The 55,661-nt window shown below is 64.6% G+C and carries 58 protein-coding genes (1 of these 58 running past the window's edge); 38 read left to right on the top strand and 20 right to left on the bottom strand.

Annotated features, from left to right (window positions below):
• The 7 genes from EDF58_RS23590 to EDF58_RS23560 form a co-directional block, all read left to right on the top strand.
• Window positions 1-634: the 3' portion of an aromatic ring-hydroxylating dioxygenase subunit alpha gene (locus EDF58_RS23590; RefSeq protein ID WP_132269981.1), read on the top strand. The gene continues 581 nt to the left of window position 1, outside the view; the window shows 634 of its 1,215 coding nt (coding positions 582-1,215); the start codon falls outside the window, past its left edge; it ends in the stop codon at window positions 632-634.
• A 227-nt stretch (window positions 635-861) separates the two neighbouring features.
• Window positions 862-1,347, top strand: a complete 486-nt coding sequence (locus EDF58_RS23585; protein ID WP_132269979.1) for a VOC family protein — start codon at window positions 862-864, stop codon at window positions 1,345-1,347.
• A gap of 126 nt (window positions 1,348-1,473) precedes the next feature.
• Complete coding sequence (ygiD, locus tag EDF58_RS23580; protein ID WP_132269978.1) at window positions 1,474-2,256, top strand: 4,5-DOPA dioxygenase extradiol; 783 nt, start codon at window positions 1,474-1,476, stop codon at window positions 2,254-2,256.
• Window positions 2,257-2,300: 44 nt separating this feature from the next.
• Entirely contained in the window at window positions 2,301-3,398 is a 1,098-nt protein-coding gene (locus tag EDF58_RS23575; protein WP_132269976.1) for an acetamidase/formamidase family protein, read from the top strand.
• 89 nt (window positions 3,399-3,487) lie between these two features.
• Window positions 3,488-4,300 carry a TauD/TfdA family dioxygenase gene (locus EDF58_RS23570; RefSeq protein ID WP_132269975.1) on the top strand — a complete coding sequence of 271 codons (813 nt, stop codon included), beginning with the start codon at window positions 3,488-3,490 and terminating at the stop codon, window positions 4,298-4,300.
• Between the two features lie 59 nt (window positions 4,301-4,359).
• Window positions 4,360-5,559 (top strand): serine hydrolase domain-containing protein, encoded by a 1,200-nt coding sequence (locus EDF58_RS23565; RefSeq protein ID WP_132269973.1) that lies wholly within the window; start codon window positions 4,360-4,362, stop codon window positions 5,557-5,559.
• A gap of 56 nt (window positions 5,560-5,615) precedes the next feature.
• Window positions 5,616-6,725, top strand: a complete 1,110-nt coding sequence (locus tag EDF58_RS23560) for an ionic transporter y4hA (RefSeq protein WP_132269972.1) — start codon at window positions 5,616-5,618, stop codon at window positions 6,723-6,725.
• Window positions 6,726-6,791: 66 nt separating this feature from the next.
• On the opposite strand, the gene EDF58_RS23555 is transcribed toward EDF58_RS23560, so the two are convergent.
• On the bottom strand, window positions 6,792-8,597 hold the full coding sequence (locus EDF58_RS23555) for an AMP-dependent synthetase/ligase (RefSeq protein ID WP_132269970.1): 1,806 nt from the start codon (window positions 8,595-8,597) through the stop codon (window positions 6,792-6,794).
• A gap of 122 nt (window positions 8,598-8,719) precedes the next feature.
• Entirely contained in the window at window positions 8,720-9,763 is a 1,044-nt protein-coding gene (locus EDF58_RS23550) for a quinone-dependent dihydroorotate dehydrogenase (protein WP_132269968.1), read from the bottom strand.
• Between the two features lie 418 nt (window positions 9,764-10,181).
• Between EDF58_RS23550 and EDF58_RS23545 the strand changes: the two genes are divergently transcribed.
• The 9 genes from EDF58_RS23545 to EDF58_RS23505 all read left to right on the top strand — a co-directional run bounded on the left by EDF58_RS23545 (window position 10,182) and on the right by EDF58_RS23505 (window position 16,992).
• Entirely contained in the window at window positions 10,182-10,619 is a 438-nt protein-coding gene (locus tag EDF58_RS23545) for an Rrf2 family transcriptional regulator (RefSeq protein WP_132269998.1), read from the top strand.
• Window positions 10,620-12,173 (top strand): Fe-S cluster assembly protein SufB, encoded by a 1,554-nt coding sequence (gene sufB / locus EDF58_RS23540; protein WP_243654469.1) that lies wholly within the window; start codon window positions 10,620-10,622, stop codon window positions 12,171-12,173.
• A gap of 172 nt (window positions 12,174-12,345) precedes the next feature.
• Window positions 12,346-12,855: a DUF559 domain-containing protein gene (locus tag EDF58_RS23535; RefSeq protein ID WP_132269967.1), complete on the top strand. Its 510-nt coding sequence runs from the start codon at window positions 12,346-12,348 to the stop codon at window positions 12,853-12,855.
• Window positions 12,856-12,857: 2 nt separating this feature from the next.
• The gene (gene sufC, locus EDF58_RS23530; RefSeq protein ID WP_132269965.1) at window positions 12,858-13,625 is read left to right on the top strand and encodes a Fe-S cluster assembly ATPase SufC; all 768 of its coding nucleotides are present in this window, start codon (window positions 12,858-12,860) and stop codon (window positions 13,623-13,625) included.
• Window positions 13,622-14,359 carry a SufD family Fe-S cluster assembly protein gene (locus tag EDF58_RS23525; RefSeq protein WP_132269964.1) on the top strand — a complete coding sequence of 246 codons (738 nt, stop codon included), beginning with the start codon at window positions 13,622-13,624 and terminating at the stop codon, window positions 14,357-14,359. The genes sufC and EDF58_RS23525 overlap by 4 nt, the downstream gene beginning before the upstream one ends.
• A complete protein-coding gene (locus EDF58_RS23520) occupies window positions 14,356-15,588 on the top strand; it encodes a cysteine desulfurase (RefSeq protein ID WP_243654468.1) in 1,233 nt (410 codons plus the stop codon). Before EDF58_RS23525 ends, EDF58_RS23520 begins: the two co-directional genes overlap by 4 nt.
• On the top strand, window positions 15,585-16,088 hold the full coding sequence (locus EDF58_RS23515) for an SUF system Fe-S cluster assembly protein (RefSeq protein ID WP_132269962.1): 504 nt from the start codon (window positions 15,585-15,587) through the stop codon (window positions 16,086-16,088). The genes EDF58_RS23520 and EDF58_RS23515 overlap by 4 nt, the downstream gene beginning before the upstream one ends.
• A complete protein-coding gene (locus EDF58_RS23510) occupies window positions 16,088-16,615 on the top strand; it encodes a GNAT family N-acetyltransferase (protein ID WP_207913137.1) in 528 nt (175 codons plus the stop codon). The genes EDF58_RS23515 and EDF58_RS23510 overlap by 1 nt, the downstream gene beginning before the upstream one ends.
• Window positions 16,612-16,992: an iron-sulfur cluster assembly accessory protein gene (locus EDF58_RS23505; RefSeq protein WP_132269958.1), complete on the top strand. Its 381-nt coding sequence runs from the start codon at window positions 16,612-16,614 to the stop codon at window positions 16,990-16,992. The genes EDF58_RS23510 and EDF58_RS23505 overlap by 4 nt, the downstream gene beginning before the upstream one ends.
• Window positions 16,993-17,028: 36 nt before the next feature.
• Here the strand turns inward: EDF58_RS23505 and EDF58_RS23500 are convergent, their stop codons facing one another.
• The gene (locus EDF58_RS23500; RefSeq protein WP_243654467.1) at window positions 17,029-17,517 is read right to left on the bottom strand and encodes a hypothetical protein; all 489 of its coding nucleotides are present in this window, start codon (window positions 17,515-17,517) and stop codon (window positions 17,029-17,031) included.
• Between the two features lie 118 nt (window positions 17,518-17,635).
• Here EDF58_RS23500 and EDF58_RS23495 point away from each other — a divergent pair, with 118 nt between their 5' ends.
• The 3 genes from EDF58_RS23495 (at window position 17,636) to EDF58_RS23485 (ending at window position 19,683) form a co-directional block, all read left to right on the top strand.
• Window positions 17,636-18,643 carry an adenosine kinase gene (locus EDF58_RS23495; protein WP_132269957.1) on the top strand — a complete coding sequence of 336 codons (1,008 nt, stop codon included), beginning with the start codon at window positions 17,636-17,638 and terminating at the stop codon, window positions 18,641-18,643.
• A 120-nt stretch (window positions 18,644-18,763) separates the two neighbouring features.
• Complete coding sequence (locus EDF58_RS23490; RefSeq protein WP_132269955.1) at window positions 18,764-19,276, top strand: hypothetical protein; 513 nt, start codon at window positions 18,764-18,766, stop codon at window positions 19,274-19,276.
• Window positions 19,273-19,683: a hypothetical protein gene (locus EDF58_RS23485; protein ID WP_132269953.1), complete on the top strand. Its 411-nt coding sequence runs from the start codon at window positions 19,273-19,275 to the stop codon at window positions 19,681-19,683. Before EDF58_RS23490 ends, EDF58_RS23485 begins: the two co-directional genes overlap by 4 nt.
• Here EDF58_RS23485 and EDF58_RS23480 read toward each other — a convergent pair.
• Together EDF58_RS23480 and purD are read right to left on the bottom strand one after the other, a co-directional pair.
• On the bottom strand, window positions 19,677-20,270 hold the full coding sequence (locus EDF58_RS23480; protein WP_132269951.1) for a hypothetical protein: 594 nt from the start codon (window positions 20,268-20,270) through the stop codon (window positions 19,677-19,679). The two genes, EDF58_RS23485 and EDF58_RS23480, sit on opposite strands and share 7 nt — an antisense overlap.
• A complete protein-coding gene (purD, locus tag EDF58_RS23475; protein WP_132269950.1) occupies window positions 20,260-21,546 on the bottom strand; it encodes a phosphoribosylamine--glycine ligase in 1,287 nt (428 codons plus the stop codon). The genes EDF58_RS23480 and purD overlap by 11 nt, the downstream gene beginning before the upstream one ends.
• A 5-nt stretch (window positions 21,547-21,551) precedes the next feature.
• Here purD and xseA point away from each other — a divergent pair, with 5 nt between their 5' ends.
• From xseA to EDF58_RS23455, 4 genes are all read left to right on the top strand, one after another.
• The gene (xseA, locus tag EDF58_RS23470) at window positions 21,552-23,069 is read left to right on the top strand and encodes an exodeoxyribonuclease VII large subunit (protein ID WP_132269948.1); all 1,518 of its coding nucleotides are present in this window, start codon (window positions 21,552-21,554) and stop codon (window positions 23,067-23,069) included.
• A gap of 27 nt (window positions 23,070-23,096) precedes the next feature.
• Window positions 23,097-23,300, top strand: coding sequence for a DUF2093 domain-containing protein (locus EDF58_RS23465; RefSeq protein WP_132269946.1), 204 nt, complete (start codon window positions 23,097-23,099; stop codon window positions 23,298-23,300).
• A gap of 74 nt (window positions 23,301-23,374) precedes the next feature.
• Complete coding sequence (locus EDF58_RS23460) at window positions 23,375-24,196, top strand: M23 family metallopeptidase (RefSeq protein ID WP_132269991.1); 822 nt, start codon at window positions 23,375-23,377, stop codon at window positions 24,194-24,196.
• Window positions 24,197-24,287: 91 nt separating this feature from the next.
• Complete coding sequence (locus EDF58_RS23455) at window positions 24,288-25,268, top strand: esterase-like activity of phytase family protein (protein ID WP_132269944.1); 981 nt, start codon at window positions 24,288-24,290, stop codon at window positions 25,266-25,268.
• A gap of 230 nt (window positions 25,269-25,498) precedes the next feature.
• Here the strand turns inward: EDF58_RS23455 and rpmB are convergent, their stop codons facing one another.
• Window positions 25,499-25,783 (bottom strand): 50S ribosomal protein L28, encoded by a 285-nt coding sequence (gene rpmB, locus EDF58_RS23450; protein WP_132269943.1) that lies wholly within the window; start codon window positions 25,781-25,783, stop codon window positions 25,499-25,501.
• A 114-nt stretch (window positions 25,784-25,897) separates the two neighbouring features.
• On the opposite strand from rpmB, the gene EDF58_RS23445 reads away from it, so the two are divergent.
• Window positions 25,898-26,353 carry a nucleoside deaminase gene (locus EDF58_RS23445; protein ID WP_132269941.1) on the top strand — a complete coding sequence of 152 codons (456 nt, stop codon included), beginning with the start codon at window positions 25,898-25,900 and terminating at the stop codon, window positions 26,351-26,353.
• Window positions 26,354-26,360: 7 nt separating this feature from the next.
• On the opposite strand, the gene EDF58_RS23440 is transcribed toward EDF58_RS23445, so the two are convergent.
• The 12 genes from EDF58_RS23440 to pdxH form a co-directional block, all read right to left on the bottom strand.
• Window positions 26,361-26,732: a hypothetical protein gene (locus EDF58_RS23440; protein ID WP_165921554.1), complete on the bottom strand. Its 372-nt coding sequence runs from the start codon at window positions 26,730-26,732 to the stop codon at window positions 26,361-26,363.
• Between the two features lie 144 nt (window positions 26,733-26,876).
• Window positions 26,877-27,737 (bottom strand): carboxylating nicotinate-nucleotide diphosphorylase, encoded by an 861-nt coding sequence (gene nadC / locus EDF58_RS23435; RefSeq protein ID WP_132269938.1) that lies wholly within the window; start codon window positions 27,735-27,737, stop codon window positions 26,877-26,879.
• 222 nt (window positions 27,738-27,959) lie between these two features.
• Window positions 27,960-28,757 (bottom strand): LytTR family transcriptional regulator DNA-binding domain-containing protein, encoded by a 798-nt coding sequence (locus tag EDF58_RS23430; RefSeq protein ID WP_132269936.1) that lies wholly within the window; start codon window positions 28,755-28,757, stop codon window positions 27,960-27,962.
• Window positions 28,758-28,803: 46 nt separating this feature from the next.
• Window positions 28,804-29,967 (bottom strand): histidine kinase, encoded by a 1,164-nt coding sequence (locus EDF58_RS23425; protein ID WP_132269935.1) that lies wholly within the window; start codon window positions 29,965-29,967, stop codon window positions 28,804-28,806.
• A gap of 63 nt (window positions 29,968-30,030) precedes the next feature.
• Complete coding sequence (locus EDF58_RS23420; RefSeq protein WP_132269933.1) at window positions 30,031-30,750, bottom strand: DsbA family protein; 720 nt, start codon at window positions 30,748-30,750, stop codon at window positions 30,031-30,033.
• Between the two features lie 102 nt (window positions 30,751-30,852).
• A complete protein-coding gene (locus tag EDF58_RS23415) occupies window positions 30,853-32,211 on the bottom strand; it encodes a M48 family metalloprotease (RefSeq protein WP_132269932.1) in 1,359 nt (452 codons plus the stop codon).
• Between the two features lie 130 nt (window positions 32,212-32,341).
• A complete protein-coding gene (locus tag EDF58_RS23410; RefSeq protein WP_132269930.1) occupies window positions 32,342-33,778 on the bottom strand; it encodes a hypothetical protein in 1,437 nt (478 codons plus the stop codon).
• Window positions 33,779-33,861: 83 nt separating this feature from the next.
• Window positions 33,862-35,151 (bottom strand): MFS transporter, encoded by a 1,290-nt coding sequence (locus EDF58_RS23405; protein ID WP_132269929.1) that lies wholly within the window; start codon window positions 35,149-35,151, stop codon window positions 33,862-33,864.
• Window positions 35,152-35,218: 67 nt separating this feature from the next.
• Window positions 35,219-35,668, bottom strand: a complete 450-nt coding sequence (locus EDF58_RS23400) for a DUF2141 domain-containing protein (RefSeq protein WP_243654466.1) — start codon at window positions 35,666-35,668, stop codon at window positions 35,219-35,221.
• A complete protein-coding gene (locus tag EDF58_RS23395) occupies window positions 35,635-36,369 on the bottom strand; it encodes a sterol desaturase family protein (protein ID WP_132269926.1) in 735 nt (244 codons plus the stop codon). The genes EDF58_RS23400 and EDF58_RS23395 overlap by 34 nt, the downstream gene beginning before the upstream one ends.
• A gap of 143 nt (window positions 36,370-36,512) precedes the next feature.
• Window positions 36,513-37,442, bottom strand: a complete 930-nt coding sequence (locus EDF58_RS23390; RefSeq protein ID WP_132269924.1) for a cation diffusion facilitator family transporter — start codon at window positions 37,440-37,442, stop codon at window positions 36,513-36,515.
• Window positions 37,443-37,450: 8 nt separating this feature from the next.
• Window positions 37,451-38,068 carry a pyridoxamine 5'-phosphate oxidase gene (pdxH, locus tag EDF58_RS23385; protein ID WP_132269923.1) on the bottom strand — a complete coding sequence of 206 codons (618 nt, stop codon included), beginning with the start codon at window positions 38,066-38,068 and terminating at the stop codon, window positions 37,451-37,453.
• A 174-nt stretch (window positions 38,069-38,242) separates the two neighbouring features.
• Here pdxH and EDF58_RS23380 point away from each other — a divergent pair, with 174 nt between their 5' ends.
• The 3 genes from EDF58_RS23380 to fabI all read left to right on the top strand — a co-directional run bounded on the left by EDF58_RS23380 (window position 38,243) and on the right by fabI (window position 41,140).
• A complete protein-coding gene (locus EDF58_RS23380; protein WP_132269921.1) occupies window positions 38,243-39,217 on the top strand; it encodes a DnaJ C-terminal domain-containing protein in 975 nt (324 codons plus the stop codon).
• 85 nt (window positions 39,218-39,302) lie between these two features.
• Window positions 39,303-40,340, top strand: a complete 1,038-nt coding sequence (locus EDF58_RS23375) for a YihY/virulence factor BrkB family protein (protein ID WP_243654465.1) — start codon at window positions 39,303-39,305, stop codon at window positions 40,338-40,340.
• Complete coding sequence (gene fabI, locus EDF58_RS23370) at window positions 40,337-41,140, top strand: enoyl-ACP reductase FabI (protein WP_132269919.1); 804 nt, start codon at window positions 40,337-40,339, stop codon at window positions 41,138-41,140. Before EDF58_RS23375 ends, fabI begins: the two co-directional genes overlap by 4 nt.
• 87 nt (window positions 41,141-41,227) lie before the next feature.
• Here fabI and EDF58_RS23365 read toward each other — a convergent pair whose 3' ends face one another.
• A complete protein-coding gene (locus EDF58_RS23365) occupies window positions 41,228-42,322 on the bottom strand; it encodes a TauD/TfdA family dioxygenase (protein ID WP_132269918.1) in 1,095 nt (364 codons plus the stop codon).
• A 277-nt stretch (window positions 42,323-42,599) separates the two neighbouring features.
• Between EDF58_RS23365 and EDF58_RS23360 the strand changes: the two genes are divergently transcribed.
• The 11 genes from EDF58_RS23360 to EDF58_RS23305 all read left to right on the top strand — a co-directional run bounded on the left by EDF58_RS23360 (window position 42,600) and on the right by EDF58_RS23305 (window position 53,889).
• Entirely contained in the window at window positions 42,600-43,358 is a 759-nt protein-coding gene (locus EDF58_RS23360) for a hypothetical protein (protein ID WP_132269916.1), read from the top strand.
• A complete protein-coding gene (locus EDF58_RS23355) occupies window positions 43,282-44,778 on the top strand; it encodes a DNA polymerase Y family protein (protein WP_132269914.1) in 1,497 nt (498 codons plus the stop codon). Before EDF58_RS23360 ends, EDF58_RS23355 begins: the two co-directional genes overlap by 77 nt.
• On the top strand, window positions 44,775-48,035 hold the full coding sequence (locus EDF58_RS23350) for an error-prone DNA polymerase (protein ID WP_132269912.1): 3,261 nt from the start codon (window positions 44,775-44,777) through the stop codon (window positions 48,033-48,035). Before EDF58_RS23355 ends, EDF58_RS23350 begins: the two co-directional genes overlap by 4 nt.
• Window positions 48,036-48,124: 89 nt before the next feature.
• Complete coding sequence (locus tag EDF58_RS23345) at window positions 48,125-48,439, top strand: TM2 domain-containing protein (RefSeq protein ID WP_132269910.1); 315 nt, start codon at window positions 48,125-48,127, stop codon at window positions 48,437-48,439.
• Between the two features lie 275 nt (window positions 48,440-48,714).
• Entirely contained in the window at window positions 48,715-50,115 is a 1,401-nt protein-coding gene (locus tag EDF58_RS23335; protein WP_132269908.1) for a site-specific integrase, read from the top strand.
• Window positions 50,108-50,314 carry a hypothetical protein gene (locus tag EDF58_RS23330; protein ID WP_132269906.1) on the top strand — a complete coding sequence of 69 codons (207 nt, stop codon included), beginning with the start codon at window positions 50,108-50,110 and terminating at the stop codon, window positions 50,312-50,314. Before EDF58_RS23335 ends, EDF58_RS23330 begins: the two co-directional genes overlap by 8 nt.
• Window positions 50,315-50,390: 76 nt before the next feature.
• A complete protein-coding gene (locus tag EDF58_RS23325; RefSeq protein WP_132269904.1) occupies window positions 50,391-50,633 on the top strand; it encodes a DNA-binding protein in 243 nt (80 codons plus the stop codon).
• 147 nt (window positions 50,634-50,780) lie between these two features.
• Window positions 50,781-52,223, top strand: coding sequence for a DUF3987 domain-containing protein (locus tag EDF58_RS23320; RefSeq protein ID WP_132269902.1), 1,443 nt, complete (start codon window positions 50,781-50,783; stop codon window positions 52,221-52,223).
• Between the two features lie 257 nt (window positions 52,224-52,480).
• Window positions 52,481-53,203, top strand: a complete 723-nt coding sequence (locus EDF58_RS23315; RefSeq protein WP_132269901.1) for a hypothetical protein — start codon at window positions 52,481-52,483, stop codon at window positions 53,201-53,203.
• On the top strand, window positions 53,204-53,548 hold the full coding sequence (locus tag EDF58_RS23310; RefSeq protein WP_132269899.1) for a hypothetical protein: 345 nt from the start codon (window positions 53,204-53,206) through the stop codon (window positions 53,546-53,548).
• 140 nt (window positions 53,549-53,688) lie between these two features.
• Complete coding sequence (locus EDF58_RS23305) at window positions 53,689-53,889, top strand: hypothetical protein (RefSeq protein ID WP_132269897.1); 201 nt, start codon at window positions 53,689-53,691, stop codon at window positions 53,887-53,889.
• Window positions 53,890-55,188: 1,299 nt separating this feature from the next.
• Here the strand turns inward: EDF58_RS23305 and EDF58_RS23300 are convergent.
• Complete coding sequence (locus tag EDF58_RS23300) at window positions 55,189-55,428, bottom strand: hypothetical protein (protein WP_132269896.1); 240 nt, start codon at window positions 55,426-55,428, stop codon at window positions 55,189-55,191.
• Window positions 55,429-55,661: the final 233 nt, after the last annotated feature.

The raw sequence follows: 55,661 nt of genomic DNA, 5'->3' as shown, positions 1-55,661 counted from the left end.
TCCGTGGAACTGGAAGGTCATGCTGGAGAACAACAACGACGGCTACCACGCCAGCCGCCTGCACGCGGGGCCGCTGCACGACTTCATCCCGAGCGGGCTGGCCTCGTTTCCCGAGGTGCCCGAGAATTCGGCGGGCTATTACCGGCTCAACGGCACGCTTCACAAGAACGCTGCCTTCAATGCCACGCAGAAGGCGATCTTCCCGGTGTTTCCGAAACTCACCGAGGAAGAGCAGAACCGCCTCCTGTTCGTGAACCTGCCGCCCAGCCTCTCGCTGGTCGTGCTCAACGATACCGTGCTCTACCTCATCATGGACCCGCGCTCGGCCCAGTCACACGCGCTGACCATCGGCACGCTGATGGTGCCCGAGGCGATGGACGATCCGCTGTTCGAACTGAAGATGAAGATGAACGACACGGCCGTCGAAGAGATCGTCAGCCAGGACTTCCATGTCGACGAACTGGTCCAGCAGGGCCTGCGCTCCAAGTTCGCGCCGCGCGGCCGCTATTCCTGGCAGGAGGGCGCCCAGCGGCTGCTCAACGTCTGGCTGGTCGAACGCTACCGCCGCGAATGGGACCGTCGCCGCGGGCCGCAGAACCCCCTGCCCGCGCCGATCACCCGCCTGCGCGCCTGATACACAGAGTTTTACCGTCACCCATTCCCGACGGTCTGCGGCGTCCGGTCTCGTACCGGGCGCCGCCTTTTCTTGAGCGGCGCGAGGAGTCAACGATTCGTGCGCGTCGTGGCGAGCGCCGGTCCAGACACCCGTTACCCCTTGCGAGCCAGCGGCGGCACCGGCCCACGCGGGCCGGTGCCGCCCAAAATCCACCTTCGGCGGATTTTCAAACACAAGGAGCCGCTATGACCAACACCCTCATCTTCGTCGATTTCGCCACTGACGATCCGGCCAGGGCCGGCGAGTTCTACGCCGAAGTCTTCGGCTGGGAGAACGACGCGCGCCCTCACGGCATCTATCACCGCATGGTCCCCGGCGGCTTCTTCCAGAACAAGGACGGCAGCGACAGCCAGATCGGCAATCTCCACCTCGGCGTGTTCGATGCGAACAATGCCCGCCCGCATCCGAATCCCGAAGGCGTGGAGCCGCGCACACTGTCCACCGAGGGCCGCAAGGCGCGCATCTGGGTCCTCATCGGCGACGACGACAGCCCCGAGCGCATCCTTGAAACCGCCGAGAAGCTGGGCGGCAAGGTGCTCTGGCGCAATCACTACTGGAAAGAGTTCAACGGCTACAACCACGCCTTCGCGGACCCCTGGGGCAACGAAATCCTGCTCTGGGGCAAGGCGGGCGAGAATCCGCAGATCCCCGGGGACTACACGCGCGAATAGGAAACGGGCTTCCCCGGCGGCGCGACAAGTTCTTGTGCGCGCCGCCGCAAGACCGCCCGGCCCCCTTCTCCATAGCCTGCGAGCATAGACAACAACCCCCAACCAGTACCGGGAGCCAGACGTACAATGAGCCGCCTTCCCATCGTTTTCTTCGGACATGGCAGCCCGATGGTGGCGCTGGAAAAGAGCCCCGTCACCCGCACCTGGAACCAGATCGCGAGCAGCATCGGCAAGCCGCGCGCGATCCTGTGCATCTCGGCCCATTGGCAGACGCGCGGCACCGCCGTCACCGCCATGGCCCAGCCGCGCACGATCCATGACTTCGGCGCCTTCCCGCAGGCCCTGTTCGACGTGCAGTACCCCGCCCCCGGCGATCCGGAGCTGGCCGAGCGCGTGCGCGAACTGCTCAGCCCCATGCCGGTGAACCTGGATGCCAACTGGGGCCTGGACCACGGCACCTGGTCAGTGCTCGTCCATGCCTATCCCGAGGCGGACGTGCCGGTGATCCAGCTTGGCATGGACCTTGGCAAGAGCGCGGCCGAACACTGGCTGGTCGGCCGCATGCTGCGCCCGCTGCGCGACGAGGGCGTGCTGATCATGGGCACCGGCAATATCGTCCACAACCTGCCCGCCATGGACTGGGCCAACCCCGCCGCCGATCCCTATCCCTGGGCGGAGCAGTTCAACGCCGCGATGTGCAAGGCGATCGCCTCGGACGATCCGCAGACCGTGATCGACTACGCGGCGCTGGGCGATGCCGCCCGGCTCTCGGTGCCCAGTTCCGACCATTTCCTGCCGCTGCTCTACGTCCTGGGCGCCCGCCATGAGGACGAAGCGGCGACGTTCGAGCCCGATTTCATCCAGCACAAGTCGCTCAGCATGACGAGCGTGCGGATCGGCGCCGCGTAAAGCCGCACGCGCCCCGACCTCTTTCCTTCCCAACAGGAGTTCCGATGGCACTGATCAGCCTAAAGCCCGAGCCAGCAAGGGAGACGGCCCTCCAGCCGTCGGCCCTGCACCATCTTCGGGCCACGCCGGAAACGGTGCACTGGGGCTACTTCTCGCCCGAGATCAAACCGGCGCTTTATGTGAAAAGCGGCGACCTGATCCAGGCGCAGGCCGTCACGCACCATGCCGGCGACGATCCGGAACTGATGTTCGACGACGACATCCGCCGCATCTTCACCGAGATCGACCCCGCCACCCGCGCGCCGGGCTGCCACATCATGACCGGCCCGATCTTCGTCGAGGGCGCGGAGCCCGGCGACATGCTGGAAGTGCGCTACATGGCGATGCGCCCGCGCTTCAACTACGGCTCGAACCTCGCGGCCAACTGGGGCCATCTCTACCAGGAATTCGGCGAAACCGAGCGCGTCACGATCTACAAGATCGACCCCAACGCCAATACCGCCAGCGCGCTCTACGCCTATGACGTGGACGAGAAATACGTGGTCCCCGGCCGCATCACCCATTGCCCGGAATGCGACCGTTCGGCCGCGTTGCCCGGCATCACCATCCCGGCCCGCCCGCACCTGGGCACGGCGGGTGTCGCGCCGGCCGTCAACGAGGCAGTCAGCACGATTCCCCCCGGCCTTCACGGCGGCAATATCGACAACTGGCGCATCGGCGCGGGCGCGACGATGTACTACCCGGTGCAGGTCAAGGGCGGCCTGTTCTCGATCGGCGACCCCCATATCAGCCAGGGCGACGGAGAGATCAGCGGCACGGCCATCGAAGCCTCGCTCGACGTCCTGTTCCAGATCGTGCTGCGCAAGGACTTCTCGTTCCCCTCGCCGCTGCTGGAAACGCCCGATTGCTGGATCGTCCACGGCTTCGGCGAGAACCTCGACAAGGCGATGAAGTCGGCCTCGATCGACATGCTCCACCTCCTCACCGAGCACCAGGGTCTCTCCCGCAACGACGGTTATTCGCTGATGAGCGTCGCCGCCGACTTCGGGGTGACTCAGGTGGTGGACGGCACCCAGGGCATTCACTGCCGCATCGAACGCCGAATCTTCCCCGAGAAGGGCAGCGTTAGAGACCCTGAATAGGAACGGCCCCAATAACAACGAACGCACCGGATGCGAGAGCCCTCACTCCGCATCCGGTGCGTGCCCACGAAGAAAACCGGAGCCCGACAATGGGTTATGAATTGATCGACGTCCGCCCCATGACCAAGCGCATCGGCGCGGAGATCTTCGGGATCGATTTGCGCCAGCCGCTCGGCAACCAGGCCTTCACGGAGATTCACGATGCGCTGATGAAGCACCAGGTGGTGTTCTTCCGCGATCAGGACATCGATCACGAAGCCCACAAGGCCCTTGGCCGCGCCTTCGGCCAACTGGCGATCCATTCCGGCGTCGCCGGGCTTCCCGACCATCCCGAAGTCGTGGCCATCCATGCCAACGAGAATTCGAAGTTCGTCGCGGGCGAGAACTGGCATTCGGACCTTTCGGCCGACGCCGAGCCGCCGATGGGCTCGATCCTCCATATCCACACGCTGCCCGAGGACGGCGGCGACACCCTGTTCGCCAGCATGTATGCCGCTTACGACGCGCTGTCCCCGGCGATGAAGGCCTTCCTCGATCCGCTGACCGCCGTTCACGACGCCAATCCCGTCTACAAGGCGATCTTCCCGGATTCGACCCGGACCTACCCCTGCAATTCGCACCCGGTGATCCGCACCCATCCAGTGACGGGCCGCAAGCTGCTCTTCGTGAACTCTTCCTACACCACGAAGATCAACGAACTGTCAGGCACCGAGAGCAAGGCCGTGCTCGATTTCCTGTTCGAGCACGTCAAGGACGCCAATTTCCACGTCCGCTTCCGCTGGCGGAAGAACTCGGTGGCCTTCTGGGACAACCGCTGCACGCAGCACTTCGCGGTGTGGGACTACTTCCCCGAAGTCCGCTCCGGCTTCCGCGTGACCGTGGCCGGCGACCGGCCATTCTGACCCTGCGCGCCGGCCTGCGCCTGCTGCTCGCCGCATCGGCGCTGAGCTGCACAGCGCCGATGCTGGCCGATTCTCCGGCGGAAAGGCTGAAAGGCGAACTCGGCGCCATGGTCGCGGCGGGAGAATTGCCGCAGGCGCTGGTGCTGATCGAGCAGCATGGCACGCCGCTGGTGGAAATCGCCATCGGGCATGCCGACATCGAGACCGGCACACCGATCGCCCGCGACGCGATCTTCCGCCTCTATTCGATGTCGAAGCCGATCACCTCCGTCGGCATCCTGATGCTTGCCGAAAGAGGCAAGCTCGCGCTGACCGACCCTATCGGCAAGTACCTCCCGGCAATGGCGCACCTGCGGGTCTGGGACGGAAGCAGCAACAGCCCGGCCGAAACCGTGGCCGCGGCCGGCCCGGTCACGATCGAGGACTTGCTGCTCCACCGCTCCGGCCTGACCTACGAGTTCATGGGCGATACGCCGGTCCAGCGCTGGTACCGCGAACACGGCGTCAGCCGCACCACGGCGGTGGCCAGTGCCGGGCCGCAGGTTCCGCCTGCCGCCACGCTGGATGCACTGATCGCCCGCCTCGGCAAGGCGCCGCTGCTCCACCAGCCGGGAGAGCGCTTCAGCTACGGATTTTCAACTACGGTGCTCGGCGCGGTGATCGAGCGCGTGTCGGGCGAGAGTCTCGATGCCTTCCTCCAGTCGCAGATCTTCGGCCCTCTGGAGATGAAGGACACCACGTTCGTGGTGAGCGACGCGCAGGCCCCGCGCCTTGTCACCGGCTATGTCGCCAGTGCCGAGGGCCTGAGGCCGGTGGACCGCCGGGAAACCTCGGAATACCGCGACCCCGCTCGATTGCGCGACGGCGGAGGCGCCTTGGCGGGAACGCTGGAGGACTATCGCCATTTCGCGGAGATGCTGGCCAACCGCGGCACCTGGCGGGGCCGGCGCCTGCTGAGGCCGGAAACCGTCGACGCCATGTTCACCCCGCGCCTGCGCACCGGTGGCGGAGAGCATCTCGATGCGGGTTTCGGCCTGGGGCTTGCCATCGGCGATGCCGGCACCGAGGCCCGGGGCGGACTGCCGGTCGGCGCCGGAAGCTGGTCGGGCTCGGCCAATACCTACTTCTTCGTGGACCCCGCGCACGCCGTGGTGGCCGTTCTCATGACCAACGAACTCACCCCCGGCGCATTCGAGGCGCGGACCTGGAAGCTGCGCGAGGCGCTGGACCGGGCGACACTGGCGGTCGTGCAGCGCTAGGCGGCCATCTTGCGGCGAAACTGGCCCTCGGGCCGAATTCGCCTATAGTGCCGGACATGAGCGACACGTCCCCAGCCGCCGCCGCGAAACCCGCGACATTCCCCTGTTTCGGCCTTTCGCCCTGGGCCATCGCCGTCCCCCTGATCGCCATCGCCGCCATCGCGCTGGGCAAGCCTTCAGGCATCCCGATGGCGGTCGTGCTGGCGCTGGTGCTCGGCGGAGCGATCATGTCGGCGGTCTACCATGCCGAAGTGATCGCGCACCGCGTGGGCGAGCCGTTCGGCACGCTGATCCTGGCCTTCGCCGTCACCGTGATCGAAACCTCGCTGATCGTCTCGATCATGCTGAGCGACGGCAATGGCACCCAGACCCTGGCGCGCGACACGGTTTTTGCCGCCGTGATGATCACGATCAACGGCATCGTCGGCGTCTGCCTGCTGCTGGGGGGCGGGCGGCATCACGAACAAGGCTATACGCAATCGGGCGTCAACCACGGGTTGGCGATCCTGGCGACGCTTTCGGTGCTGACGCTGGTGATGCCGAACTACACCACGAGCGAGGCCGGGCCCTTCTACAACGCCAACCAGCTGATCTTCGTCGCCGCGGATTCGCTGATCCTCTATGCGACGTTCGTCGTGGCCCAGACCATCCGTCACCGGGACCATTTCCTCTATCCCGAAGAGAGCGACGGCACGCATGAGAAGGTTCCGGCGGTCAAGGCCATCGCCGCGGGCGTCATGCTGCCGGTGGCGCTGATACCCGTGGTCCTGCTGGCCAAGGCGCTCTCGCCCTCGATCGAGGCGGGCGTTGCCGCCATGGGCGCGCCGCATGCCATGGTCGGCATCATCATCGCCGCGCTGGTGCTGGCACCGGAGAGCCTCGCCGCGCTGTCGGCGGCGCGCGCGAACCGGGTGCAGACCAGCCTCAATCTCGCGATCGGCTCCGCGCTGGCCACCATCGGCCTGACGATCCCCGCCGTCGCCATCGCCTCCATGGCCATGGGGCTGGACCTTGAACTGGGCCTCTCCTTCAAGTCGATCGCCCTGCTCGGCCTGACGCTGCTGGTGGCGACGATGACGCTGAGCACCGGGCGGACCACGCTCGTCCAGGGCATGGTCCATCTGGTGATCTTCTCGACCTACCTCTTCACCACGCTGGTGCCGTGACGATGGTTTCTGCCAGGCGGCAGGTGGCGTAAAGGGCCACCCGGCCCCTAACCCCGGTTTGCGGCCTCAGTTGCGGTAGAGCGCGTCCATCCGCTCGCCATAACGCTCCTTGAGCTTGTGGCGGCGGATCTTGAGGCTGGGGGTCATTTCCTCGTTCTCGATCCCGAAGGGTTCGTCCGCGAACGTGAACTGGCGGACCTTCTCGATCACCGAAAGGTCGGTGTTGACGCGGTCTATCGCCGCGCGGATCTCCGCCCGGAACGCCGGGAGACCCTGCAGCGCCTTGAAGTCGAATTTCTCGCCGTTGGCCTTGGCCCATTCCAGCGCCCAGTCGGCATCGGGAACGATCAGGCCGACGATGTAGGGGCGGCGGTCGCCGTGGACCATGGCCTGCGCGATCTCGGGCTGCAGCGTCAGCATCGACTCCACCTTCTGCGGAGAGACGTTGTCGCCCTTGTCGTTGACGATCATGTCCTTTTTGCGGTCGGTGATCATGATCCGCCCGCGACTGTCGATATGGCCGATGTCGCCGGTATGGAGCCAGCCGTCCCGGAGCACGGCATCGGTGGCGGCAGCGTTCTGCCAGTACCCCTGCATCACCAGTTCGCCGCGCACGAGGATCTCGCCGTCCTCGGCAATCCGCACTTCGACATTGCGAAGCGGCGGCCCGACGGTGTCGTGCTTGATCCCGGCGGCGGGACGGTTGCAGCTGATCACCGGCCCGGCCTCGGTCTGGCCATAGCCCTGCAGCAGCGTCAGCCCCATCGCGTCGAAGAAGGCGCCGATCTCGGGATTGAGCGGCGCGCCGCCCGAAACCAGGGCCTTGATGCGGCCGCCGAACTTGGCGCGCACCTTGGGCCGCAGCGTCCGTTCGATCACCATGTCGAGCGGATAGTCCAGCAGGCGGCGACGGCCGGCCTGCTCGCGCCCGGCAATGCCCAGCGCCATTTCCATCAGGCGCGCGGGAACGGCGCCCTGCTTCTCGATCTGCTTCATGATGCGCGTGCGCAGCACTTCGAAGAGGCGCGGGACGACGACCATGATCGTCGGGCGCACTTCCTCGATATTGGAGGCCAGTTTGTCGAGGCCCTCGGAATAGTAGATCTGCCCGCCCATGGCGATCGGCAGGTACTGGCCGCCGGTATGTTCGTAGGCATGGCTGAGCGGGAGGAACGAGAGGAATATCTCGCCTTCGTCGCAGCCGAAATCGTCGAAGATGATCTGCGCGCAGCCGGCGACGTTGGTCAGGATCATGCCGTGGTGCTGGCGCACCCCGCGCGGCGCCCCGCCGGTGCCGCTGGTATAGATGATGCAGGCAAGGTCGCGGCGGCGGAAGTCGGCCACCCGGCTGTCGATTTCGGCGCGCGCGCGAAGGGCGTCGCCTTCGAGCAGGCCCGCCCAGTCATGGACCTCGTAGGCACCGCCCTGCATCTGCGGCAGTGCTTCCATGCCGATGACATGGCGGCACAAGTCCGTCTGGACGATAGCGGGAAGCAGCGCCTTGCCCAGCTTGGCCGTGGAGACGATCGCCGCGCGCGCGCCGGAATTCTCCAGGATATGAATGTGATCGCGCGTGGTGTTGGTGGTGTAGGCCGGCACGGTGACGCAGCCCGCCGCCATCACGGCCAGGTCCGCGATGCACCATTCGGGCCGATTTTCCGACACGATCAGCACGCGGTCTCCGGCCTGCAAGCCCATGCGCCGGAGCGAGGCAGCCATCAGCGAGACGCGGCGCGCCACCTCGGCCCAGCTCGTGGACAGCCATCGGCCGTCCTGCTTGGACCAGAGCATGGGCGAATCGCCCAATCGGTCTGCTCGCTTGAGGAACAGCGATACCAGGTTGGTGCACTTGTCGAAGTCACCAAGATCCATGCCGAGCCCCGTCCTCTCTATTCACGCGGAATTGTCCGTTCCGATCAACGTCTAGGCGCGTGGAGTGGTTGCGACAAGCAGAGCCGCATCCGTACTTGCACCCATATAGGTGGCTTTTGACGCTATTCGGACCCTACGGCATCCGCGATCGTGGCGAAGCCGTCGCGCTTCATCAGCGCTTCCAGCCCCTTGCAGAGCGCCCTGGCCATGCCCGGCCCCTCATAGACCATGGCGCTGTAGACCTGCACCAGGCTGGCGCCCGCGCGAATGCGGGCCCAGGCGTCTTCCGCCGTGGCGATGCCGCCCACGCCGACCAGCGGCACGGCGCCGCCCGTGGCCTTGCGGAAGTCCCGCAGGCGCTGCTGGGCCAGATCGCGCAGCGGCGCGCCCGAAAGCCCCCCCGTCTCGCCGCGGTGGGGCGAGTGCAGGGTCGGCCGCGAAATCGTGGTGTTGGAGACGATCAGCGCGCCCAGGCGCTTGTCGACGGCGATGCGGGCAATGGCGTCGATATCGGCCGGTTCGAGGTCCGGCGCGACTTTGAGGAAGACCGGCGGGCCGTCCTCGCCGCAGACTTCGCCGCGGGCTTCGAGCACGGCATCGAGCAGCCCGGTCAGCGCCGATTCGTCCTGGAGCGCGCGCAGGCCGGGCGTGTTCGGGCTGGAGATGTTCACGGCCAGATACGTCGCCAGCGGCGCCATGAGTCGGGCCATCGTCGCATAGTCGGCGATGCGGTCGGTCGCGTCCTTGTTGGCGCCGATGTTGATGCCGACGACGCCGGGACGATCCCGGCGCGCCGTCAGGCCTTCCAGCGCCACTTGCGCGCCGCGGTTGTTGAAGCCCATGCGGTTGATCACCGCGCGGTCCTCCACCAGGCGGAACAGGCGCGGCTTGGGATTGCCCGCCTGCGGCAGCGGCGTGATCGAGCCGACTTCCGCGAAACCGAAGCCCAGACCCAGCAGCGCGTCAGGCACTTCGCCGTCCTTGTCGAAGCCGGCCGCCATGCCAACGGGGTTGGGGAAAGCGATTCCCGCGACTTGCGTGGAGAGCGAGGCGGGGAATGCCGGCGCGCGAGTCTTGCCCGCCATTTTCAGCGCCTTGAGCGCAAGGCCATGCGCCGATTCGGCGTCGAGACGGAACAGGGCGGGTCTGATCAGAGAGTAAAGCACGGGTGCCGCATAAACGGCTCGGCGCTGTTGCTCAAATGCTTCTTATCCTGCGTGACGTTCGCAAAATCGGTTTTCCGGCGTCACCGCCAGAGCACGCATGTCGCAATTATACAATAAATCGCCGAGGGCCCGGCATACAGGAGAGTTGCGACCCGAAGGGCTCGTAGCGGGATGCGCACGAGTTCTTTATTACCTTACGGCGGTTCCCGATCCTGATCGGGGACCGCCTTTTTTCTTTGGATTCCCCCATTCGCCGGCGCGAACTCTCTCCAAAAGCGAGAAATTTGCAACAGCCCGATCGCTTTTGTCGCACAAATCCTGTGCGAAACTCCATTGAAACCGGAGGGGTCCTGCACTAGGTGGCACAAATCGGAAAGATTTGATCCACTTTAACCGCAGAGACGTGAAAGCCGCAGATATGCGCCTGTCCAGCATGGCCGACTACGCCGTTGTCATCATGTCCGCCGCGACTCGGCATTCGGGCACTTGCGCGCATCACCCCCAGGATTCGCGGATGAGCCGCATCTCGGCAGGCCAGCTTGCCGAAGACACCGGCCTTCCCGCTCCCACCGTTCAGAAGCTGGTGAGCAAACTGACCGCTGCGGGGTTGCTGCAATCGACCCGCGGCGTTGGCGGCGGGCTGAAACTGGCCCGCGCACCCGAAACGATTTCGATTGCGGATATCGTGGAGGCAGTGGAAGGGCCGATCGCGCTCACCGCCTGCCTCGAACAGGGCAAGCACGAATGTACGCTGGAAGGCGGATGCAGCGTGCGCCCGCACTGGCCGCAAGTGAATGCGGCACTGCGCGGCGCATTGGCGCAAGTGGTCCTGACCCAGCTCGTCGAGGAAGTATGAATGACTGACGAAACCTCCCCCGAGGGCACCATCGAGGTGCGCGAAGTCCATGGGGACAACCGCCGCGATGGCGAGGCCCGCGACGTAGAAGTGCGCGATCAGGCCGCGCGCGAGGCTGCGGCCCGCGTGGCCGATTACGAGCACGGCTGGGTTGCCGACATCGAGCAGGAATATGGCCCCAAGGGCCTGTCCGAGGATACCGTCCGCTTCATCTCGGCCAAGAAGGACGAGCCGGAGTGGATGCTCGACTGGCGCCTCAAGGCCTATGCCCGCTGGCTGGAGATGACTCCGCCGGACTGGGCCAAGCTGAACGTGCCGCCGATCGACTACCAGGAAGCCTACTACTGGGCCGCGCCCAAGAAGAAGCCTTCGCTCTCCAGCCTGGACGAAGTCGATCCCGAGATCCTCAAGGTCTACGAGAAGCTGGGCATTCCGCTGGAGGAGCAGAAAGTGCTCGCCGGCGTCGAGGGCGCGCGCAAGGTGGCCGTGGACGCAGTGTTCGATTCGGTTTCGGTCGCCACCACCTTCCGCAAGGAACTGGAGCAGGCGGGCGTGATCTTCCGCTCGATCTCCGAAGCGATCCGCGAATATCCCGAGCTGGTGAAGAAGTGGCTCGGCCGCGTCGTTCCCGTGCAGGACAACTACTTCGCAGCGCTGAACTGCGCGGTCTTTTCCGACGGCACCTTCGTCTACATTCCCGAAGGCGTGCGCTGCCCGATGGAACTGAGCACCTATTTCCGCATCAACGCGGAAAACACCGGCCAGTTCGAACGGACCCTGATCATCGCCGAGAAGGGCAGCTACGTTTCCTACCTCGAAGGCTGCACCGCGCCGATGCGCGATGAGAACCAGCTTCACGCCGCCGTCGTCGAGCTGGTCGCGCTGGAAGATGCCGAGATCAAGTACTCGACCGTGCAGAACTGGTACCCCGGCAATGCCGAGGGCAAGGGCGGCATCTACAATTTCGTGACCAAGCGCGGCCTCTGCCAGGGCGCCCGCTCCAAGATCTCGTGGACGCAGGTGGAAACCGGCTCGGCCATCACCTGGAAGTATCCCAGCTGCGTCCTCAATGGCGAGGATTCGGTGGGCGAGTTCTACTCGGTGGCCGTCACCAACAATTACCAGCAGGCCGATACCGGCACCAAGATGATCCACAACGGCAAGGGCAGCCGCTCGACGATCATCTCCAAGGGCATCTCGGCCGGCAAGAGCAACAACACCTATCGCGGCCTTGTCCGCGTGGCCGCCAATGCCGAGGGCGTGCGCAACTTCACCCAGTGCGATTCGCTGCTGCTGGGCAAGGAATGCGGCGCTCACACCGTGCCCTATATCGAAGTGCGCAACCCCAGCGCCCAGATCGAGCACGAGGCGACCACCAGCAAGATCAGCGACGATCAGCTGTTCTACGCCATGCAGCGCGGACTCGACACCGAGCAGGCGGTGGCGCTGATCGTCAACGGCTTCGCCAAGGAAGTGCTCCAGCAACTGCCGATGGAGTTCGCCGTCGAAGCGCAGAAGCTGCTGGGCATCAGCCTGGAAGGCAGCGTGGGGTAGTGCCGACGCTTTCCCCCCGGCCCCGTCCCCCCGAACCTGTTTCGGGGCCTGCCGGGCAGGCTGGACGGAAAACCCGTTCCGGTTTGCCGCGGCAAGGCACGGCGCAACGGGCAAGATGGACCCTGAAACGCGTTCAGGGTGACCAAGAACAGAAGACACGAAGGACGAAACCATGACCGCCGCCCGCAAGACCCTTGGCATCAGCAAGGACGCCGCGCCGAAGGCCGACGCCAAGGCCAGCTTCAATGTGACCGGCGCACGCCTGGAAACGCTCAAGGAGCGAGCCAAGGAACAGCGCCGCAATCCCAGCGAGGCGCAGAAGGCGCTCTGGGCGGAGCTTTCCGGCTCGAAGCTGGGCGGCGTGAAGTTCATCCGCCAGTCGGTGGTCGGCTCGGCCATCGTCGACTTCGCCTGCCCTTCGCGCTGGATCGTCGTGCAGCTCAGCGCCGACGATTCCAACCCGGACGTCAACGAATTGCAGGACCGCAAGCTCACCGAAGTGGGCATCCGCGTGCTGCGCTTCTCCGAGGACGAAGTGCTGGACCGCGTGGACAGCGTCGTTCGCGAGATCACCACCGAACTCAACGTGCCTTTCGACAAGCGCTCCGCGCGCCGGAAGGCCGGAACCACTGCCACTCCCCGTTTTGACGAGGGCCGCTTCGACGAGGGCTCCGAAGGATGACCATGCTCAAGATCGATAACCTTCAGGCCAATGTTGCCGGAGCCAACGTAAACCGGCCGATCCTCAAGGGTCTCTCGCTGACGATCAATCCAGGCGAGATTCACGCGATCATGGGCCCGAACGGCGCGGGCAAGTCCACCCTGGGCTACACGCTCGGCGGCCGTCCCGGCTATGAAGTGACCGGCGGTTCGGTGGATTTCCTGGGGCAGGACCTGCTTGAACTGGAACCGCACGAGCGCGCCGCCGCCGGCCTGTTCCTGGGCTTCCAGTACCCGGTCGAGATTCCCGGCGTGTCCTTCGTCCAGTTCCTGCGCGAATCGGCCAATGCCCAGCGCAAGAGCCGCGGCGAGGAAGTGCTTTCGGGCGGCGAGTTCCTGAAGCTGGCACGCGAAAAGGCGGGCCTGCTGCGCATGGACATGGACATGCTGAAGCGCCCGGTGAACGTGGGCTTCTCCGGCGGCGAAAAGAAGCGCGCCGAGATGGTGCAGATGGGCATCCTCGACCCGCGCCTGGCGATCCTGGACGAGACCGACTCCGGCCTCGACATCGACGCCCTGCGCATCTGCGGCGAAGGCATCAATGCGATCATGCGCGCGCCCGACAAGGCCGTGCTGCTCATCACCCACTACCAGCGCCTGCTGGACTACGTGAAGCCGGACTTCGTCCACGTCCTGGCCGACGGCCGCATCGTCAAGACCGGCGGCGCGGACCTCGCGCTGCGGCTTGAGGAAGAAGGCTACGAAGCCGTGGTGCAAGAGGCGGCCGCATGAGCGAAGTCGCTGCTCTCCCGACGCGGAAGCACGAAGACTTCCGCTATTCCGACATCGACGCGCTGGCCGGCGTCTGGCCGATCGCGCGCGAGAGCATCGTCGTGGCGGACGGCGCCGAGGATTCGCTCCAGATCGTCGAGGACGGCGCAGAAGCCGTCGCCCGGCACCTGGTGATCTCGCTGGGCAAGGGCGCGAAATTCGATCTTCGCGTGCTTTCGGCCGGGCCGGTCTATGGCCGCATCGCCGTCGACGTGCGGCTGGCCGAAGGCGCGGACTTCACTCTGGGCGCGGCGCAGCTTGCCACCGGCAGCGAGACGCTGGAAGTGGTCACCGAAGTCACGCACGCCGGGCTGAACGCCACGTCCAGCCAGATCGTGCGGACGGCGCTGGCCGGCCATTCCGTCGGCACTTACCTCGGCCGCATCGCCGTGGAGCGCGGGGCCGACGGCACCGATGCCGAACAGTCGGTCCGCGCCATGCTGCTGGACCGCACGGCCACCGCCAATGCCCGGCCGGAGCTGGAAATCTACGCCGACGACGTCAAGGCGGCGCATGGCTGCGCGGTGGGCGAGCTCGATGCCGGCGGCCTGTTCTACCTGATGAGCCGCGGCCTTACCCCGCCCGAAGCGAAGCGGCTGATGCTCCAGGCCTTCATCGCCGAAGCCTTCACCGGCGCGCCCGGCGAGGCGGAACTGAGCGCGGCGGCCATCGCCCGGCTGGAGCAGATCCTGTGAACGATCTCGTGCGCGAAGCCGGAGATGTGCTGGCCGTGAAGGGCGAATTCCCGGGGCTGGCCTCGGTGGATGGTGCCGCCGACTGGCACTATCTCGACACTGCCGCCACCGCGCAGAAGCCGCAGGCGGTGATCGACGCCACGGTCAATGCACTGGGCCGCGACTACGCGACCGTGCATCGCGGCGTCTATGCCCGCTCGGCCGAGATGACCCTGGCCTTCGAGGCCGCCCGCCGCACCGTCGCGGAATTTCTCGGCGGCCGGGAGGACGAGATCGTCTTCACCCGCGGCGCCACCGAGGCGATCAACCTGGTGGCCCAGACATGGGGCGTGCAGAACCTCAAGGCGGGGGACCGCATCCTCGTCTCCGTGCTCGAACACCACTCCAACATCGTGCCGTGGCAGCTTCTGCGCGACCGTACTGGCGTGGAAATCGACGTCTGCCCGCTGACCGCCGACGGCAGCATCGATCTCGAAGCCGCCGAACGCATCCTGACGCCGGCTCACAAGCTGGTGGCCTTCGCGCATGTTTCCAACGTGCTCGGCTCGGTGCTTCACGTGGAACATGCCGCGCGCCTGGCCCATGCCGTGGGCGCGAAGCTGCTGGTCGACGGCTGCCAGGCCGCCCCGCGCATCGCACTCGACATGAAGGCGATGCAGGCGGACTTCTACGTCTTTTCGGCCCACAAGCTCTATGGTCCCACCGGGATCGGCGCGCTCTGGGCGCGCAAGGACATCCTCGACGGCATGCCCCCGTGGCAGGGCGGTGGGTCGATGATCGACCGCGTGACCTTCGAGAAGACCACTTACGCCCCCGCGCCGCAGCGCTTCGAGGCCGGCACCCCGATGATCGTCGAGGCCATCGGCCTGGCGGCCGCCATCGACTGGCTCCGCGCCTTCGGTCTGGACCGGGCGGAAGCCCACGAACGCCACCTTGCCGCCAAGCTGCGCGAGGAACTCGGCAAGCGCAACGACGTCACCCTGTTCGGCCCGGCCGATTCGGTGGGCATCGTCAGTTTTGCGCTCGACGGGGTGCATCCGCACGACCTCGGCACCATATTGGACGAAGAGGGCGTTGCGATCCGGGCCGGCCATCACTGCGCACAGCCGCTGATGGACCACCTGGGCGTACCCGCCACGGCCCGCGCAAGCTTCGGCCTCTACAGTGACGACAGCGACATCGAGGCGCTCATGAAGGGTATCGAGCGCACCCGGAGAATTTTTGGATGAGTGACGACACTTCCGCTTCTGGCCCCGGCTTCACCGTCGAGGAAGTCGATTCGGTGACCCCCGCGCCGCGTGCGCGCGTGGAGGATGCGCCCGATCAGCAGGTTCCTGGCGAACAGGGCGCTCCCGAGCGCCGGCGCGACTATCTGGACGGTTTCCTTGCCGAAAAGCCGCAAGGCATCGACCCCAGCCAACCCGGCGGCGCGATCTACGACGGCGTCATCGATGCGCTGAAGGAAATCTTCGACCCGGAAATCCCGGTGAACATCTACGATCTCGGCCTGATCTACGGCGTCGACGTCTCGCCCGAATCCTCGGTCGCGGTGACGATGACGCTGACCACGCCGCATTGCCCGGTGGCCGAATCGATGCCCGGCGAAGTGGAGATGCGCGTGGCCGCCGTGCCCGGCGTGCGCGATGCAGAGGTCAATCTCGTCTGGGATCCGCCGTGGGACATGGCCAAGATGTCGGATGAGGCGAAGCTCGAACTGGGCATGCTCTGATGACCTCGCTTGCCCCCACCGTCACCGTGCGTTCTGTTTCTGTCAGGCTGGCCGATTATGCCGACGCGGCCGATGCCGCGCGCGTGGTCACGCTGCTCGACAGTTATGCGCGCGATCCGATGGGTGGGGGCAAGCCGCTTTCCGAAGACGTGCGCGCGCGGCTGGTCTCCGGCCTTGCCGCCCATCCCGGCGCGTTCTCGCTACTCGCCTTCGAGAGTGACGAGGGAGCCGAAGGCCGGCCGCTGGGCCTTGCCAACTGCATCACCGGCTTCTCGACGTTCGCGGCCCGGCCGCTGGTGAACATCCATGACATGGCCGTGCTGCCCGAAGCGCGCGGCAAGGGTGTGGGACGCGCGCTGATGCTGGCCGTCGAGGAAGAGGCCCGCGCCCGCGGCGCCTGCAAGATCACTCTCGAAGTGCTGAGCGGCAATGCGACCGCCAAGGGCCTCTACGCCTCGCTCGGCTACGGAGACTACGCGCTGGACCCGGAAGCGGGCACGGCGCTGTTCTGGGACAAGAAGCTATGACCACGACCACTTCTGCGAATCCTGGCGTAAAGCCGGCGCGCCAGCGCCCGGCCGCCGTGATCCTCACCACCAATGCCGAAGCCCGCATTGCCAGGCTGATGGGCGAGGCGCCGGAAGGCACGATCGGCGTGCGGCTTTCCACCCCCCGCCGCGGTTGTTCGGGCCTGGCCTATTCGGTCGACTACGTCAGCGAGGAAAAGCCCTTCGACGAGAAGATCGAGACGCCCGGCGGCATCTTCTACATCGACGGTGCCTCGGTGCTCTACCTGATCGGCTCGATCATGGACTGGAAGGAAGACGACTTCACCGCCGGTTTCGTGTTCGAGAATCCCAATGCCAAGGGTTCCTGCGGCTGCGGTGAGAGCTTCACGGTGTGAAGCCCCGCTTCCGGGAGAGCTTCTCCCGGAAAATGCCTACTTGCGGAGCGCCGCGATGCAGGCAGCGCGATCGACATCCTGCCCATCCGAAACCCGCCGCGCATCGATATAGGATGCGCGCGGCTCCTTCGTGGCGGCGGAAGGGTAGAGATAGACGTCCAGCAGGCACGCCTTCCCGGTGAACTGCAGCTTGCGGGCATCGCCTTCCCAGACGTTGAGCCGCGGCTCCCCGAACATCCGCACGAGCTGGCTCTCGCTCGATCCGATCACCCCTTCGGCACCGGGAATCGCCTGGAAACTGGGGTCCCGCGCGGTATGGGTTGGCTGGCGCACATTGGGAATCTGCGTGCTCCGCTTGGGCTGGTGCTGCGCCGTCGCCACGCCGCCGGACGTGCTGGCGCACCCTGCCAGCAGCACGGCAAGTCCCGCCGCGGCAACAACGCCCCGCAAGTGGGCGGTGGCGCATCGCAGGCGGGTGGGAGCGATCATCGGAATGGCGTGAAGCGCCGAACGGTCTTGGGTCATGACATCTCACCGCATTGCGCGGGCCAGTGGTGCTGTCAACTCTCGCCGCGCTTGCGAAGCGGCGGCCCGCGCGCTACTCGCGACACAACCTCCAGACAATCCAAGGACTCCTTTTCGCATGGCTCAACCCACCGTGCCGCCCACTTTCGACGTGATTGCCATCGGCAATGCCATCATCGACGTGATCGCCAACTGCAGCGACGCGCTGATCGACGAGCTTGGTCTCTCGCGCGGCGGCATGATGCTGATCGACGCCGATCAGGCCGAAAGCCTCTACGAAGCCATGGGCCCGGCCCGCGAGATTTCCGGCGGTTCGGCCGCCAACACCCTGGCCGGCCTGGCCGCGCTCGGGGCGAAGTGCGCCTTCATCGGCCAGGTCGCGGAAGACCAGCTGGGCGACGTCTTCACCCATGACATCCGCGCCGGCGGCATCGCCTTCGACGTGCCCGCCCGCCCCGGCAACCCGCCGACGGCCCGCTGCCTGATCTTCGTGACGCCGGACGGCCAGCGCACGATGAACACCTTCCTCGGCGCCTCGCACTACCTGCCCGCCGAAGCGCTGGACGAAAGCGCCGTCGCCAATGCGGCCGTGCTCTATCTCGAAGGCTATCTCTGGGATCCCGAGGAACCGCGCGCCGCGATGCGCAAGGCCATCGAGGCCGCCCGCGGGGCCGGTCGCAAGATCGCCTTCACGCCTTCGGAATGCTTCGTGATCGACCGTCACCGCGCCGATTTCCTCGACTTGATCGATACCGGCAAGATCGACGTGCTGTTCTGCAACGAGCACGAGATGGCCGCCCTTGTCGGTCATGACGATTTCGAAAAGGGCGTCGCCCAGCTCGCTCCGAAGATCCCCGTGCTTGTCGTCACGCGCGGCGCCGAGGGCGCTGTCGCGATCTCGGGCGACCAGCGCGCCGAAGTCGGGGCCGAGCCGATCGAGCGCGTGGTGGACACCACCGGCGCCGGCGACCTCTTCGCGGCCGGCTTCCTGTTCGGCCATGTGCGCGGCAAGAGCCTGGAAGAATGCCTGCAGTATGGCGCGATCTGCGCCTGCGAGATCATCTCGCACTACGGCGCGCGTCCCGAAGCGGACCTCCAGGCGCTGATTTCCGAACGCGTCGGCTGATCGCTTCGGCTTCGGCTGGAAAAAGGGGCTCCATTCGCAGGAATGGGGCCCTTTTTGCATGGCGTTGACGCCGGCCTCTCCGCAGGACAGGTTGATCCACCGTCCTCAACCGGAGCGCCCATGGCCCAGCACGATCCCGCACTGATCGACTTCGAGGCGAGTTGCCTGCCCGAATATGGCCAGTCCTATCCGATCGAGGTTGCCGTGGCGCGCATCGACGGGGAAAGCCGCTCCTGGCTGATCAAGCCCCCGCCCCGCTGGCAGACCTGGGACTGGTCCGAAGAAGCGGAATCGCTCCACGGCATCACCCGCGCCATGCTGGCATGCGACGGACTGCCGCCCGCGCAAGTCTTCGCGGAGATGGTGGCGTTCGTCGGTACGTGCGAGGTCTATTCCGATGCCGACCTCGATGGCTTCTGGCTGGAAGTGCTGTGTGAGGAACTGGGCGAAAAGCTGCCGTTCCCGATCCGCTTCCTGGGCGAATGGATGGCCGCGCGCGGCCTTACCCGAGAGCAGGTCGACGCCGCGCTGGAGGAAGCCAGGCGGCGCCTGCCCAAGGCCCACCACGCGCGCGAGGATGCCAAACGGCTCGCGCTGGTCGTTCGCCTGTTGATCGAGGAACAGCCCGCATGAATCTTCGCGAAGCCCTGCTGGTGCGCATCCACGTTCCGGTTTCGCCGGAGACCTTTCGCGCCATGCTGGCAGGCGACGTCGCCGCCGGAGAGCGCGACCCGGTCCTGGCCGCGATCCTGGCGGTCGTCCGCGCCGACAATCCGCTCGGCGATTTCGGCCTCTACAAGGGAGTCGCCGAGATCGGCCTGGGGTGGGAGAGCTTCCAGCCCGGGCCGGACGCAAGACCGACGCTGGGCGAAGCGGCCATGACCAGCCTCTCCCCCACCGTGATCCTGTCCCTCCACGCGCCCTGCAGCGAGGAAGACCCGGAATTCCTGGAGGCGATGGACCGCATCATGGCGGCCCACCCCTGGGAAATCCCGGTGATCGAAATCGCACCGACCTGGCTGGCCGAGCGCGGTCAGTAAGTATCCGCTTGCGGCATCGCGCCGTCCCGCCCCGCCGGTTCCGACAGGGCCTGGCCCTGGGGCGCCAAAGGCTGGGTGCTGGGCTGGGCACCGGGCTGGGCTGACTGGAACCGCGCGAGGCACTCGGCCTTGCGCTGCTCGCGGGCGTCGGAATAGCTTTGCGCCGTCTGCCCCGGCAAGGCGCAGTCGCGCTCGGGCCGGATCGGCACCTTGGCCCGGCAGCCTTCCTCGGTGGCGAACAGGTTGTCGGCACAATCGGCCAGTGCCGAGACATCGGCATCGTGCTGCGCGCGGCAACTCGCCGTCCAGCGCTGCTTGTAGGACAGCTCCGCGAAGTTCAGGCAGTCCTGATACTCCTGCTGAGCCGCTTCCTGCCGGCGCGACTGCTCGGCCTGCTCGCGCTGCTGCGCCTTGGCCACGGCGTCTTCCTGCTTCTGCCGGGCTTCCTGCTCGGCGGCCACACGCGCTTCCTGGCGGGACGCCTGACCGGGCAGGAACAACCCGTAGTAATAGCCGACGCCGGTGCCGGCGAACACCGCCGCCACCGCCAGCGCCACCTTCAGGATCGAATCCGCCTTACTGGTCATGGGCCTTCTCGCGCGCCACTTCGCGCCAGCCGATGTCCCGGCGGCAGAAGCCGGTCGGAAAATCGAGCGCATCCACGGCCGCATAGGCCCGGCCCTGCGCCTCGGTGACCGACGCGCCCCGCGCCGTCACGTTGAGCACGCGGCCACCGCTGGAGACGAGCACGCCGTCCTTCACGTCGGTGCCGGCATGGAACACCTTGGCGCCATCGGCCTCGGCCGCCGCGATGCCGCCGATCGCGCCGCCCTTCTCGGGCGTGCCGGGGTAGCCGTTCGCGGCCATCACGACGGTCAGCGCCGTGTCGCGGCTGAAGCGCGGCGCCGCGATCGCGGCAAGGCGGTTGTCGGCGCAGGCATGGAGCAGCTCGACGAGATCCGATTCGAGGCGCAGCATCATCACCTGGCACTCGGGATCGCCGAAGCGGCAGTTGTATTCGATCAGCTTGGGGCCTTCGCGGGTCAGCATCACGCCCAGGAACAGCACGCCGGAATAAGGCGTGCCTTCGTTTTCCAGCGTCCGCACGGTCGGCGCGATGATGCGTTCCAGCACTTCGGCTTCCAGCATCGGCGTCAGCACCGGCGCCGGGCTATAGGCGCCCATGCCGCCGGTGTTGGGGCCGGTGTCGCCGTCGCCCACGCGCTTGTGGTCCTGCGCGGAGGCGAAGGGGACGATGGTGGAACCGTCGGTCAGGGCGAAGAAGCTGGCTTCCTCTCCTTCCATGAATTCCTCGATCACGGCTTCGGCGCCGGCCTCTCCGAAGCGGCCCGAGAAGATCTCGCGCACGGCTTCCTCGGCTTCGGCCATGGTCATCGCCACGGTCACGCCCTTGCCAGCGGCCAGGCCGTCGGCCTTGATCACCACCGGCGCACCGAATTTCGCCAGCGCGGCCATCGCGTCCGCTTCGTTGGCGACGCGGTCGTAACCGGCGGTGGGAATGCCCGCGCGTTCGCACAGGTCCTTGGTGAAGCCCTTGGAGCCTTCGAGCTGGGCCGCAGCCTGGCTCGGTCCGAACACCGAGAAACCCTCGCCGCGCAGGGAATCGGCAAGGCCGTCGACCAGCGGGGCCTCGGGGCCGATGACGATCAGGCCGACCACGTTGCTCTCGCAAAAGGCGATGACGGCCGCGTGATCGGTGACATCCAGCGAAATGCAGCTTGCGACCTCGGCAATGCCCGGGTTACCCGGCGCGGCCCAGAGGGTCTCGCAGAGCGGGGATTGCGCCAGCTTCCAGGCCAGCGCATGTTCGCGGCCGCCAGAGCCCAGAAGAAGGATGTTCATTAGCCGTGCCTTTCGATGACGACGAATTCGATGATGGTCGTTCGGGTGGGCTGGTAGCGAAGCAAGCGGCCGGGGACAACGCTGCGCCGCTCTCGATCAGCGAGATTTCGAACCTTTTAAAGCGCACCGTGGAAGACCGCTTCGGCTTCGTGCGCCTGCGCGGAGAGCTTTCGGGCGTGAAGCGGGCGGCCTCGGGCCACCTCTACTGCGCGCTCAAGGACGACAAGGCGGTGATCGACGGCGTCATGTGGCGCGGCGGCGCGCAGCGGCTGGCCTTCCGCCCCGAAGACGGCATCGAGGTGATCGCCACCGGCAAGCTCACCACTTATCCCGGCCGCTCCAAATACCAGGTCGTCATCGAGACCATGGAGATCGCCGGCGAAGGCGCGTTGCTGGCGCTGCTGGAAAAGCTGCGCGCCCGCCTTGCCGCCGAGGGGCTGTTCGCGCCCGAAAGCAAGCGTGAGCTGCCCTTCCTGCCGCGCGTGATCGGCGTGGTGACTTCCCCCACCGGGGCCGTGATTCGCGACATTCTCCACCGCCTGGACGACCGCTTCCCCAGCCACGTCCTGGTCTGGCCGGTCCTCGTGCAGGGCGAAGGCTCGGCGCAGCAGGTGGCCAATGCCGTCCGCGGTTTCTCCGCGATCCGGCCCGGCGGCCCGGTACCGCGTCCCGATCTGGTGATCGTGGCGCGCGGTGGCGGTTCGATCGAGGACTTGTGGTCGTTCAACGAGGAAGTCGTGGTCCGGGCCGTGGCGGAATCGTCGATTCCCGTGATTTCAGCGGTCGGGCACGAAACCGACACCACACTTTGCGACTATGCCGCCGACCGCCGGGCGCCCACGCCCACTGCGGCCGCCGAAATGGCCGTGCCGGTGCGGCTGGAACTGGCCGCCACGCTGGACGAACTGGCCTATCGCAAGCGCCGCTGCGCGCTGCGCCCGGTCACGCTCGGCCGCGAACGACTGGAAGCGCGGGTGCAGCGCCTCCCCCGGCCCGAGGCCATTCTCGCCGCCAAGGCGCAGAAGCTGGACGAACTTTCCGAACGCCTGCGGCGCGGCCTGCGCGATGAAGCGGCGGCCAAGCGCGAACAGCTGGGCCGCACCGCCTCCCGCCTGTCACTGCCGCTGCTGCGTCACCGGGTGGAGCGCTGCGACGAGCGGCTGACGCGCGTCGGCCTGACCGCGCGCCTGCTGACCCGCCGCTGGACTCTGGCGCGCGACAGTCTGGCACCGGTTTCCCGCGTGCTGCCGCAGCTTGACCCGAAGCGCCCGCTGGAGCGGGGCTATGTCCTTGCCAAGGGGCCGGACGGCCGCGCGCTGACCAATCGCCAAGCGGCGGCGCGGGAATCGCTGCTGACGTTGGAATTCCGGGACGGCGAACTAACGGTCGCCGTCGGCACCGAAGCGCCGGTCCAGGCCGCCACGACGCCTGGAACCGTCGCCGAACCGGCACCTGAAACACCGGCGTCCAAGCGCCCGGCACGACCGAAGGCGGGCGAGCCGAGGCAAGGCGATTTGTTTTGAACGGCCGGCTCTGCTAGGATTTCGCCCATGCTTATGTCTTCTGCCGACCGCCCCGCCAAGCTCGCCTACGGACCCAACGGTTTCCGGGTGCTGAGCGGCGGACACTTCGTGCTCTGCGCCGTCACCGGCGAGAAGATTCCGCTGGAGGAACTCCGCTACTGGAGCGCCGAGTTCCAGGAGCCTTACGCCAGCGCCGAAATCGCGACCAAGCGTCTCACCGCCAAGGCATGAAGGCCCGCAAGGCCTCAAGGGCATCGCTGATCCCGGCCTCGCTGGTTCTCGGCGGCCTGGCGGCTGCCGGTGCGATGCTGGCGTGGAGCGGCCTCGCGGCCCAATCGGCGGCGCCGGTGTCGCCTGCGGCTGTCCCGGGCACCCTGACCTATAGCGGGGAACTCACCCAGGGCGGTTGGATCCGCGGCAAAGTGCCTGCCGGCACGAGCGCTCTGGCGCTGGGCGGCCAGCCGGTGCAGATCGCGCCGGACGGCACCTGGTTCGCCGCCTTCGACCGCGATGCCGGCACCATCGCCACGCTGACGGCCACGCTGGCCAACGGCCGCCGCATCACGCAACCGATTTCCGTCTCGCCGCGCGCCTGGCAGATCGAGAACGTCAATATCGCCCGCAAGCCAGGCGGCCCGACCGAAGCCTTCATGGCCCTGCGTCGGCCCGAGCTGGACCGCATCAACGCCGCGCGGGCGATGAAGACCGACGCCCAAGGCTGGCGCCAACATTTCATCTGGCCCGCCAAGGGCCGCATTTCCGGCCGTTTCGGATCGCAGCGCGTCTATCGGGGCGAGCCCGGCGCCTATCACTCGGGTCTCGACATCGCCACCGGCACCAGCGGCACGCCTTTCGTTGCCCCGGCCGACGGCGTGGTGATCCTGGCCGCCGAGAAGCCGTTCACGCTCGAAGGCAACCTGCTGATGCTGGACCATGGCATGGGCCTCAACAGCGCTTTCCTGCATTGCTCCGAGATCCTGGTGAAGCCGGGCGAACACGTCCGCCAGGGCCAGGTGATCGGCAAGATCGGCATGTCCGGCCGGGCCACCGGGCCGCATCTGCACTGGTCGATCAAATGGAACGAGGCGCGTTTGGACCCGATCCTCTTCACCGGCCCCCAGACCTGAACCGATGGGATTGCGCCGATAATATCGGCAATTCCGCAGGGCTGCAGCGAAAGCGGGTTGCAGCCTTCGCCGGAATGCTTATCCCGCCCTTGTGCGCCGCACCATTGCCCTCCTCGTCCTGCTGTCCCTGCTGCCGCTGACCTGGGGGCATGCGCCGCAGCACAAGAAATTCAAGACATTCGAACTTTCGTTCGAGCAGCTACCCCTGCCTGCAGCCCAGCGCGCCGACCCGCGTCTGGGATCGTTCAAGCTGGAGGAAGTCTGGCAGGCGCATAGCCGCACCCACTCCTTCGGCAGCTATTCCGCGCTGCTGCTGCGGCCCGGCGGCGTCATGCTGGCGCTCAGCGATTCGGGCGGATTTCTGGAGTTCAGGGCGCCGGGACAGTCGCAGGCGGAAAGCCGCATGGGCGACCTGCCCCTCTCCAAGGATGCGGACAAGGCCGCGCGCGATGTCGAATCGGCCACGCAGGACGAAACCGGCATGATCTGGCTCGGCCTGGAGGGGCGCAACGCCGTCTACCGGATGAATCCGGACTACGAGATCGAACGCCGCGCCAGCCCCCCGGTCATGGCGGACTGGGGAGTCAATTCCGGCCCCGAAGCGCTCACGCGCCTTCATGACGGGCGATTCGTGCTGCTGCGCGAAGGGTATGTCGGCTGGAGCGATCACCTGCACCAGGCCGCCCTGTTCGGCGGCGATCCCACTCTGAACCCGAACGGGCAGGGCTTTACGCTCGATTCGCCTGCGGGCTTCAGCCCCACCGACATGGCGCAAATGCCGGACGGCCGGTTGCTGATCCTGATGCGGCGCCTGATCTGGCCGATGCCGCAACGATTCGCCGGCCGAATCGCGATCGGCGATCCAGCGGACATCCGCCCGGGCGGCACCTGGAAAGTCACCGAGGTTGCGCGGCTCTCGTCCGACCTGCCCATCGACAACTTCGAAGGCATCGCAATCGCCCCGCAGGAGAGCGGCAAGCTGACCGTCTGGCTGATCTCGGACGACAACTTCTCCCCGCTCCAGCGCACGCTGGTGTGGAAGATGAGCGTCGACCCAGCCAAACTGCCGTAAGCCCAGCCGGTATTCGCTGCCGCGCGGAAACGGCTTCCGCCTGCTCTTGAGACAACAGGAACCGAGCCCCGCCTTCAGCGGCGCGGCGGATTCATGGAATTCAAGAGGAATGGGCGCGCTCCCAACCGGGAAACCAATCCCAGCCGGGCATGCGAAAAGGCGCGCAAGTCAAGCTTGCACGCCTTTTTGCGAAACCGTGTTCTTCACGCTCCCCGTAGGGAGCGGGAGAATCAGGCGGCCTGCTGCTTCTTCAGCTCGCGCTTCACCTTGACGGCGCGCGCGCTCAGCTTCGTGTCCGAAGTCTTCAGCAGCCAGTTGTCGAGGCCACCGTTGTGCTCGACCGAACGCAGGCCGTGGGTCGAGACGCGGAACTTGAAGCTGCGCTCAAGACCGTCCGACAGCAGCGTGACGTTCTGAAGGTTGGGAAGGAAGACGCGCTTGGTCTTGTTGTTGGCGTGGCTGACGTTGCAGCCGACCTGGCGGCCCTTGCCGGTCAGTTCGCAGATGCGGGACATGTCTACTCTCGCTCGAAAAAGTCTGTGGCCGTAAATACGGGAAGGCGCGCCCTTAGCGATTCCCCGGGTGAAGGTCAAGTTGCGCACAGCTTTTTGAAGGTCTAGCGCATGGCCATGACCCGCTGGCCCCTGCCCGAATACATGGAACTCGCCCTGGCGCAAGCCCGGGAAGCCGCCGATTCCGGCGAAGTGCCGATTGGCGCGGTCGTCGTGAAGGATGGAAACGTCATCGCCACCGGCCGCAACGGCCCGCGCGAGCGCCACGACCCTACCAGCCATGCCGAAATCGAGGCGATTCGCGCCGCGGCGCTGATTCTCGGCAATGAGAGACTGGAGGGATGCGAGCTATGGGTGACGCTGGAACCTTGCGCGATGTGCGCGGGCGCCATCGTCCACGCGCGAATCGCCCGGCTCTACTATGCCGCTTCCGATCCCAAGGGCGGCGCGGTCGAGCACGGAGCGCGCGTGTTCGAGCACGACCAGTGCCTGCACAAGCCGGAAGTCTATTCGGGAATCGGCGAATCGGAGGCCGCGGAGATGCTCCGCAGCTTCTTCCGGGCGAAACGGTGACCGGCGACTAGCTGAAAATGCTCTGGTCGTCCGGCGCGATGCCGCCCTTGCGGGCGAACCAGGCGCGGGCATCGCTGCGAAACAGGAAAGCCACTGCGGCGACCTGAAGCACGGTGATGACCAGCGCGAAGGCCATGTTCCCTATCCCGCGTTCGGCAAGGACCGGGACCGTGGGGATCGTCACGAGCATGCCCAGCACCGTCATCACCGTGAGTATCCACCTGGCCGCGTTCCCTGCCCTGCGGGAAATGAAGAACCACAGCGCCAGCATCAGCGCAAAGCTGAAGACCTGAATGCCCACGATGAAGTCCATTCCCAGCCCCGAGCGTGCCAGCCTGGGATCGGCAAGCGTGTCCTGCATCGACAGGACGGCATTCACCCCCGCCAACGCCAGGGAGCCGAGAAAGAATCGATCGAATTGAATGATGGAATTCGGACGCAAGGCGGTGTCCCCCGTTTCCCCTCCCCCTTTTGGGCGGGGTCGAGGGAGCATGACGGCGTGCACTCCCGTTCGCAACCGCTTCTAAAGGGGCGAGAAATCCAGCCCGATATCGGCCGCCGGGGCGCTCTGGGTGAGGCGGCCGACGGAAACGTACGTCACGCCCGAAGCGGCGATGGCACCGATCGTGGAGAGATTGACGCCGCCCGAGGCTTCGGTCGGCACACGGCCTGCGACGATGGCCACGGCCTCGCGCAGGGTAGCCGGCACCATGTTGTCGAGCAGGAGGTGATGCGCGCCCGCGGCGATGGCGGGTTCGATCTGGTCGAGATGGTCCACCTCGCAGATGATCTGCGCCACGCCCGCCGCCTTGGCGCGCGCCACCGCCGGGCCGACGCCGCCCGCCACCAGGACGTGGTTATCCTTGATCATCGCAGCGTCCCACAGGCCCATGCGGTGATTGCGCGCGCCACCCATGCGGGTCGCGTACTTTTCGAGGTGGCGCAGGCCGGGAATGGTCTTGCGCGTGTCGAGCAGCGTCGCGTGCCCTTCCATGGCATCCACATAGGCCCGGGTCATCGTTGCGATGCCGGAGAGGTGCTGGACGGTGTTGAGAGCGGAACGCTCGCCGGTCAGCATGGCGCGAGCATTGCCGGTGAGGCGCATAAGCTTGGCGCCGGGTTCGACCGGGGCGCCTTCCTCGACGAGTATCTCGATCTCCATCGCGGGATCGAGAGTGCGGAAGAAGGCCTCGGCAAGGGGCAGGCCGGCAACGATGATGGCATCGCGCGAATCCATCACGCCGGAGAACCTGGCGCCGGCTTCGATCACGCTTTCCGAGGTAACGTCATGCCCGCCACCCGGAAGCCCCACGCCGAGGTCCTCGGCAAGCGTTGCATCGACGAAGGCGGCAAGGTCGAAACCCGGGATCGCGAATGTGCTCATGCCCGCGTCTTTCGCGCGTCGCGACGGGGTTGTCGAGTATGGAAGAGAGGATTCGCGCAGAGACGCAGAGGAACAGCGCTTGCGGCGAAGCCCGCCTTTCTCCTGAGCCTCACCCCGAAGGCGCGGCAGCGGAAAAGGGGCTGCGCCGCAGACTACCCTCTCCGCATCCCAGCGTGAATGGAGAATGCGGAAAAGCCCGGGGGCCTTTCCGCATTTCCGGAATCAGTGAACGAAGCGCGCGATCACGTCGCGGTAGGATCGGCTGACCTTAACCTGCGCGCCCGAATCGAGCACCAGGAAGCATTCGCCATTGGTATGCGGCTTGACCTGGCGGACCTGGTTGAGGTTGACGATGGTCGAGCGGTGGACGCGCTGGAACACGCGCGGGTCAAGGCGGCGTTCCAGGTCCTTCATCGTTTCGCGCAGGATCAGCGAATTGTCGGCGGTGCGGATGCACATGTAGTCGCCGGCGGCCTCGATATGCTCGATCGAATCGACATCGATGCGGAAGATCTGGCCGCGATCCTTGATGTTGATAAGCTTTTCGTAGCGGTCCGCGTTGGGATCGCTTTCCTCGGGGATGTGCTCGATGGCGTCGGGGGCCACTTCGGCCAGCACCGTCTTGAGCTTCTCCGCCTCGTCCGACGAACGCTTCTCGGCCAGGCGCTGGCGCACGCGGGCAAGCGTATCGTCGAGCTTGGTCTCGTCCACCGGCTTCATCAGGTAGTTGACGGCATTGGCCTCGAAGGCGCGGACCGCGTGCTCCTGATAGGCGGTGACGAAGACGAAGAGCGGCGGCTCGATCTCCATCACGCCCTTGACCACCGAGAAGCCGTCGAAACCGGGCATCTGGATGTCGAGGAAGACGAGATCGGGCTTTTCGGTCTTGATCTTGCGGATGGCCTCGCGGCCGTTCGAGCAGGTATCGATGATCTCGACATCCGGATACTTCTCCAGACGAAGCTGAAGGCCCTGGATGGCGAGTTTCTCGTCGTCGACGAGGATCGTGCGAATGGTCATCAGTTATTGTCTCCGGCCCGGCTAACGCACGTGGGCCAAATATGTTTCATCGCGCGGCGAAAACAGGCTGCCGCGGCTGCTCGTGCATGTCTTCCGGGGTGGGTTGGCGTTCGGCGGGAAGTTCGATGAGTACGGCGAATCCGCCTTCGATCGGCTCGATCGTCTCGAATCGATGATGCTCGCCATAAGCCTGGGAAAGACGGTCGCGGATATTTGCCAGGCCAACGCCAGTGGAGACCGGCTCCCCTCCATCGTAAGTCATGCCCGACAACCTGTTGTCCGTCGTCGGACTTTGCAAGCCCGGCCCGGTGTCCGAGACGGTGATGCGAAGCATCGGCCCGACGAGTTGCGTGACGATCGTGATCTCAGCCCCGGATTCCTGCGGTGTCACGGCATATTTGATCGAGTTTTCGACCAGAGGCTGGAGCAGCAGCGAGGGCAGGAGACAGGTCTCTGTTTCCGGGTCGATGTTGAAGGTGGTGCGCAGCCTCTCCTCGAATCGCATCAGTTCGATATCGAGATAGAGCTTCAGCGTTTCCACCTCGAGCGCCACCGTGACCTGGGCGGACGGCTTGTTGATCAGGGTGTAGCGCAAGAACGAGGACAGCCGGCTGAGCATGGCATTGGCCGGCTCGGTCTGTTTCAGCAGGACCAGCGTGGAAATCGAGTTCAGCGTGTTGAACAGGAAATGGGGATTCAACTGGTAGCGCAGCATGGCGAGCTGCGCCTGCGTCGCCTGATTCTCCAGTCGGATCATCTGGTCGTTCTGTTCCTCCACCTGGAGGTAGAAATTGATGGCGTAGTAAAGCGCCGACCAGGCGCCGAGCAGCGTGGCGTCCAGATAGAAGACGCCGATGAACAGCTGGGCGAAGCTGGAATCGCTGTCCGTGCGGTAGAGCGAGATCACCCAGGCATCGATGAAGGCGTGGAGGCCCACCGCGAACGGCAGGATCATCGCCGTCAGGCCCCAGGTCACCAGGGCGCGACGGGTGATCAGCGCGCGATAGACGACGGACAGCACCAGCGAGATCGAAAAGCCGGTAACGGTCGCGATCAGCACCAGCACGAGGTATGACAGGGGCTGGGCATTGGCGATCGTGGACATGGCGCGAAGCAGCATCGCGCCGCCCCAGCCTACGAACTGCAGGCGCCAGAAGGCCTTGTCCTTGTTGGCGAAGAAAGGAATGGGCTGGATCGGCAGGACGCTCATTCTCGCTTCCTAGCCGAAATCATGCCCATGCGGAAACAGCCGATAATTCCGCAAGTCGACTTGTCAGCCCTTCTTGTCGCCCTTGGGTTCGGCGCGCGCCTCGGAGACCGCCTCGGACAGCTGGTCGAAACCGACCGCGCCGGAGATCAGCCGCTCGCCCGCCACCCAGCTTGGCGTACCGCTGAAGCCAAGGCGTCCGGCAATGTCCATGTTGCGCGAAAGCTCCTGCGCCACGGCGGGCCCGGCGGCGACCTTGCGGGCGCGCTCGATGTCGAGGCCGGCCTTCTGCGCCGCGGCATCGATGCTCTGGGCATCGACCTGGCCCATGGCGAACATGGCATCGTGGAACTGCGGGAACTTGCCCTGTTCGGCCGCGGCCAGCGCCATCTTCGCGGCGGCGGGACTTTCGGGGCCGATGATCGGCAGTTCGCGCACGACGATGCGCAGATCGGGGTTCTTCGCCAGAAGCTGGGCCACGTCGGGCAGGCTGCGGCGGCAATAACCGCAGGCATAGTCGCTGAATTCGATCAGCGTGACCTTGCCGTTCGGATTGCCGAGCACGGCGCCGGGGAACGGCGTCTCCACGTTCTGGCGCACACCGGCCAGTTGCTGGCTGGCCTGCTTGCGCTGCAGGTTGTCCATGGCCTGGGGCAGGATTTCGGGGTGCTCGAGGATATAGTCGTGAACGACCTTCTCAACCGCCACGCGGCCGCCGAACCAGCCACCGACGCCGATCAGCGCGATGCAACCGGCGATCGCTGCGAACTTCGTGCCATTACCCATCGTCGTCGAGAATCCTGTCAATTGAGCACTGCCCTTAGCGGGCTATGAGAACCGCGGCCAGAGCCGAAGGTCCGACCCGGACTGCGACCTGGGACGGGGCGTTCATCGCCGTTTCTTGCGCTGCAGTTCGGCGCGGGCCTGCATCTCGATATCCTGCGCCCGCAGCCAGTCCGGCGTGCCGGTGGGCAGCCCCGCTTCGGCGGCCTGCGCGCTCATCAGCGCGGCGTCCATCTGGCCGGTCAGCGATTGCTGCTCGGCGCTGGCCAGCCGGGCGCGCGGCATATCGCCATTGGCGGCGTAGATCGTGCCGAGCTGATACCAGGCGAAAGGATTTTCCCGATCCCGCGCGACGGCGTTTTTCAGCACCGCCTGCGCCTCGGCAAAATGGACGGAATCCTCGGTGGCGATCAGGGCATGGCCGAAGAGCGTGGCGATCAGCGGCTGGTAGCCGGTCAGTTCCGTAGCCTTGCGCAGCGGCACCAGCGCTTCGGCCGCCTGCCCCGCCTCCAGCAGGATCTGCCCTTTCAGCTCAAGGAAATAGGGATCGTTCGCATCGACCGTCAGCAGCGCATCGGTTTCGGCGCGCGCACGGTCGAGCTGCGACTGGCGGTGGAAGGCATAAGCGCGGGCGTAGTGGGCCGGCACCGAATTGTCCGTCTCGGGATAGACGCGGAACACGTCGCGCGGCTCGGCCAGGTAGCCGAACAGCTTGGCCTTCATCCGCATGAACCGCTGCTGGAGCTTGGCATCGTCCGGCTTGGCCCAGGCCGGGTCCTTCTCGTAGACGTCCTGCAAGGTCTGGATACGGTCGCCGGTGAGCGGGTGGGTGGAGTAGAACTCGTCCCCTTCCTGCGGCCGGTATCCATAGCGGAATTCGAGATTCTGCAGCTTCTTGAAGAATTCCACGGACCCGCGGCCGCTGATCCCGGCGGCGGAGAGATATTGCGCGCCGGCCGCATCCGCAGAGGCTTCCTGCGAGCGGCTATAGGCCAGGTACTTGCCCATGGCGGCCTGCTGGCCGGCCATGATGACGCCCATTGCCGCCTCGCCGGCCCCCGCTGCCGCGGCGGCCGCGCCAAGCAGGAGCGAGAGGATGGAAATGTTCGATGCCGGCTGCGCGCCCTGGTTGAGCACGGCATGGCCGCCGGTGACGTGGCCCAGCTCGTGCGCGATCACGCCCTGCACTTCGGCGGCGGTATCGGCCTGGTTGATCAGCCCGCTGTTGACGTAGACCGCCTGCCCGCCCGCCACGAAGGCGTTCACCGAGGAATCGTTGACCAGCACGATGTCGACATGGTTGGGATCGAGCCCCGCCGCCGTGATCAGCGGGCGCGACATGTCCTTGAGCAGGGCCTCGGTCTCTGCATCGCGCAGGATCGACTGCGCGCTGGCCGGAGCGGCGGACCAGCCGAGCAGCGCCAGAAAGCTCAGGAGAAGTGCGGCAAATCGCGCAAAGGGCATGCTCTACTCTGGGGCCTTTCGGCCTGAACCGGTGCTGAAGACGCTTGTCCGTCCGGATCGGGCAACTGCCGAATCAAGCCTTCAGCCTAGCGGCGGCAAGCCTGCTGGCAAGAGCGCTCTGCGCTGCGGATCATCCCAGCAGGTGCCGGGCAGCGCGGCCGAGCAGGGCCTCGTCATCGGCCACTTCGCCCAGCAGGACCAGCTCGCCCGCCTCGTTGCGCCGGGCCACCAGCACGGTGAACTCGCCCGAGCGGCCAAGGTCTTCCATCGGCAGGGGCTGAAGGGCGCGAAGCTCGCGCGCCACGCGGTCGCGGCGCGATTCGGCGGGGGCCGCATCCCGGTCATCCTCGCGGCGGAGGCGGCGTTCGTCGCGGACCAGGGCCTTGATGCCGCCGTCCGCCCCGGCGATGTGCGGGGCCAGCGCGCCCTGTTCGAGGCCCAGGCGGCGGCCATGGGCGATGACGGTGGCGAATTCGGTGAGGCGCGTCTTGTCGTAGTCGGCACCGAAGACGAGCTTGACGAGCGGCATCAGCGGCGCCCGCTCCAGCACTTTCAGCCCGGCGTCCTGCACGAGTTCGGCATAGTCCTCCGGCGCCTGCTCTGCGGCCAGCGCAAAGTCGTAGGCGCGGCCGAGCGCCGCATAGAGCGCCTGACGCGAGCGATCCTCCGCGCGGTGCGCTGCCTGTGCCAGTTCGCGCGCCGAAGCCAGCCAGTCGGCCAGCTCCATGTCGGCCGTAAGTTCCAGAATGTCCGAATCCGCGAGGTCCGGGCCGAGGGGGCCGTCCTCCGGGAGTCCGGTATCCAGGCCGGTAATCAGCCCGGCTTCGACGAGGTCCAGCGCCTGAGGCGCGGCGCTGCCGAAGCCCACGGGCGGAAGCGCGAAGGCGCCGTCCGCCGGGCCGTCCGCCCATTCCGTCAGCGGGGCCGCCGCGCGGGGCAGCGGCAGGCGATCGATGGGATCGGCCGGACCAGCCGCCGGCTCCATGCCGGTTGGCGAACCGGCCTGTTCCTTCCAGTTGATGACGCCGTAGATGCAGTCGATCGCCAGATGGTGGCGCGAGAACGGCAGCAGGATACCGCGATAGAGGATCGTGGCGCCGCGCTGGTTCACGAACTCGGCCTCGAATCCGACGGGAGCCTGATTGGCCAGGATCTGCATGTAGTGATCGGTGATGCGGGACAGCAGCGAGCGACTGGGTACGTCGTCCAGCCGCTGGATGGCGCCGTCCGTGCCGCATTCCTGCGCCAGTTCTGCCCCCAGCCAGGCGATCTCGGGATTCTCCAGCCCTTGCGAGAAATCGAGCAGGACGCCGTGCGGGCCGAAATCGGGCAGGGCTGCGGGATCGAGGTCGGCGACATCGGGGAAAGCGCGGTCTCCCAGCAGACTCGCCCAGAAATTGTAGGCACGCACCTGCATGCGCCGCTCATCCTGGGCAAAAACCGGGCTGGGGGTGATGGCAGGCGCGAGGGCAGGCGCTTCGGCATAGTTGCCCGCTTCGGCATAGTTGCCCCAGGTGCCGATTGCCGGCTCGTCCCCATCGGCAAACCCGCCGCGCAACCTGTCCATCGCTAATCCCCGTTGATCCTTCCGCCTCCTTGTGAGGGTCCATGGTGAAATAAAGTTTAAGCCGCAGAAAAGGAGGCGTTCCGTTATTTCGGACGCAGCACGCCTTCGCCCAGGCGCGGCAGCGGTGCGAGGAAGCGCAGGATCACGAAAGAGGCGATCAGGAAGACGGATGCCGCATGGAGCGCGAAAGCCAGGCTCTTCCAGTCCGCGAACATGCCCCAGGTCCAGGCGCCCAGCGCCATGCCGCCGAACGTGACGGCCTGATAGATCGACAGGCACCGCCCCAGGATCTCGTCCGGGGAGCGAAGCTGGACCGCGGTGTTGAGCGTGGTGAGGATCAGCACCCAGGCGCTCCCGGCCACGAAGGCCGCGGGCAGCGCCCAGGTCAGCTCATGCGCAGCGGCAAGGGCCCAGAACGAGAAGATGAACATTCCCGAACCCAGCGCGAGGATGCCTTCCAGCCCCATGGCGTGGCGAATCCTGCCGATGAACGGCGCCGTGGCGATCGAGCCGATGCCGAACAGCCCCAGCATGACGCCGAAGTCGATCTCCGACCCGTGCATCGAATCGTTCACCACGGCGGGGAGCAAACCCTGGTAGGCGGCCAGGCTGAAGCCCAGCGCGAAACCGCGGATCAGCAGGCGTCGCAAGGGGCCGTTGCCGAAGCAGTAGCGGATGCCCACGCCCACGGCGGGCAGGATCGGCCGGCGGTCGATCTGCCGCGCCTCGGGCCGCCACCAGAGCAGCACGCCGATCAGGCCGACGTAACTGACGGCGTTGATGGCAAAGGCGAAGGACACGTTCCACAGCGAGATCAGCAAGCCGCCCACGGCAGGGCCGATCGAGCGGGCGATGTTGAACGAGATCGAGTTCAGCGCGATGGCCTGGGGAAGCTGGTCCCGCGCGACCTGCTGGCGAACGGAGGCCTGCCACGCCGGCGAGTTGAGCGCCGTGCCGGTGCCGACGCTCAGCGTGAACGCCAGCAGGAGGAACGGCGTCATCCAGCCGAGCCAGGACAGCACCGCGAGCGCAGCCGAAACCGTCAGCATGCCGATCTGCGCGGCCAGCATTACCAGGCGGCGGTCGTAATTGTCGGCAATGGCGCCCGCGAAGACGCCGAAGAGCATGATCGGCACCGTGGCCGAAGCCTGCACCAGCGCCACGAGCTGGTGCGAAGTGGTCAGCTCGGTCATCAGCCAGGCAGCGCCGACGCCCTGGAGGGTGGAGCCGATGTTCGAGAAGAGGTTGGCGATCCAGATCGCCCGGAACACGGGATAGCGGAATGGCGAGAACGTGCCGTGCACCGGCTTGGGCACGAGCCCGGCAGTGGCCGTATCCACCACCTCCTCGACGATGTCCTCTTCCCTGGTCATGAAGTATGCCTGTTCACGAATCGGGGTTAGGCCGCGGCGCGATGGGCGGCAAGGCTCGCTCTGCCGTTCAGAGCAGGTATCGCATCTTGATCGCCATGCGGGTATTCTGGTCCCCTACGTCGAAAGCCGCCTTGTCGAAACGGGGCGGGCCCATCCGCACCGGCGCATCGCGCGAAAAGCCGAAGCCCTCGCGCGGGATCATCAGCGCGGTGTCCAGCTTGCCGTTGCCGTTCTCGTCATGGACGAGCGAGATCGCATAGCGGCCTTCCGGCACCGAGCCGAAATCGAGCCGCACTTCGCCCTGCGCCGGGATCGTCAGCTTGCGGGCCTTGGGGTCCTTGTCGCAATTGGGGAAGGTCTGCGGGTCGGCGGTCAGGCAGGCCAGGATCTGCCCCTTGGCGGAGCGCAGCCCGGTGACGGCAGCGGACACGTCCGACTGCGGCCCCGTGGCGCCCAGCACGATCGGCGCCGCCGCCAGCAGGGTCAGGGCGCCGAAACGCCCCGATCGGTGCCGCACAGATGATCCCAGAAACGAAAATAGAGGCCGTAGTTGCATCGATAAAGCTCATGATGGCGGTGATGGTGGCTGGCCGTGATCAACCAGTGGCCGAGACGCGAATGGACGAGGCGCTGCGGAAACATTTCCCAGCCCATGTGATTGGCGATTCCCATCACCGTCATGATGGTCAGGACCAGCCCGAGCATCCCGACATGGATCGGCACCAGGAACACCAGCGCCGGGACGACCACCGCGCCAGTCAGCGCCTCCAGCGGATGGAAGCTCATCGCCGCCCAGGCCGTGGGCGGGCGGCTGGCGTGGTGCACGGCATGCATCCGGCGGAACACGCGGGGCCGGTGCATCCAGCGGTGGGTCCAGTAGAACCAGGTGTCGTGCAGGAACAGGTAGATGAACAGCGATACCGGCATCCACCACAAGGGCAGGGCCAGGGGATCGGCATAGATGCGGGTCCAGCCATGGGCCTGCCAGCCCCAGGCCACCACGCCCGCAGGAATGCCGTAGATCGCGCAGGAGGCCAGCGACCAGCCAATCTCGCCCCGGATCTGGCGCTCCATCCCGGCATAGAGGCCGGGCCTGGCGCGCGCGGTGATCCAGGCGAAGAGGCCCGAGGTGCCGAGATAGCGCAAGCCGACGATCGCCGTCATCGTGACGGCGGAAACGCAGAGCGCCCACAGGCCGGGACCGGAAATCGCTGACATGTCGAGGCTTATGCGCGGTGGGCGATATTGAAGCCAGCCGAATTTGCGGTGCCGATGCTCTCGCCGCCAAAGGCGCGTCGTCCCGGACCTGGTTCAGGATGAGGTGGCAAGTGGGGCGGGTCCAGCCAGTGCGGCCCCTGCGCTCAATCCGGGGAAACCCGGATCGGCGGCAGCACGTCGAGTCCGGCCGCACCGGCTTCGTCGACCAAACCCTCGGGATCGGGATGGATCAGGATCTCGGTATCCGGAAATTCGTCGCAGAGCCGGTGTTCCAACTCGTCCATCACCCGGTGCGCCTCGCGAACGGTCATGTTCGGATCGACCCAGACGTGGAACTGCACGAAGTCCCGGTTGCCCGACGTGCGCGTGCGCAAGTCATGGACGCCGGTAATATCGGGATGGCGGGCCAGCACCTGGAGAAAGCGGTCCTTCTTCTCCTCCGGCCACTCGTGATCCATCAGTTGGTCGAGCACATCCTGCGAGGCCTTCCAGGCGCCCCAGCCCAGCCACGCGGCGATGCCCAGGCCGAACAGCGGGTCCGCGCCCTTCAGCCCGGCATATTGGTCCAGCACCAGCGCGGCGATCACCGCCACGTTGAGCAGGAGGTCGGACTGGTAGTGGACGCTGTCGGTCTGGATGGCAATGCTGCCGGTGCGGCGGATGACGTGGCGCTGCCAGGCGACCAGCGCCAGAGTCAGCGCGATCGCCACGGCCGAGACGGCGATGCCGCTTTCCGCGCTCTCGACCCGGCTCCTGGCCAGGAATTCCTCCACCGCGCGGCTGGCGATGGCGAGCGCGGAGATCGAGATCAGCACGATCTGGAACATCGCCGCGATCGCCTCGGCCTTGCCGTGGCCGAAGCGGTGCTTGTCGTCCGCCGGCTGTGCACCGATCCACACGCCCAGCAGCGTGGCCACGCTGGCGACGAGGTCCAGCGTGGTATCGGCCAGGCTGCCGAGCATCGCCGTGGAGCCGGTGGACCAGGCCGCCCAGCCCTTCAGGCCGAGCAGCAGCACGGCCACGCCAATGCTGGCGAAAGCGGCGCTGCGGGTGAGTTTGGCGTGTTCGTGCAAGGGCGGGCTCAAGGATAGAGGAGCGTGCTGACCCAGCCGCCTGCCGCATCGGCGCTGCGCACGAAGCGGCGGCGCTCATGGAGGCGATAGGGCCGGTCCTGCCAGAACTCGATGGCGGCGGGCACCACGCGATAGCCGGTCCAATGGGCCGGCCGCTCGATCTCGCCTTCGCCAAAGCGGCTGCGGACATCCTCGTAGCGGGCCAGGAACGTCTCGCGGCTGTCGAGCGGGGCGGACTGGTCGGAAGCGACGGCGCCCAGCTGCGAATCGCGGGCGCGCGAATGGAAATAGGCATCGGCTTCCGCAGCGGTCACCGGCACCAGTTCGCCTTCGATGCGAATCTGGCGGCGCAGGCTCTTCCAGTGGAACAGCAGCGCGACATGGGGGTTGGCGGCGATTTCCTGTCCCTTGCGGCTATGGCCATTGGTATAGAACACGAAGCCGTCCGGCCCGTAGCCCTTGAGCAGGACCATGCGAACGGAAGGCAGTCCGTCCGGCGTGGCGGTGGCCAGGGCCATGGCGTTCGAATCGTTGGGCTCGCTCTCGCGCGCGGCGTCGTACCAGTCCTTGAACAGGGCGAAAGGATCGCCGTGGGGGATGACTTCGCGGGCCTGTTCAGCTTCCATGTTCGCTTCCTGGGATCGTGCCTGTGGTCAAACGCAGCCGCGCCGGGCCGGACCTCGCTGATTTCACGGCGATTCCCGGCGGCAGGGCGGGGCGTGAAGGTTCCAATAGACTCGTGACCGGAACTAGGAAAGCACCGCTTGCCGTAACGCGCGTCCGCACCTAGCTAGGAAGCCATGGCAGCAGACCCTTATTCCACCCTTGGCGTATCGCGCACAGCCAGCGAGAAGGACATCAAGTCCGCCTATCGCAAGCTGGCGAAGGAACTTCATCCCGATACCAACAAGGACAATCCCAAGGCCGCGGAGCGCTTTTCCGAAGTGACCGGCGCCTACGACCTGCTGTCCGACAAGGACAAGCGGGCCCGGTTCGACCGGGGCGAGATCGATGCCGAAGGCAATCCCATGGGCTTCGGCGGGTTCGGCGGCGGCGGAGCCGGCGGCTTCGGGGGTGCCGGATTCGGTGGCGGTCCCGGCGGGCAGCGCGGCTTTTCGGGCGGATTCGGCGGTAACGACGGCATCGACCTGGAAGACCTGTTCGGCGGCATCTTCGGCGGTTCCGGCCAGCGCGGCCCCGGCGGTTTCGGTGCCGGAATGGGCGGAGCCGGCGGTGCACGCGGCCGCGCGGCGCCGCGCGGCGGCAATGTGAACTATCGCCTTTCCGTCCCTCTGACCGATGCGGCCGAACTCAAGCCGCAGCGCATCACCCTGTCCGACGGCAAGACGATCGACCTCAAGCTGCCCGTCGGCATGGAGGACGGCACCCAGATGCGCCTGGCCGGCAAGGGCGAGCAAGGCCCCGGCGGGGCGGGCGATGCCATCGTCACGCTGCAGATCCAGCCCCACGCCTTCTTCCGCCAGGACGGCGACGACTTGCGCGTGGACCTGCCGATCACCCTCGACGAGGCGCTGAACGGCGGCAAAGTGAAAGCTCCCACCGCGGCCGGCGCGGTCATGCTGTCGGTTCCGGCCGGGGCGAGTTCGGGCAAGGTCCTGCGCCTCAAGGGCCGCGGCATGTCCCGCAAGGACGGCGCCCGCGGCGACCTGCTGATCAGCCTCCAGATCGTCTTGCCAGAGAGCGACGCCGATCTCGCCAAGCGGCTGGAAGGCTGGAAGGATACGCGCGACGTGCGCGCAAAGCTCGGAATCTGAGGGTGCGGGCGGGGATGTCTTTGCGGATCGCCCCACCTAACCCCTTCCGAAATTTGAATATCCTCTTTGCAGCGCCTATCTCGGCGTGGTGAACATCGACCATTCGATAGACGTGCAGGCCCCGGGAACGCCGGCTTCGGCAGCGATAACGCCCGAAGCCCGGCGACGCGCGGCCATGCGCTGGCAGGAAATGCAGGACCGGATTCCCCGTCCCGATCCTTCCAGCCGCGCCTATGTCGTGGTCAAGCGCGTGTTTACCGGGACCTGGGAAGACGGCTTCATCCACGCCGGCAACTTTGCCTACATGACGATCGTGGCGCTGTTCCCCTTCTTCATCGCCCTGGCGGCCATCTATTCGGCGCTGGGCGAACAGGGGCAGCTGGAAAGCGCGATCGACGCGGTGCTCAACGCCCTTCCCCCGCGCGTGGACGAAGCGCTGGCCCCGGTGGCCCGCGATGCCGTTGCCGCGCGGCACGGCTGGCTGCTCTGGATCGGCGGCGTGCTGGGCCTGTGGACGGCGACCAGCCTGATCGAGACCATCCGCGATATTCTCCACCGCGCCTACGGCATGAACAAGGGCCTTAAGTTCTGGCGAAACCGCCTGGCGTCGAGCGGGCTGATCTTCGGCTCGGTCCTGCTGCTGCTGCTCTCGCTGTCTTCGCAGGTGCTCATTTCAGTGATCGAGGAAGTGCTGCTGACGGTTTTCCCCGGCCTCAAGGCCTTCAACTACCAGATCGGCATTTCCCGCGGCATCACCGCCGCCACCCTGTTCGCCTCGCTCTACGCCCTGTTTTTCCTGCTCACGCCCTCGCGCTACCAGTCTCGCCGCTATCGGAAATGGCCCGGTCCTCTGTTCGTCGCGGCATGGTGGCTGGGGGCCGCATGGCTGCTGCCGAAAGTGTTGCGCAATTTCATCGCTTACGATTTGACGTACGGAAGTCTCGCCGGAGTGATGATCGCGCTTTTCTTTTTCTGGCTTGTCGGACTAGGGATGGTCGCGGGCGCGGAACTCAATGCCGCCCTTACCGTCAGTCCCGAGGAGCAGGAAATGCTTGCCGGGGGGCCAGGCGGAAATAGCAGCGCCGCTGCACAGAACAACGAAGTACAGGAAGAACACGAATGACCGGTCTGATGCAGGGTAAACGCGGCCTGATCATGGGCCTTGCCAACGACAAGTCCCTGGCCTGGGGCATCGCGAAGAGACTGCACGAACAGGGTGCCGAGCTGGCCTTCTCCTATCAGGGCGAAGCGCTGGCCAAGCGCGTGAAGCCGCTGGCCGAGAGCCTGGGCAGCGATTTCCTCATCGATTGCGACGTTTCGGACATGGCAGCCCTCGACACCGCCTTCGAAACGCTGGCGGAACGCTGGCCGACGATCAACTTCGTCGTCCACGCCATCGGCTTCTCGGACAAGAACGAGCTGCGCGGCAAGTATGTCGACACCAGCCTCGAAAACTTCCTGATGACGATGAACATCTCGGCCTACAGCCTGGTCTCGGTGACCAAGCGTGCGATGCAGATGATGCCCGAAGGCGGCTCGATCCTGACGCTGACCTATTACGGCGCCGAAAAGGTCGTGCCGCACTACAACGTCATGGGCGTGGCCAAGGCGGCACTGGAAGCCTCGGTGAAGTACCTCGCCAACGACCTGGGCCCGCAGAACATCCGCGTCAACGCGATCTCGGCCGGCCCGATCAAGACGCTGGCCGCCAGCGGCATCGGCGACTTCCGCTATATCCTCAAGTGGAACGAGCTGAACTCGCCGCTGCGCCGCAACGTCACGATCGAGGACGTGGGCGGCTCGGGCCTCTACTTCCTTTCCGACCTCTCCTCGGGCGTGACCGGCGAGACGCATCATGTGGACGCGGGCTACCACGTCGTCGGCATGAAGCAGGAAGACGCTCCGGACATCGCCCTGAGCTGATCGGCCTCCGCTGATCGGCACACTCAGGACAACAAAAAGAGGGCCGGAAGGAAACTTCCGGCCCTCTTTGTCTGCGCACGCGGCCCCTCAGCCCATCAGGCGCGGCACCGATACCGAGAACACGTCGAAATGCGCATCGGGATGCTCCGCCTGCCCGTCGCGCGGGGCCTGGCGAACCTGCACAACGCCGTTCTTGCCGAAGCCCTCCACCACCGGGCGCCCGGCATCGCGGCTCAGCCACAACCGCAGGAGGTGGCGCTTGCGCTGCGGCTCGGGCCAGTCCCAGAACGTGGTGCGGGCATGGAGCGCGGCGTAATTGGAGAGCCACTGGATGTCGCCGGGGCGGAAATCCATCTCGATGGCCATGCCCTCTTCGTAGGTGATCGTGTCGAAGAGTTCGAGCACCGCGATCTGCTCCGGCGTCAGCCTGGGCACGCCTTCATATTCCTGCGCGGTGAGGATGTAGAGCGAGCCCGCGTACATCGAGAACACCCCGTCCACCAGGCTGACGATCGGCGAAGTATACGTATCCGCCGGCGCATTGTGGTCCTGCCGGCGCCAGTCCCAGTGGAAGGGTTCCAGCAGCAGCGGCGCCAGATCGGGGCGGCGGCGCAGGATCTCGTTGTAGATCTCCGCGCCGGAGACGAGGCAGGACAGGCCGCCCTCCTTGGCCGGGCGCAGGCACATCAGCGCGACGATGTCCGAGCTGTCGGAGTGATAGACCAGCTTGTCCCGCACCTTGGAGGAGAGCGCGGTGGGATCGTCCATGGTCTTGTCGCTGGTGGCATAGACGTGGTCGATCAGGTCGCCCATCTCGTTCTGGCGGATCGGATCGCCCATGTGCAGGCCGAGCACGTAGTAGATCGCGTTGGAAAGAACGTCCGAATAGAGCTGGGTCCGCAAGCCCCGCACCAGCACGAAGCCGCGGCCGTAATCGACATCCTCGCCCCATGACTTCACCGCATCGGCGCAGGCTACCAGCGGATATTCCTCGGCGGTGACCGTGCGCAGGTCCGGGTCGTCGGCCATGAAGCGGGCACCGAGCGTCTCCAGCTCCAGCACCTGTTCGTCGGACAGCCTGTAGATCCACGCGTCGGTCTCGGAAAGCCGGTCTCCCCGCCAGGCAGCGGCAGTGGTGACAGGCGGAACGGCTTCCAGCGGCGCGGGAGCGGAACTGGCCATGCTTCGTGAGTCCTTCTTTGAGGGTAGGGGCCGTAAGGTGGGCGATGCCCAAACCCTAGGCGGAATGCCTTGCGATGACTTGGCGAACGATGCCCGAAAGCTTTTCGCCCTGCGTTCTGCGCCGCTGGCGGCGGGTTCAACGCCATGGTGCCGGCGGATCGGAGTGTGCGACGAAACTCGCCGGCAGGATCGGGAGACAGGCCAGTGCCCACAGCCGATTGCACCCTCATTTCCAGACTCGATTGCGCAGGACAGGAATAGAACATAAAAGGAACATATGTTCGATTCGAGTCGCCTCCAACTGGCAGCAAACCTCGCTCAGGCGTCTCCTGACGGCTGGCCCGAGTCGCCTTTGCAGCAGGACGGCGTTCATGAATTCTATGCCGCGACCGAGCAGGACGGCGGGGCCGCCCTGGCGCTGGCGCTGCTTTGCGCGGTGCAGGCGCGCAAGGCGCGGGAACCTCTGCTCTGGCTGCGGCTGGGCAAAGTTAATGGAAAGGGCGGGGGCAAGCAGGCCCGCTCGCGCCCTTATGCCCCCGGCCTTGCCGAACTGGGCATAGACCCGGCCGCCATGGTGCTGCTGCGCCTGCCCGATCTCCAGAGCCTGTTGCGCGCAGGCGTGGATTCGGTGCGGCATGGCGGGGCAGCGGCCGTGGTGATGGAAATGGACGGCCGCGCCCCGGCCTTCGACCTTACCGCCTCGCGGCGGCTGGCGCTGGCGGCGGAGCAAAGCGGCACCATGGTCATGATCGTGCGCAGCGGCGCCCAGCCCACGCCCAGCGCCGCCCACACCCGCTGGCAGGTGACCAGCGCACCGTCGGTTCCCTTGCCTGCCAATGCGCCGGGAGATCCGGTGTTCGACGTGACCCTGCTGCGCCGGCGCGGCGGGCGGGAGGGTCTCAACCTGCAACTGGAATGGAATCGTGAGCAAGGCACCTTCCGTAAGCCCATGCTTGGCCATGCGCCGCTATCTGGCGGTCACCTTTCCCTTCCTGCCGTCCGAACGGGCGATGCGGGAAGGCGCAGCGCCGCCTGACGCGGCTTTCGCCCTGATCGCGAAGCAACGCGGGGCGCAGCGCATCATGGCGCTGTCTCCCGCGGCGCTGGCGCTGGGCCTCTCGGCCGGCATGATGCTGGCCGATGCGCGCGCGCTGGAGCCGGACCTGCCTGCTCTCGAACACCGGCCTGCAGCGGACCATGCCCTGCTGCTGCGCATCGTCGAATCCTGCGAACGCTATACTCCGATGGTGGCCCCCGATCGCGACGACGCGCTGGTGCTGGACCTCACCGGCTGCTTCGACAGCCTGGGGATGGATGAAGACGCCGTGCGGGGCGATCTCGTCACCCGGCTCGCGCGACGGGGGTTCCGGGCGCTGGCGGCCTGTGCCGGAACGCCGGATGCCGCCCTTGCCCTTGCCCGCTTCGGCAAGAGCACCTTGCGCGAACTGCCGGTGGCCGCACTCGGCCTGGGAGACGATGCCCACCTCGCGCTGAAGCGCGCCGGGCTGCGCACCCTGGGCCAGCTTGCGGATCGCCCCCGCGCGCCCCTCGCCGCTCGCTTCGGCAAGGCGATGTCGATCGCCCTCGCCCACCTGCTGGAGGAGCAGGACCGGCGCATCACCCCGCATCGCACCCTGCCGCCGATCTGGGTGGAGCAGCGCTTCGCCGAACCGATGGCGACCGTGAAGCCCCTCCTCGGCGTGATCGAATGGCTGGCGGGGCAGGCGCGGGACATGCTGGTCGCCCGCGGCCGGGGCGGCCGACGCTACGAAGTCTCGCTGTTCCGCACCGATGGCCATGTCGCCCGGCTCGCCGTGGACAGCGGCCTGCCCTTGCGCGAACCCGCCGATGTCGTCCGCCTGTTTCGCGAACGCATCGAATCGCTCGCGGATCCGCTCGACCCGGGCTTCGGCTACGACCTGCTGCGCCTGGCCGTGCCCCTGCACGAAGACGTCTCCGAAGGGCAGGACCGGCTGGACGAGGAGAATTCCGGCAAGCCCGACCTCGCCCCCCTGCTGGACCGGCTGCAAGTGCGCTTCGGCGCCGAATGCGTCCACCGCTTCGCCCCGCGCGACGAGCACTTGCCGGAATATGCCGACCGCCTCGTGCCTCCCGCATCGATTCCGCAGTCCTGGCCCCAGCCGGAAGCAGGCGAGCCGCCCTTGCGCCCGCTGTTCCTGTTCGATCCGCCCCAGCCCGTCACCGTGCTGGCCGAAGTGCCTGATGGTCCCCCGCGCCGGTTCGGCTGGCAGGGACGCCAGCACCGGGTGGTGCGGCAGGAAGGCCCCGAACGCCTCGCCTATCCCTGGTGGAAGACCGTGGAGGCGACCGGCCCCACGCGCGACTATTACCGGATCGAGGACAGCGACGGCCGCCGCTTCTGGCTGTTCCGCCATGGCCTCTACGGCAGCGAGAAAGCCGACCCGCGCTGGTATCTGCACGGCGTCTTCGCATGAGCCTCGAAACGCCGCCCTATGTCGAGTTCGCGACGACGACCGCCTATTCCTTCCTGCGCGGCGCCAGCACGCCGGGGGAAATGGCGCTGCGGGCGCAGGCGCTCGGCCACCCCGGAATCGGCATAGCGGACCGCAACACCGTATCCGGAGTCGCCCGCGCTCTCGCCGCGCTGCGCAGGTTCGGGGAGGAGATGGAAGCCGAAGGCGTCACCCTGCCCCCTTTTCGTCTTCTGGTCGGCGCGCGGCTGGTCTTTGCCGACGATACGCCCGAGATCCTCGCCTATCCGACCACGCGATACGGCTGGGGCCGCCTGACCCGCCTGCTCACCACCGGCAACTTGCGCACGACCAAGGGCAACTGCGAACTGCGCCTGGGCGACCTGCTGGAATTCCTGGAGGACATGCAGCTCATCGTCGCCACCCCCGCTTCCGACGCCCTGTTGCGCCAATTGGCGCAGGCCGCGCCCGGCAAGGTCTGGCTGGGCGCGGCGATGCTGCGGCAGGGCCGCGACGCGCGCCGGCTGGCGGCCTTGCGCGAACAGGCGGCCCTGGCCGGCGTGCCGCTGATCGCGATCAACGACGCTCTCTACGATGGGCCGGAATCCCGCCCCCTGCACGACGTCATGACGGCGATCCGCGAGAAGACCACGGTACAGGCCGCCGGCCGCCGGCTCACCGCCAATGCCGAGCGGCACTTGAAGCCCGCAGCCGAAATGGCCCGCCTCTTCGCCGCCGCTCCCGAGGCGATCGCCGCCACCGCAGACTTCATGGGCGGCATCGTCTTCAAGCTCGAAGACCTGAGCTACACCTACCCCCACGAGCCGGTCCCCTACGGCTACACCCCGCAAGGCTGGCTGGAGGAACTGGTCTGGAGCCGCGCCAGCGACCTCCACCCGCAAGGCATCCCCGAAAAGCTCACCCGCCTGCTTACCGAGGAACTGGGGATCATCGGTCAGCAGGCCTACGCCGCCTACTTCCTCACCGTCCACGATATCGTGCAGTGGGCGCAGATACAGGGCATCCTCTGCCAGGGGCGCGGCTCGGCGGCCAATTCGGCGGTCTGCTTCGTCCTCGGCGTCACCGCCGTCGATCCGATGAAGCACAACCTGCTGTTTTCCCGCTTCATCTCCACCGAGCGCAAGGAACCGCCCGACATCGACGTCGACTTCGAGCACGAGCGGCGCGAGGAAGTGATGCAATATATCTACAGCCGCTACGGCCGCGAGCGCGCGGGAATCGCCGCCACGGTGATTCACTACCGCTCGCGCAGCGCCGCCCGCGATGTCGGCAAGGCGCTGGGGCTCAGCGAGGACGTCACCGCCCGGCTCGCCAGCACGGTATGGGGCAGCTACGCCTCGGAATACGACCGCAACCGCTGCATCGAAGCCGGCCTCGATCCCGACAATCCCACGATCGCGCGGGTCAATCACTTCACCGGGACGATCCTGAACTTCCCCCGCCATCTCTCCCAGCATGTCGGCGGTTTCGTGCTGACTCAGGACCGGCTCGACGAAACCGTGCCGATCCACAATGCCGCGATGGAAAAGCGCACGTTCATCGAATGGGACAAGGACGACATCGATACGCTCGGCCTGATGAAAGTCGACATCCTGGCGCTCGGAATGCTGACCTGTATCGGCAAGGCCTTCGCCATGATCGAGACGCACATCGGCCGCCAGTACCAGCTCAGTTCCGTGCCGGGCGACGAGGAAGATCACCGGAGCAACCCTCCCCACGTCAAAGCCGTCTACGAGATGCTCCAGAAGGGCGACAGTATCGGCGTCTTTCAGGTGGAGAGCCGCGCGCAGATGAACATGCTGCCCCGCCTGAGACCTGAGAGGTTCTACGACCTGGTCATTCAGGTCGCCATCGTGCGCCCCGGCCCGATCGAGGGGGACATGGTCCATCCCTATCTGCGGCGCCGACAAAAGATCGAGGACGTCATCTACCCTTCTCCGGCTCCTCCCCACGATCGCGACGAATTGCGCGGTGTCCTCGGCGAGACTCTCGGCGTCCCCCTGTTCCAGGAGCAGGCGATGCGGCTGGCGATCACCGCCGCGAACTTCTCCGATGCCGAAGCCAACCAGCTCCGCCGCGCCATGGCGACCTTTCGCAATGTCGGCACGATCGGCTCCCTGCACAGCAAGATGGTGAACGGCATGGTGGCCCGTGGGTACGAGAAGGACTTCGCCGAGCGCTGCTTCCAGCAGATCAAGGGCTTCGGCAGCTACGGCTTCCCGGAAAGCCATGCCCTCGCCTTCGCGCGGCTGGTCTGGGTCTCGGCCTATATCAAACACCACTACCCCGAGGTCTTCGCCGCCGCCCTGCTCAATTCGCAGCCCATGGGCTTCTACGCCCCGGCCCAGATCGTCCGCTGCGCGCAGGAGCATGGCGTGGAAGTGCGCACCATCGATGCCAACCACAGCGAGTGGGACTGCACCCTGGAACCCAAAGCGAAAGGCGCACTCGCCCTCCGGCTCGGCCTGCGCCAGATCAGCGGCTTTCGCGAGAACTGGGCGGAGCAGATCAAGGCCCACCGCCCTTACACCAACCTCGAAGATCTCGCCCGGCGCGCCAGCCTGCCCCAGCGGGCGCTCAACCTCCTGGCCGATGCCGATGCCCTGCATTCGATCGGTCTGGACCGCCGCGAGGGCCTTTGGGAAGCACGCCGCACGCCAACCGGCGAACTTCCCCTCTTCGCCGCCGCCCGCGCCCGCGAACTGGGAGAGGAACCCCATGCCGCCCTGCCCACCATGCCGCTCTCAGAGGAAGTCGCCGCCGATTACCAGACCACCCGGCTCTCGTTGAAAGCCCATCCGATGTCGTTCCTGCGCCCGGTCTTCGCGGCGGAAGGCGTGCTGCGCTGCGCGGACCTGGCGAAGACCCGAAACGGAAAGCGCGTGAAAGTCGCCGGCGTGGTGCTGGTTCGTCAGCGCCCGGGCAAGGGCAATGCCATTTTCGTCACGCTGGAGGACGAAGGCGGCATCGCCAACGTGGTGATCTGGGCCCGGCTGTTCGAAACCTACCGCCGCCCGGTCATGGCCGCGCGGCTGATGCTGGTGGAAGGTCTGATCCAGCACAGCCCCGAAGGCGTCATCCATGTCATGGCCCAGAGCATCCATGACCGTACGCCCGAGCTGAAACGCCTCTCGGAAGTGCACGAGGCCGAGCCCCAGCTATCCCGCGCCGACGAATTCGTCCGCCCGCAGCACCCGCGCAACGTGCGGGTCCTCCCCCGCTCACGGGACTTTCATTGAGCCGTGCCACCGGCAACTCAAAAAATTCATTGGTTTCTTAATGGCATGCCCATATCGATACGCCCCTTCACTTATCGACGGGGGTATCGATGACCGACACGAATTCATCCACTGCGGCCATGGCCGGCCTGCTCTACCAGGCAAATGCCAAGTCCACCGGCGTCACGTATCTCCTGTGGTTCTTCCTGGGCTCGCTGGGCGCCCATCGCTTCTACGCCGGCAAGACCGCCGGCGGCATCGTCCAGCTCGTCCTCTTCCTGCTCGGCTGGGCGACCATCTGGATCATGGGCTTCGGCCTGCTGTTCCTGATCCCGCTCGGCATCTGGGTGCTGGTGGACGCCTTCCTGATCCCGGGCTGGCTGCGTCAATACAACACCAACCTAGTCCACCGCGTCCTGGCCTGACCCGCCCACCTGAAGGGCGGCGCCCGCGCCGCCCGATCACGGCCACCGTGCCCGCCCCAATGCCCGAACAGACACGGCACAGCATGGCCCGGAAGCCGGTTGATCTTCGCAAATGGAGGAAATGGTGCACCCGACAGGATTCGAACCTGTGGCCTCTGCCTTCGGAGGGCAGCGGTTCCGGCTTCCCGGCTGTTACCCCAGATTGATCGCAATAACCATAACCAACGCCAATCCAACGTTTTCCAACCTATGACCATTGCCTTCGATTTCCGGTCATGGCATCAGATTACCTGCACCGTGCTACCCCGGTGATGCCCGCGATAGGTGATCTGATGGCCAATGGTAAGCTGACTAAATCAATGGTGGATGGCTTAGAGCCTAAGCCGAGTGACTATGTTCAATGGTGCGGGCAGCTACCCGGCTTTGGCGTTAGGGTCCGCCCAAGCGGCTCTAAATCCTTCATCGTCCAGTACCGGATTGGCGGGCGAAATAGCCCAACTCGCAAGGTCACTGTCGGCACCTACGGCAAGCTTACCGTTGAACAGGCTCGCGAGGCGGCGAAGGCTATCTTGGCCAAAGCTGAGCTTGGCGAAGACGTTGCCGGGGATCGGGCGAAGCGCCGGGCTGAATTGAATGTCGCCCAACTCTGCGATGAATATTTGGCTGAGGGCTGCGACCGCAAAAAAGATTCTACCATTGCCACGGACAAGGGCCGGATAGAGCGGCATATCAAGCCGCTGCTTGGCCGAAAGCGGGTAAGCGAAGTCACGCGCGGCGACGTTGAAAAGTTTATGCGTGACGTGGCGAAGGGCGCTACCGCTACTGACGAAAAGACCGGCAAGTTTGGTCGCGCTATCGTCACTGGTGGCAAGGGCACGGCTACTCGCACGGTGCGGCTGTTAGGCGGCATCTTCACCTATGCCGTTGACCGGGGTTACATCGAAACCAACCCCCGCCTTGGCGTCAAAGTCTATGCCGATGGCAAGGGCGAACGGTTCCTTTCAGCATCGGAAATAGAAAAGCTTGGCGAAACATTGAGGCTTGCTGAGACGGATGGCTTGCCTTGGCAATTCAACGAAGGCGCTAAGTCTAAGCATCGCCCGGTTAATGCTGAAAACCAGCGCGAAAAGTTATGCCCACATGCCATTGCCGCGATCAGGTTACTACTTCTTACCGGGTGCCGCGCTGGTGAGATACTTAATCTCATGTGGAAGGATATCGACTTTGATCGGGGATTTATAAACCTTCCCGATTCCAAGACTGGCTCAAAGCCGGTTTTGATTGGTGCGCCAGCCCTACAAATCTTGGCGTCGCTGGAACGGAAGGCTGACAATCCTTATGTGATCGTCGGCAGCAAGCCAAAGGAACCCCGCAGCGACCTGAAGCGGCCATGGAAGCGGGTAACGACGCACGCTGGCTTGCCCGATCTGAGGTTGCATGACCTTCGCCATAGCTACGCTTCGATAGGCGCGGCATCCGGCATGGGCCTGACTATTGTGGGCAAGCTCCTAGGCCACGCCTCCCCGGCCACTACGGCCCGCTATTCTCACTTTGCCGATGATCCGTTGCGGCGCGCTTCTGACAACATCGCTGGCCAGATTGCAGCGGCTTTGGGCGGCTCAAAGGCTGGTGCTGAGATTATTCCGATTGCTGGCAAGGCTGGCTCTAATGGTTAGTTTTACTTTTGACGAAAATCACATCTTCCGGCCAATTAATCCAAAGCTAGCTAAGGTCGAAATGGCTAGAGCGCTTTACAATGCTGGCAGCATTTCAAAAAATGAAGCGGCTCGCCGTGTTTGGCATCTAAACAATAAAGCTGGCTTTGAGAATGTTGAGGAAGATAGCGCAGTTCAATATATAGCACGGCGCATATGACCACTTTTTTCTACATGGACGATAGGAAGTAATAGGACGTAACACTGTCTCAACAACATCAGTTGGAGACAATACAGTGGAAGTCCAGACTTACTTGCGCCGCTCTGAAGCGGCTCGCTACCTTCAAGAGCGCTTCGGCGCGTATACCGCTCAGACGCTCGCCAAGCTCGCCTGCGTCGGCGGTGGCCCTGTCTATCGCAAGATGGGGGCTTATCCCGTCTACCGGCCCGCCGATCTCGACGCATGGGCAGAAGCGCGCATGTCCGCGCCTGTCGCGTCGTCGGCTGAGCTTTCGAGCCGCCGCAAGGACGCAGCATAGTCAAAGAAAAGCCGAGGCAGCGCGAAAGCGTACCCCGGCTTAAAGTTGACCCGTCGAAAGGAAGTCGACCGCCGCTTAATACTCCACGAACCGGGCACAGTCAACCGGAGTATTAGTCGACGGGCGCTTGATAGAAGAAGACTTACTATGACCATGCCCGGCGCTTATTCTAATCCTTATCCCAACTACAATGCTGCGAATATTTACACATTTCCTCCCGGATTGCTAAGCGAAGTCTCGCATTGGGTTATGGCATCATCGCCGTATCCGAACGAAACTGTTTCTTTGGTGACAGCGATAGCGTTTTTATCGGCTATCACGGGCCGCTCTTACAATACGTTTACCGGCGCTGGCTTGAACCAATATATCTTGCTGCTTGCGCTGAGCGGTATGGGTAAAGAAGCAATTGCCAATGCTATAGGCCAATTGCTTAAAGCTATAGTCAAGACGGTGCCTGCGGCGAGCGGCTTCAAGGGGCCAAGCCATATTGCTTCGGTGCAAGCGCTGATAAAATGGCTGACCAAGCAGCCTTCCATTTTATGTATATTTGGCGAGTTCGGTTTGAAGTTGCGGGCAATGGCTCGCAGTCCTTCACCCAATGACGTTGCACTGTTGGCTGGCTATCTTGACCTTTACGGCAAGTCAGGTGGCGGCGTTGTTGACGCAATGGCTTACAGCGACGTGGAAAAGAACACCGCTTCTATTGTAAACCCGTGCCTTAGCATTCTTGGCGAGTCCGTTCCCGGCGAGTTTTACAATAACCTTGACGAACGGATGATCGGTAATGGCCTGCTTCCGCGCTTCTCGATTTACGAAGTAGTTGGCAACCGCCCTTATCTTAATGCCGACATTGTCAAAGAGGTTCCTAGCGTTCTTGTTCAACGGCTGACCGACTTGAGTGCCCACAGTCTTCAACTTCAACAGCGGGGAGTTGTTCAAGCCGTTGGCGCTACGGACGAAGCAAGAGACAAGTTTCGTGAATTTGAACGTTGGACAACTGACCAGATCAACAACGCCCAAGATAATGAAGTACAGCGCCAACTCTGGAACAGAGTTAATTTAAAGGCGCTCAAACTTGCTAGTCTTTGCGGCATAAGCTTGAACCCGTTTGATCCGGTCGTTGATATCGACTGCACAATGTGGGCTACAAACTTAATCGTTACTCAAACCCAAAACCTAATCGGCAAGTTTGAGCGTAACGAAGTTGGCTCGGTTGACGGTGATGAAGCCAAGCAAAAAACCGCTGTAATCAGGATAATTTTGGAGCACTTCTCTCAGTCATTTGAGAACTTCGTCAAGTATGGTTGCGATGAAACAATGCACCGTAATGGGGCAATAACCCACAGTTATCTTTCTCATCGCCTTTGGCCGTTGCCAGCATTCAAGAACGACAAGCAAGGTGCAACGCCAGCATTAAGGCGGACGCTTCAACGTCTGCTTGAGGATGATGATATTCGGGAAATGCCGAGAACTCAAATGCTAGCGATGTACGGCACCAAGGCCCGGGCCTTTGTGATCAGTAACGCGCAAACATTTGGCTTAAAGCCGCTCAAGTCAGTTGAGCAATCGGGCGGCGTTCGTTTTTTCTAACCTGTTCAAAGCCGGCTCTCGCACAAATCATTGAAAACACGCGAAATCTAAATTTTAAAGTTTTCAAAGGCGTCCCCATCTACCCACGCCGTAAATAGGGCGAATTAATTCCATCGGTATCTATTAGTAAAATTTGTAATTTGTAATTTTATAGAAAGATAAGGAGAAACAGTAGCTTACCACCTCGAACCCGTACAAATTCAGTTTTGCAAATTCAAAAGCCCCTCACGTGGGCAACTATTAAAGGAACTCTTAATATGGCTACTAACTTCGCTCCCACGCCTGAAGCTCTCGGACCTTCTGAGGTTCCTGCTATGCTTAACTATTATCTCGACATTGATAGCCATCTAGCGGGTGAAAGCCCGGCTTTGGGTGCTACTGTTGCCTTCATGAAAGGCACGAAGGAAAAGGCTGAAGGCTTCAATATTCGCCGCGCTACCGTCAACGAACTGATTACCTCAGGGGCCAATCTGTTCGAGATTGAAAAGCTGGCGGACAAGCTGAATGACGAAGCTGGTCGCGGCTATGAGAATGCCCACAAGGGACTAACGGCGGCTATCACCGAAAAGGAAGCGGCTGTTAACGCCAGGGTTGCGCTGACGCCTTCCGCCTACGCGGCTGAGATTCGTAATGTGTTTCGCGGCATGTCGCCTGGGGATCGCACTGCCAAACTGGCTGCTGCCTTCAAGGATGGCGACAAAGAAGTGCTGGCGGCGCTGGTGAATGCTCCGGTTATCACCCATGGTTGCGACAGCGATCAACTTGCTGCTCACTATGAAGCCTACAAGCGTAGCGCCGCTTATGCTGAATATCGCGTGCTGGATGAGCACAAGAAAGCAATGCGCTACCTTGAGGCCAGCTTCCCCGGCATCATGAAGTGGAAGCTTGATAATTATAAGGGGACAGGCGGCTACTCGAAAAAGCTGACTGAGCAAACGGCGGTTATGGCAAGCTACGGCATTACGCTGGATGACGATTAATTGCCTTTGCCGCCAGCTTCAAGCGGGGCTGGCGGCAACCTTCAATGTGGGAATGCCGATATGATGCCATTACAGGAATTTGGCGGCGATGAAAATGATCCGCCTGACGAATTAGTCTACAAAAAGTTGGCTTTCATACAAAAGCATATGGCGATGAATTTCAAATGTATCGAGGTTGTTAAGTTAAATCCAAAGTCACCTACGTTTGAGCAAGATATTGGCTTTTACATGCGCGTTTTCTCACGGCTCCAAAATGAGAAATGGCAAACACTTCGTGATATTGGCCATCAGACGATGGGCGACTGTAGTTGCATCTACTGTATGAGGGTGATACCAAAACAGTGATCTCATCATGATTACTGGAATTGAGCATGCCAGGCTGGCCTAGCCTATCTTCAGCAGCCCCGAATGGCGTAGCCGATACCGCCAAGGCCCCTGATAATGTGGGCGCGGCGGCTACGCCCCCTCCTACCCCTGCAAAGCCGATGGCCCGCCTACGGCTGAATACCGTCAGCGATATCGCCAAGGAATATCGCAAGCTTTATCGCGAAGCTCGCGCTGGCACGCTGGCAACCTCTGAAGCTAGCAAGCTCGGCTATCTGCTTTCCGCCTTGGCTGGCGTTCTAGCCACTAGCGATCTTGAGGAACGGCTTGCCGCCCTTGAGGGCGAGAAGCCAACGCGGTGAGAGGCAACGCAGCCCTCGCATCCCGGATCGCGCGGCTAGAAGCGCAGCGCCGACGCTTTAAGCGCCGGCTGCCGCGTCTCACGTTCAGCATCTACCCCGATCAGGCTCCGGGCGACGTACAGGGCTTTGCGAACTCTCGCGGCCTCATGGTCCCGCGCGAACCCGGAGAGGCCCTGAGCGCGGTGCAGGCGAGAGCGTGGCGGCATCCCGACGCCGGGCAGGCCCTATTTGCCGTCTATCCGCCCGACGAAGCCTCGGAAGCAGGGCCTGGACAATCCGAGCCATCGCCTGAGCCTGAGCCGAACCCCGATCCCTATGCGCTGGCTGGCATTGGTCGCGAGGATGCAAAGTATCGCGGCTCCTGGCGATCTGAAGGTAGTCTTGGCCAAATTTAGATTGCCGACCGTCCCAATTAGATGGTCTCGTGCGACATTTTCTGGCGTTGAGCAGAGCTAATTTGAAAGTAAATTGCAGTAAATTACAAAAATAGTGCCGGACCAAAGAAGCCTTTTTAACCTATTTGGTCCGGCTTACTTGCCTTCGGCTCGCGTGACCATCGGAAACCCTTCACGGAATTTCTGGTTTTAAATATTAATGGAGTATCAACTTAACCGCTTACGGAAATGGCCACTCGAACGTTCAGATCATCCGATATGTGTGCAAATCGTGCCCCAAGGTGTGCCGACGCAGATGCGAACGCAGCCCACGCTTGTTATAGCGGTTACGGTTCCTTTGAAGTCGAACGTTCCTTTTGAGCCATCAGTATTGCCTTTAGCGGATTCAAGTGCCGCATATATAAGAGCCCTGCCAAAACTCTCCGGGGTATGAACCCTAACCTGATGGTCGTCGATATATTCAGCCGTTAGTGCCTGTGTAGCCTCGGATGCCATGACGATTTCCTCTCATCTAGGATCGTTCCACGACGGCTAGCGATTATTTTCGAGTCGTTTTGGAACGGCACAGCATACTTTTTCGATCAACTTAGCGAGTGACTATTAAGTATGATATATTTATCAATACTAATCATAATGATTATTGCATTTCAATCAAATGCCAAATGGAGAAACCAAGGTCCTCGTGATCTGACGATACTAATCGTCCGACCAGCGTTGCGCGTGACCGCTGCCGTCAAAGGGCGAAGGCCATATATTACGGTGCCGCAAACTTTTACATAGAACCAGTGACTTATAAAAACCTAGGAAGGTGGTGGTAGTTTACGGGCAGCACGAGGGTAGCACCATGCTTCAACCTCCAATCCAATCAGGGATGAGTTTCCGCATAAGTTGAATATTTTAGCAGCTAAATCTTGCCGCTGGGTTTGACGTCGGCTAAGCAGGTCTGGCTTACGCGTAATGCGCTCTCGGGTGCATGGTTCGGCGCTTCGCCGAATCTCAGTTTATTGGTTCCATTTGGGGCTCCGTCAAAGAGCGATGAAAAATCGCCAAAGGACGCTCCGCTCGATTTTTCATCGCTCTTTGCCGGAGCATAGGTAAGCAAATGTTGCCATTCGTTGATGAGCTGGACGTGACGAAACTTCACGTTCAAGCTCCGACGGAAATCGTGTTTCTTTGCGGCGGCCCATATGCAGAGCTTAACAAGTTCCGCGAAGTCCCGATCCAGTCAATGCGGGACGCTTTCCGCAGAGTCCCCAGCCATCCTTCACTCGGTTCACGAGACCTAGTGGATTGATTCCAACACTTGGTGCCCGCGCCGTACAGCGGCTATAATTTCGTCCGGATCGGCCTTCCAGATGAAAGGTCGGGGGTCCTCGT

The organism is Novosphingobium sp. PhB57, assembly GCF_004342985.1.
In the GTDB taxonomy this organism is placed as follows: Bacteria; Pseudomonadota; Alphaproteobacteria; order Sphingomonadales; family Sphingomonadaceae; genus Novosphingobium.
Note: the sequence above shows the minus strand (reverse complement) of the source record. Positions and strands in the feature narration are given on the sequence as shown.

Excerpts from the sequence above, each read along its gene's own strand:
- EDF58_RS23585 (WP_132269979.1), top strand. The coding sequence starts at position 862 with ATGACCAACACCCTCATCTTCGTCGATTTCGCCACTGACGATCCGGCC.
- ygiD (WP_132269978.1), top strand. The coding sequence starts at position 1,474 with ATGAGCCGCCTTCCCATCGTTTTCTTCGGACATGGCAGCCCGATGGTG.
- EDF58_RS23575 (WP_132269976.1), top strand. The coding sequence starts at position 2,301 with ATGGCACTGATCAGCCTAAAGCCCGAGCCAGCAAGGGAGACGGCCCTC.
- EDF58_RS23570 (WP_132269975.1), top strand. The coding sequence starts at position 3,488 with ATGGGTTATGAATTGATCGACGTCCGCCCCATGACCAAGCGCATCGGC.
- EDF58_RS23565 (WP_132269973.1), top strand. The coding sequence starts at position 4,360 with ATGCTGGCCGATTCTCCGGCGGAAAGGCTGAAAGGCGAACTCGGCGCC.
- EDF58_RS23560 (WP_132269972.1), top strand. The coding sequence starts at position 5,616 with ATGAGCGACACGTCCCCAGCCGCCGCCGCGAAACCCGCGACATTCCCC.
- EDF58_RS23555 (WP_132269970.1), bottom strand. The coding sequence starts at position 8,597 with ATGGATCTTGGTGACTTCGACAAGTGCACCAACCTGGTATCGCTGTTC.
- EDF58_RS23545 (WP_132269998.1), top strand. The coding sequence starts at position 10,182 with ATGCGCCTGTCCAGCATGGCCGACTACGCCGTTGTCATCATGTCCGCC.
- sufB (WP_243654469.1), top strand. The coding sequence starts at position 10,620 with ATGACTGACGAAACCTCCCCCGAGGGCACCATCGAGGTGCGCGAAGTC.
- EDF58_RS23535 (WP_132269967.1), top strand. The coding sequence starts at position 12,346 with ATGACCGCCGCCCGCAAGACCCTTGGCATCAGCAAGGACGCCGCGCCG.
- sufC (WP_132269965.1), top strand. The coding sequence starts at position 12,858 with ATGCTCAAGATCGATAACCTTCAGGCCAATGTTGCCGGAGCCAACGTA.
- EDF58_RS23525 (WP_132269964.1), top strand. The coding sequence starts at position 13,622 with ATGAGCGAAGTCGCTGCTCTCCCGACGCGGAAGCACGAAGACTTCCGC.
- EDF58_RS23515 (WP_132269962.1), top strand. The coding sequence starts at position 15,585 with ATGAGTGACGACACTTCCGCTTCTGGCCCCGGCTTCACCGTCGAGGAA.
- EDF58_RS23510 (WP_207913137.1), top strand. The coding sequence starts at position 16,088 with ATGACCTCGCTTGCCCCCACCGTCACCGTGCGTTCTGTTTCTGTCAGG.
- EDF58_RS23505 (WP_132269958.1), top strand. The coding sequence starts at position 16,612 with ATGACCACGACCACTTCTGCGAATCCTGGCGTAAAGCCGGCGCGCCAG.
- EDF58_RS23500 (WP_243654467.1), bottom strand. The coding sequence starts at position 17,517 with ATGACCCAAGACCGTTCGGCGCTTCACGCCATTCCGATGATCGCTCCC.
- EDF58_RS23495 (WP_132269957.1), top strand. The coding sequence starts at position 17,636 with ATGGCTCAACCCACCGTGCCGCCCACTTTCGACGTGATTGCCATCGGC.
- EDF58_RS23490 (WP_132269955.1), top strand. The coding sequence starts at position 18,764 with ATGGCCCAGCACGATCCCGCACTGATCGACTTCGAGGCGAGTTGCCTG.
- EDF58_RS23485 (WP_132269953.1), top strand. The coding sequence starts at position 19,273 with ATGAATCTTCGCGAAGCCCTGCTGGTGCGCATCCACGTTCCGGTTTCG.
- EDF58_RS23480 (WP_132269951.1), bottom strand. The coding sequence starts at position 20,270 with ATGACCAGTAAGGCGGATTCGATCCTGAAGGTGGCGCTGGCGGTGGCG.
- purD (WP_132269950.1), bottom strand. The coding sequence starts at position 21,546 with ATGAACATCCTTCTTCTGGGCTCTGGCGGCCGCGAACATGCGCTGGCC.
- EDF58_RS23465 (WP_132269946.1), top strand. The coding sequence starts at position 23,097 with ATGCTTATGTCTTCTGCCGACCGCCCCGCCAAGCTCGCCTACGGACCC.
- EDF58_RS23460 (WP_132269991.1), top strand. The coding sequence starts at position 23,375 with ATGCTGGCGTGGAGCGGCCTCGCGGCCCAATCGGCGGCGCCGGTGTCG.
- rpmB (WP_132269943.1), bottom strand. The coding sequence starts at position 25,783 with ATGTCCCGCATCTGCGAACTGACCGGCAAGGGCCGCCAGGTCGGCTGC.
- EDF58_RS23445 (WP_132269941.1), top strand. The coding sequence starts at position 25,898 with ATGACCCGCTGGCCCCTGCCCGAATACATGGAACTCGCCCTGGCGCAA.
- nadC (WP_132269938.1), bottom strand. The coding sequence starts at position 27,737 with ATGAGCACATTCGCGATCCCGGGTTTCGACCTTGCCGCCTTCGTCGAT.
- EDF58_RS23430 (WP_132269936.1), bottom strand. The coding sequence starts at position 28,757 with ATGACCATTCGCACGATCCTCGTCGACGACGAGAAACTCGCCATCCAG.
- EDF58_RS23425 (WP_132269935.1), bottom strand. The coding sequence starts at position 29,967 with ATGAGCGTCCTGCCGATCCAGCCCATTCCTTTCTTCGCCAACAAGGAC.
- EDF58_RS23420 (WP_132269933.1), bottom strand. The coding sequence starts at position 30,750 with ATGGGTAATGGCACGAAGTTCGCAGCGATCGCCGGTTGCATCGCGCTG.
- EDF58_RS23415 (WP_132269932.1), bottom strand. The coding sequence starts at position 32,211 with ATGCCCTTTGCGCGATTTGCCGCACTTCTCCTGAGCTTTCTGGCGCTG.
- EDF58_RS23410 (WP_132269930.1), bottom strand. The coding sequence starts at position 33,778 with ATGGACAGGTTGCGCGGCGGGTTTGCCGATGGGGACGAGCCGGCAATC.
- EDF58_RS23405 (WP_132269929.1), bottom strand. The coding sequence starts at position 35,151 with ATGACCAGGGAAGAGGACATCGTCGAGGAGGTGGTGGATACGGCCACT.
- EDF58_RS23395 (WP_132269926.1), bottom strand. The coding sequence starts at position 36,369 with ATGTCAGCGATTTCCGGTCCCGGCCTGTGGGCGCTCTGCGTTTCCGCC.
- pdxH (WP_132269923.1), bottom strand. The coding sequence starts at position 38,068 with ATGGAAGCTGAACAGGCCCGCGAAGTCATCCCCCACGGCGATCCTTTC.
- EDF58_RS23380 (WP_132269921.1), top strand. The coding sequence starts at position 38,243 with ATGGCAGCAGACCCTTATTCCACCCTTGGCGTATCGCGCACAGCCAGC.
- fabI (WP_132269919.1), top strand. The coding sequence starts at position 40,337 with ATGACCGGTCTGATGCAGGGTAAACGCGGCCTGATCATGGGCCTTGCC.
- EDF58_RS23365 (WP_132269918.1), bottom strand. The coding sequence starts at position 42,322 with ATGGCCAGTTCCGCTCCCGCGCCGCTGGAAGCCGTTCCGCCTGTCACC.
- EDF58_RS23360 (WP_132269916.1), top strand. The coding sequence starts at position 42,600 with ATGTTCGATTCGAGTCGCCTCCAACTGGCAGCAAACCTCGCTCAGGCG.
- EDF58_RS23355 (WP_132269914.1), top strand. The coding sequence starts at position 43,282 with ATGCGCCGCTATCTGGCGGTCACCTTTCCCTTCCTGCCGTCCGAACGG.
- EDF58_RS23350 (WP_132269912.1), top strand. The coding sequence starts at position 44,775 with ATGAGCCTCGAAACGCCGCCCTATGTCGAGTTCGCGACGACGACCGCC.
- EDF58_RS23345 (WP_132269910.1), top strand. The coding sequence starts at position 48,125 with ATGACCGACACGAATTCATCCACTGCGGCCATGGCCGGCCTGCTCTAC.
- EDF58_RS23335 (WP_132269908.1), top strand. The coding sequence starts at position 48,715 with ATGGCATCAGATTACCTGCACCGTGCTACCCCGGTGATGCCCGCGATA.
- EDF58_RS23330 (WP_132269906.1), top strand. The coding sequence starts at position 50,108 with ATGGTTAGTTTTACTTTTGACGAAAATCACATCTTCCGGCCAATTAAT.
- EDF58_RS23320 (WP_132269902.1), top strand. The coding sequence starts at position 50,781 with ATGACCATGCCCGGCGCTTATTCTAATCCTTATCCCAACTACAATGCT.
- EDF58_RS23315 (WP_132269901.1), top strand. The coding sequence starts at position 52,481 with ATGGCTACTAACTTCGCTCCCACGCCTGAAGCTCTCGGACCTTCTGAG.
- EDF58_RS23305 (WP_132269897.1), top strand. The coding sequence starts at position 53,689 with ATGGCCCGCCTACGGCTGAATACCGTCAGCGATATCGCCAAGGAATAT.